This is a genomic window from Kitasatospora misakiensis (assembly GCF_042656005.1).
In the GTDB taxonomy this organism is placed as follows: Bacteria; Actinomycetota; Actinomycetes; order Streptomycetales; family Streptomycetaceae; genus Kitasatospora; species Kitasatospora misakiensis.
Genome location: NZ_JBHSOF010000025.1, coordinates 1 through 57,129, shown reverse-complemented (window position 1 = coordinate 57,129; position 57,129 = coordinate 1). Strand labels below are relative to the sequence as shown.

Below are 57,129 nucleotides of genomic sequence, written 5' to 3'. Positions count from 1 at the left end.
ACAGCTTGGCCGCTCCCCCTTCGGCGAGTTGACGCCGCGCCTCCTCCTTGATCGCCATCGCGACCTCGGCGTGTGCGCGTGCTGCGGCATTGCGAATAACACTCATGAGTAACGAGTCTGCCATCGATCCGGAGCGCCGACTCATGATCAGAGCAGTGCTCTTGCTTCCGCCGCCCTGCGACTGACACACTGCTGTCAACTCGGAGCACTGCTCTGAATCTGAGAGCACTGCTCTAGGGCGCGCCGGCGATGGAGCCTGGCGATCACACGAGCGTGCGAACCCACCGTCTCCCAGCCGTGTCCGCCTGCCGCGTCCCGCCGCGCACCCCTGTCGGAGCGTGCCACTCAGGGACGCCCACGCAGGCCTCGAACGAGCCACTCCACATCGAAGGGCACTTCCGTGGCAGCCACAACGAAGACTCCGGGGCAGGAGCGCCACAGCAGGCGCGGTCCCTGGTACACACTGCTCGCCGCACTGCTGCTGTTACTGGTCGGAGCGGCCGCGAGCGCCGGAGTGCTCGACAACCTCCGGTCCGGCGGCTTCGACGATCCCGGCTCCGACTCCGTCGCCGCCGCCAAGGGCCTGGAGCGGTCCTTCCCCAACAGTCAGCCGAACCTCGTCGTCCTGGTGCGCGCACCCGAGGGGGGTGTCGACGGCCCCGAGGCGGCGGCCACCGGCCGGACCATCGGCACGACGGTCTCCGACACCCCCGGAGCGCGGGTCGTCGCCTCGTACTTCGACAGCGCGGACGCGACGCTGCGCGCGAAGGACGCGGCGCTCGTCCTCGTCCGGATCGACGGTGACGAGAACCGGAGCATCGCCACCGCGAAGCAGCTCCAGGAGAAGCTGTCCGCCCCCGGCGGCAAGGTGTCGGTGACGTTCGGCGGCATCACCGCGATCAACAACGACATGAACAAGCAGGTCACGAAGGACATCACGGCCGCGGAGTCGATCGCCATCCCGATCACCCTGCTGCTCCTGGTCATCGTGTTCCGCGGACTCGTGGCGGCGCTGCTGCCGATGGCGCTGGCACTGCTCACCGTCATCGGGTCGCTGGGCGTGGTCAACGTCGTCGCCCAGCTGACCTCCGTCTCGCTGTTCGCGGTCAACCTGATCACGGCCCTCGGGCTCGGGCTCGCGGTGGACTACAGCCTGCTGATCGTCACCCGCTACCGGGAGGAACGCGCCGCCGGACGAAGTGACGCCGAGGCGCTGCGCGTCACGCGCGCCACCGCCGGCCGTACCGTCCTCTTCAGCGGCGGGGTCGTGGCCGCGGCCCTCGCCACCTTGTTGGTCTTCGACCAGTACTTCCTGCGCTCCTTCGCCATCGCGGGCATCGCGGTGGTCTTCTGGGCCGTCCTCGGCTCCACCGTGTTCCTGCCCGCCGCGCTCAAGCTGCTCGGCAAGAAGATCGACGCGCTCGGCCGGCGCCCGCGGGCCACCGCCGTACGCCCGCCCGCCGAGGCCTTCTGGGGCCGGCTCGCCGGTCTCGCGTTCCGCCGGCCGGTGCTGCTCGCCACGCCCGTCCTCGTCCTGCTGGTCGCCATGGCCGTGCCCTTCGCGCACAGCCAGTTCGGGGTCCCCGACGAGCGCGTCCTGCCCGAGAAGGTCGAGAGCCGGGTGGTGACCGACACCGTCCGCACCGACTTCGGCCTCACCGACGACCGGGTGCTGAACATCGTCGCCGACAACTGGCGCGGCTCCGCGGCCGACCTCGACACCTACGCGTCCGCGCTCTCCCGGACCGCCGGAGTCACCCAGGTGGTCAGCGCCGAGGGCGTCTTCCGGGCCGGCGCCAAGGTCTCGCCGCTCCCCGAGCAGGCGGCGGCGGGATTCCGCAGCGGAGACGCCACGCGTCTTGAGGTCCGCACCGACATCGTGTCCTACTCCAGCGCGGGCGCCACCCTGGCGCGGGAGGTCCGCGCGGTGCCGGTCCCCGCGGGCACCCAGGTGCTGGTCGGCGGGCAGGCGGCCCAACTGGTCGACATCACCCACTCGATCGCGAACCGGCTGCCGGTGGCCATCACGCTGATCAGCGTCCTCAGCCTGCTGTTCCTGTTCCTGCTGACCGGCAGCGTGGCCATGCCGCTCAAGGCCCTGGCGCTCAACGCCGTCAGCCTGCTCGGGATCCTCGGCGGTGCCGTCTGGGTCTTCCAGGACGGGCACCTCTCCGACCTCCTCGGGTTCACCGCCTCACCGCTGGCGGTCTCCATGCCCGTGCTGATCTTCTGTATCGCCTTCGGCCTGTCGATGGACTACGAGGTCTTCCTGGTCGCGCGGATCAAGGAGCGCTTCGACAAGACCGGTGACCTGGTGGGCTCCGTCCGGGAGGGGCTCGGCGCGAGCGGGCCGGTGATCACCGCGGCCGCCGCCATCCTCGCCGTCTCCTTCTTCGCCATGCTGAGCTCCGGGGTCTCCCTGATCAAGATGTACGGCATGGCCACCGGCCTGGCGATCATGATCGACGCCGTCCTGCTGCGCGGGGTGCTGGTGCCCGCGTTCATGAGGGCCGTCGGCCCGTACAACTGGTGGGCCCCGGCGCCGCTCAAGGCCCTGCACCGCCGCTTCGGCATCCAGGAGTCCGCGGAGGTCGACGCTCCCGCCGCCGCTCGGACGTCCACCGACCTGACGAGCGATCTCACCACCGACCTGACCCAAGACGAGCCCTACCTGACGGCGAGGCGGCCATGACCGATCTTGACCGAGCGACGACCGAGACGACCGGGGCGACCGGGGCGACCGCGGCGACCCCCCTGGCCGGGCTGAGCCGGGTCATCGGCTCCGCCGCCCGCGCGGCCAACGCCCACAACACCCAACCGTGGGAGCTGCGGCACGGGACCGACCACATCGAGGTGGGGTGGCGCGAGGAGTACGCCCTGGGCCCGAGCGACCCCACCCACCGCGATCTGCGGCTGTCCCTCGGCACCTACATCGAGACCCTGCTCATCGGCGCCGGAGCGGCCAGCGTTCCGGTGGAGTTCGTCCCCGACTACGACGCCGGGCTGCGCCGGGTGGGCCGGATCCGCCCGGCGGAACGGCCCTACGCGACCAGCCTGCTGCCCGCCGACGTCAACGGGCGCCGGGTGTGGCGAGGGGCATGGGCTCCGGACCGCGTACCGGACGAGGTGATCGCCGCCGCCGAGCAGACCGCCCGCGAGGCCGGCTTCCGAATCGCCGCGGTGCCCACCGCCGCCGTCCGCCCGCTGCTCGTCCGGGCCTACCACTGGTTCTTCAAGGACCGGGGCATCGCCGCCGAGCTGCTCGCCTGGTCCCGGCTGAGCCCCCGTCACCCGAAGTACCACAGTGACGGCCTGAACGATGTGATGCTGGTGCTGAACCGCGCGGAGAGCGCGCTGATGAACCTGCTCTTCGCGCCGGCCGTCTACCGGGCACTGCGGCCCTTCGGACTGGAGCGGCTGCTGACCGTCTTCACCTCGGGCGCGACCAAGGGCGACGGGACGGTCCTGGTCCTGCTCGGGAGGGGAAGCGACCCGAGCCGGGAGGTCGAAGCCGGCCGAGTGGTCACCCGGCTGTGGCTGGGGCTCTACCAGCAAGGGGTCTACGTCCACCCGCAGAGCCACGTCATCGACTGCCCCGACACGGTCGGGCCGCTCGGAGAGGTCTGCCAGGCCGACGGGGACGAGCGTCCGCTGGTCTTCTTCCGCGTCGGCATCCCGGCGGTGGACCCGGCGGGCCGCCCGCAGCACCCCCGTCGCGAGGAGGCGCCGGCACCCAGCCGGTGACCTGCGGCCGACCGGGCTCGCCCTTTCCGACCGTCGCCTTCGGACGCCGTCGGACGGAAAGGGCGAGCCGATTCTCGGGGCCTCTGTGAGCACCCGAACGACATTAATCCCTCACCGTGCCACGCAAATTCTTCGCATTTCGAGCGGCCTACCAAGATCTACTGGACAGTAGGTGTACGCAGGGTGAATTTGATTTGTGGAAAACCATATTCCCCTTCCCCTCGAACGGTTGAATCTGAGATGCTTTGCCCAGGGAGCATCGCCGGAAGTCGCAGGGAACTTCGATCACTCCTCCGAGTGGTGCCCTCCACGACAGACAGCACAAAATGTGAAGGGGGCCACGTCCATGGCAATCACCTCACCGGCGACCGGCGAGCGATCTGTCGCAGATCGACTTCTGGGCATTCTTGGCGCCTTCGACGCGAAGAACCGGGAATTGACGGTGAGTGAAATAAGCCGGCGATGTGGCATCCCCATCGCGACGACGCACCGCATGGTGGCGAAGCTCATCTCGTGGGGAGCGCTGGAGCGCACCATCGAGGGCCGGTGCACCATCGGCCTCTGGCTCTGGTCCCAGACCGCCCGCGCCACCAGGCACTTCGCCCTCCATGACGTCGCGATGCCCCACATGCTGCAGCTGCACGACAGGACCAGGACGATGGTCAACCTCTCCGTCATGGACGATCTCGACGGCGTCTGGCTGGAGAGCATCTGGAGCAACCAGGAATGCTACTCCGACTCCCGAGCGGTGGGGAACCGCTTCCCGCTGCACGCCACGGCCTCCGGAATGGTCCTGCTCGCGCACGCCGACCCGGCGACGCAGGAAAGATTCTTCGCCGGACACCCGAACTCCCGTGATAAATTCACGGCATCCGATGCGGCGGAACTCCGTAAGGAATTCCGCCAGGTGAAACACCAGGGATTCGCGGTGTACGAGGGCGAGCTCGACGACGGCGTCATCGCCATCGCGGCGCCCGTACGGGAGCGAAACGGCAACGTCATCGCCGCCCTCGCCGCCAATGTCTGCCCGATAAGCCAGGAGATACCCAACCGGTCCAGGCTGGTCAGGGCCGCGGCGCAACGCGTCTCCTCGGCACTGGCACTGCTTCAGGCCTAGCCGGCTTCAGACCCGGCCGACTTCAGTCCCGGCCGGCTTCGGCCCAGCCGGCCCGAGGCCGAGGCCCGAGAACATCGCACCACCGTCCACTCCCCCGCACCGCCTCAAAGGAGGCCGCATCGTGCTGATTACCGAATCCGTTCTGGCCGGCCTGGCCGAGATCGTCGATGAGATCACCGGGATCACCGCCGAGGACCTGCTGGTGGAGAAGAGCTTCACCGACGACCTGAAGATCGACTTCCTGTGCATGATCGAGATCGCGATCGCCGCCGAGGACAAGTTCGGGGTCGACATCCCCAACGAGATGATCGGGAGCCTCCGGACGGTCGGCGACGCCGTCGAGCACATCGTCAACAGCCGGAAGTGATCGAGGAGTTCGCTCGATCCGCTCGATCTGTTCAATCCGCTTGTTCCGCTCAATCAGCCTGATCCGCTTGATCCGCCGCTCGCACAGATGGAGTTGTCATCGTGGAATCGATCAAACGCGCCGTCGTGGTCACCGGCGTCGGAGCGACCACCCCGCTCGGCGGCGACAGCCGGACCACCTGGGACTCGCTGATCGCCGGGCGATCCGGTGTCCGCACGATGGAGCACGACTGGGTGGACGAGGTGGACGTGAAGATCGCGGCGGAAGCCGCGGTGGATCCCGACACCGTCCTCCCCCGGGTTCAGGCCAGGAAGCTGGACCGCTCGGCCAAGTTCGCGCTGATCGCCGCTCGGGAGGCGTGGCGCGATGCCGGATTCACCGACGCGGCGGGAGTCGATCCGTCCCTCGACCCCGACCGCGTCGGCGTGGTCATCGCCTCGGCGATCGGCGGGGTGACCTCGCTGCTCGCCCAGTACGACCTGCTCAAGGAGTACGGAGCCCGGAAGGTTTCGCCGCACACCATACCGATGATCCTGCCGAACACTCCGGGGGCCAATGTCGGCCTCGAATTCAACGCCCGGGCCGGCGTCCACTCCCCCGCGAGCGCCTGCGCCTCCGGTGCCGAGGCCATCGGCTACGGCATCGCGATGATCGAGAGCGGCCGCGCGGACGTCGTGGTGGCAGGCGGTACCGAGGCCGCCATCTGCGCGCTGAACATGGCCGCGTTCGGCAACATGAAGGCGATGTCCAAGCGGAACGACGACCCGACGGCGGCGTCACGCCCCTACGACCGCATGCGGGACGGCTTCGTCATGGGCGAGGGCGCCGGCCTCGTCGTCCTGGAGTCCGCGGAGCACGCCGCCCGACGCGGCGCCCGCGTCTACGTCGAGGCCGTCGGCCAGGGACTCTCCGCGGACAGCCACCACATCACCCAGCCGGAGCCGACGGGCCGGGGCATCTCCGCCGCGGTGACCCAGCTCCTGAACTCGACCGGCCTCAAGCCCGCCGAGATCGTGCATGTGAACGCGCACGCCACGTCGACCCCCCTCGGCGATGTCGCCGAGCTCAAGGCGCTGCGCGGCGTTCTCGGTGACGACATGGACCACATCGCCGTCTCCGCCACGAAGTCCATGACCGGCCACCTGCTCGGCGGAGCCGGCGGAGCCGAGACCGTCGCCACCGTCCTCGCCCTCTGGCACCGGCTGGCTCCGCCCACCATCAACCTCGACTCCCTCGACCCCGACGTGGAGGGCGACATCGTGCGCGGCGAGGCACGCGCCCTCCCGGACGGCACGATCGCCGCGCTCAACAACTCCTTCGGCTTCGGCGGTCACAACGTGGTGCTGGGCTTCCGCACGGTCTGACTCCGGACCACACCGAACAGGCGCCCTCCCCCCAGGCGCCGCCCGCCGCCCTGGTTCCGAGGCACCCGCCCGCCTCGGAACCAGGGCGGCGGGTCACCGGGGCAAAGACATTTCATACAGAGGGGAAACAAATCGTCAGGGATTGGTGATGGCCCGGCGCGGCAACTGTGAACTCCCGCCCTGACCTGGTACTTCACAGAATCCATCCGCCTTGTCCATGATCCGCCCCGCCGGTAGGTTGACCGCGGCTTCTGCCAGGAGCACGGCACCGCACGCCGACGCAGTACACCCCAACTCCGTCAGGGGGTCCCATTGGGCCACATCGACCATGCGGTACACGGCTGGGTGACACCGGCGATCTCCTATCTCGCCGCCTGTCTCGGCGCCGTGGTGGCGCTGCGCAGCACACGCTGGGCGCTGCTCAGCGAGGGCGCCGCCCGCCGCAACTGGCTCGGCTTCGCGGCCGTCTCGCTCGGCGGCGGGATCTGGAGCATGCACTTCATCGCCATGCTCGGCTTCGCGGTCCGCGGAGCGGAGATCCGCTACGACGTCCCGCTGACCGTCCTCAGCCTCGTCGTCGCGATCACGGTGGTGGGCATCGGCCTCTTCACCGTCGGCTACAGCACCCGACCGACCGGCGCGCTGCTGGTGGGCGGCGTGTTCACCGGGCTCGGCGTCGCCGCGATGCACTACCTGGGCATGGCCGCGATGCGGCTGCCGGGCACCATCTCGTACGACAAGGTCATCGTGGGCATCTCGATCGGCATCGCCATCTTCGCGGCGACGGCGGCGCTCTGGGCGGCCCTGAACCTCAAGGGCATCGGCGTGCTGCTGGCGGCCGCGCCGGTGATGGGAGTCGCGGTCTGCGCGATGCACTTCACCGGCATGCTGGCGGTCTCGGTCCACCTGTCCAACGACGTCGAGGCCGGTAGCGGCGTGACGGCGCTGAAGTTCATCTTCCCGATCGCGGTCGGCTTCGGCACGTACGTGTTCATCAGCTCGCTCGCGTTCGCGGTCGCCCCGAGCAAGGAAGGCGGCGCCCAGGCGGTCTTCCTGGGCTCCGGTCCGACCGCCCCGGCCGCCGGCCAGGACGCCCCGCCCGTCCAGCAGACCACCTGGTCGGTCCAGCCCGGCGCCGCCGTCGTCCCCGCCGTCGCCACCGTCTCCGGCGCCTCCGCGTTCGCCCCGCGCGCTCAGGCCGCCGGAGCCGCCGGAGCCGCGGGAGGCGCCGGTACCGCCGAGGTCCCCCTGGTGACCACCAACTTCTTCGACGCCCCCGCGCGCCGCTGACGCCCTGGCACCCGTACGGCAAGGGAGGGGCCGCTCGTCCGACTCGGACGAGCGGGCCCTCCCTTTTGCTTGTGCCCCCGGCAGTGGTGGCCGCTCAGCCCCGCAGGTGCTCAGGCGTCCCGGTCGGGCAGACCTTGTGCACGAAGTTCCGCCGCAGCCCGTGGTACGGCTCGTCGGCGGCGAAGAAGTTGCGACGCATCCGCTCCAACTCCTCAGCCCGGTACCACGCCAACGGCTTGGCCGCCTCGTCCTCCGCCCGGCGGCGCTTCTTGGCGAGCAGCCGCTCGCCGAGCTCGGGCGAGCGCGCCAGCCGGGCCGCCTCCGCCGCCGTCCAGGCACGGAACTCGGCCGCGCTGCCGGCCCTGGCCCGGTCGACCAGGCCGAGCGCCGCGGCCTCCCGCGCCCCCACCGGCAGGGCGGCCGTGGTCAGCCGCTCCGCCTGCGCGGCGCCGACCCGGCGGGGCAGGCTGTACGTCCAGTACTCGGAGCCGTAGAGGCCCATCAACCGGTAGTGCGGGTTGAGCACGGCGGAGGCGCGGCACCAGACCTCGTCGGCGGCGATCGCCAGCATCACACCGCCGGCGGCGGCGTTGCCGGCCAGCGCCGAGACGGTGACCTTGTCGGTGGTGGTGAGGATCGCCTCCACCAGGTCGTCCATGGCGTTGATGTTCCGCCAGGACTCCTCGCCCTGGTCGGCGGCGGCCTCGATGACGTTGAGGTGGATGCCGTTGGAGTAGAAGTCCCGGGCGGGGCCGAGCACCAGCACCGAGGTCGGCCGGGCGGCGGCCTCGCGGTAGGCGGCGAGCAGCCGCCGGCACTGGTCGGTGCTCATCGCGCCGCTGGGGAAGGCGAATTCGAGGAACCCGACCTCGCCGTCCTCGCGGTAGCGGATCTCCGACCAGGTGTCGCGGTGCGCCGCCTCGACCGGGGTCACCGGGATCTCGGGGACGCCGACGAGCCATTCGGCGAGCACCTGCGCGGCCGGCAGCTTGTAGGTGGCCGGACCGCCCGGCACCTTCCGCGGCCTCAGCTGGGCTATCCAGACGGCGCCGTCCACCGTGCCGAGGCAGATCGCGCCGTCCCGGGTGGCGAGCACCGCGCCGGGTCGGCCGCGCAGCTCGTCCTCGCGGTGTCCGCCGTGCAGGAAGTACTCCCGGCCGTGGATCGCGTCGAGTACGCCGGGCTGGGAGTCGGCGGAGCGCAGCTTGCGCAGGACGGTCGCGGTGTCGTCCACGGCCCAGTCGATCCGGCGGAACTCCTGTGTGTGGTACGGGCGCAGGCGCCCGTTGACGTCCCAGCGGGCGTAGTCGAGCGGCTCGGGCCGGTACCAGCCGCTCGCGAAGCGTTCGACCGCCAGCAGCACCGCCTCGACGGCGGCGTCGGCGACCTCGTTGCGGTACAGCTCGCTCTTGCCGCAGGGGTGCACGGTGAACGGGACGGAGGCCCAGATCGGTCCGGCGTCCATCTCGGCGACGGCCTGCAGCACGGTGACGCCCCACTCGGCGGCGTTCTCGTGGATGGCCCAGTCGAGCGAGGAGGGCCCGCGGTCGCCCTTGGGGCCGGGGTGGACGATCAGCACGGGGCGCGTCGACCAGACGTCCTCGGGAATCGCCCGGGTGAGCATGGGCGCGAGGATCAGGTCCGGCTCGAACCGGGCGACCGCGGCCCGGACCGGGTCGTCCCCCAGAGCCAGCTCCACTCCCACGGTGTGCCCGAGCGAACGGAGTTCGGTGTGGACGCGCTGGGTGAGGCTGTTGAACGCGCTGGCGACCAGCAGGATGCGCAAGGTGCCCTCCGACGGGTTGTCCGGCCCGTCCGGGCCGGCGGAGCACCCTATCCAATCATGATCATACCCATGCCCGACACGCCCTTGGCCTTCCCTCATCACCCTTCCACAACACCCGCCCCAAACGCCCGCGTGGCCCACGAATTCCCGTCGATCGCTCCAGGACCAGCCGTTCGCTCCCCGAAGGCGGTGCGGCGGCCCGGGGGGGTGCCCGAACGCCGGCGCGGGGGCCGCCGCGGCACACCTGAGCTGGGATGAGACGCTTTCGGTAGTGCGGCCGTCACACGGCCGAAACCGACCGGCCATAGCGTCTCGCCATGGCCGACATCTTCGACTCGTACACGACAGCGGACGCGTGGGACGAGATGTTCGAGCGTCCCGGCGTGGTGAGACCGGCCTACGAGGCCGTGTTCGCCGCCCTGAGCCCCCTGGACTCCCTCGAACTCCGGTACCGCACCGACCAGATGGCCCGGGCCTTCACGGATCGCGGCGTGACCTACTCCTACGGTGGCGAGGAACGCCCCTTCCCGCTCGACCTGGTGCCACGCCTGCTCGACGCCGTCGAGTGGGACCGGCTGTGCCGGGGCGTCAGACAACGCGTCCTCGCCCTGGAGGCCTTCCTCGCCGACGCCTACGGCAGGCAGCGGGTCTTCGCGGACGGCGTGGTGCCCTACCGGCTGCTGTACTCCTCGCCGCACTTCCACCGGGCGGCGCACGGCATAGAACCGCCGAACGGGGTCCGCATCCACGTCTCCGGGATCGACCTGGTCCGGGACGAGGAAGGGCAGTTCCGGGTACTGGAGGACAACGTGCGGGTGCCGTCCGGCGTCTCGTACGTGATCGAGAACCGCCGGGTGATGACCCGCACCTTCCCGGCCCTCTTCGCCGAACAGCCCGTACGCCCGGTGGACGAGTACCCTCAGCGCCTGCTGGCCGCCCTCAAGGCCTGCGCCCCCGAGGGCGTGACCGATCCGGTGGTGGCCGTCCTCACCCCGGGCGTGGCCAACGCGGCCTACTTCGAACACGCCCTGCTGGCCCGGCTGATGGGCGTCCAGCTGGTCGAGGGCCGCGACCTGGTCTGCTCCGGCAACCGGGTCCGGATGCGCACCACCCGGGGCGAGACCCCGGTCCACGTGATCTACCGGCGGCTCGACGACGACTTCCTCGACCCGCTGCACTTCCGCCCGGACTCGCTGATCGGCGTCCCGGGCATCATGTCCGCCGCCCACGCCGGGAACGTCACCCTCGCCAACGCCGTGGGCAACGGCATCGCCGACGACAAGCTGCTCTACACCTACGTCCCCGACCTGATCCGCTACTACCTGGCGGAGGAGCCGCTGCTGCCGAACGTGGAGACCATCCGCCCGGAGGAGCCGGGCCGGCTGGAGGAGGTCCTGGACCAGTTGGACCGGCTGGTGCTGAAGCCGGTCGACGGCGCCGGGGGCAAGGGCATCGTGATCGGCCCGCGGGCCGAACGGGACGCGCTCGACCGCCTCGCCAAGGAGGTGAAGGCGGACCCGCGCGGCTGGATCGCCCAGCGCCCGGTGGCGCTCTCCACCTCGCCGACCCTGAGCCGTCGCGGCGACGGCCAGGACGGGCTCGCCCCCCGCCACATCGACCTGCGGCCGTTCGCCGTCCACGACGGCAGCGACGTCTGGCTGGTCCCCGGCGGGCTGACCCGGGTGGCCCTCGGCGAGGGCAACCTGATCGTCAACTCCAGCCAGGGCGGCGGATCCAAGGACACCTGGGTGCTGGCGCCCGACGCGCCGCCGAGCCGGTCCGCCGGCGAACGGTCCACCCCAGTCAGTGAAGTGAGTCCGCGTCAGTTCGGCCCCGGCAGCACGAGCACGCCCGGCGGCCCGGCACAGGAGGAGGCACAGCAGCAGTGATCACCACCGACACCATGCTCTCCCGGATCGCCGAATCTCTCTTCTGGGTCGGCCGCTACGTCGAGCGCGCCGACGACACCGCCCGCATCCTGGACGCCTATCTGCACCGGCTGCTGGAAGACCCGTGGAGCGACGAGGACGCCGCCTGCCGCTCGCTGCACGCCATCCTCGGCGTGGCCGTCCCGAGCGACCAGCACTGCGACATGGACTCGGTGCTGGCCCGGCTCGCCTTCGACGCGGCCAGCCCCGGCTCCATCGAGGGCGCGCTCAGGGCGGCCCGGCAGAACGCGCTGACCGCCCGCGACGTGGTCTCCACCGAGATGTGGGAAACCCTCAACTCCACCTGGCACCAGCTCGCCGAGCACCAGCGCGCCGCACGCCGCACCGGACCGGACGCCTACCTCGGGCTGGTCCGCCGCCGCGCCGCCCTGTTCTTCGGACTCGCCGACTCCACCATGAGCCGGGACGACGGCTGGCGCTTCGTCGTCCTCGGGCGCAGCCTGGAGCGGGTCGACATGATCGCCCGGCTGCTCGCCGTCCGGGTCCTCGCGGCCGTCCACGCGCCCGACTGGCCCACCCTGCTGAGCGCGAGCGGCGCCGAGGAGGCCTTCGTCCGCGCCCGCGGGGCCGGCAGCGACCCGGGCGAGGTGGCGGCCTTCCTGCTGCTCGACCGGGGGTTCCCGCGCTCCGTCCTGCACGCGCTGAGCGCCGCCGAGGAGTGCCTCGCCGAACTCGGCGGCGGCACGCCCTCCTGGCAGCGGCCCGAACCCGCGCGGCTGGCCGTCGGCCGGATGCGCACCAGGCTGGAGTACCTGGACTCCGCCGAGCTGGAGCAACTGCCCGCGCTGCTCAGCGAACTCCAACTCGCCTGCGGCGAGGCCACCCGGGCCGTGGCCGAGCGCTACTTCCCCTACGACGGCCCGATCGAGTGGTCCCACCAGTCCGTGACGCGAGAGGGAGTGTGAACGGGATGGCCAACCGACTGCGGATACGACACGAGACCCGGGTGGGATACCCGAGCCCGGCCGGCTCCTCGTACAACGAGGTACGGATGAGCCCGCTCACCCTGCCCACCCAGACCGTCCTGGACTCCCGGGTGCACGTGACCCCGGCCGCCTCACTGTGGACCTACTGGGACTACTGGGGCACCCAGGTCACCGTCTTCGACCTCGCCGACTCGCACACCAGCCTCTCGCTGACCGCGACCAGCCTGGTCGAGACCGCCCCGCCGACCCCGCTGCCCACCCCGCTCGGCCGCGCCGAGATCGCCGCACGGGCGTCCGACTCCCGGCTGACCGAGTACCTCGCCGCGACCCCGCGCACCACGGTCAGCCCCGACCTCGCCGCCCAGGCCTGCGCGGCCGCCGACGGCCTGGACGCCCACCAGGCCGCGGCGGCGGTGACCGAGCTGGTCAGGGAGCGCGTCTCCTACACCCCGGGAACCACCGGCGTGCACAGCGGAGCCCAGGACGCCTGGGACCAACGGGCCGGCGTCTGCCAGGACTTCGCCCACCTCACCGCCGCCCTGCTCCGCGCCGCCGGCATCCCGACCCGCTACGTCTCCGGCTACCTCCACCCCTCCCCCGACGCCGAACTCGACCGCCCGGTCGCCGGCGAGAGCCACGCCTGGGTCGAGTACTGGGCCGGCGAGTGGATCGGCCAGGACCCCACCAACGGCACCCACCCCGGCGAGTCCCACGTCATCGTCGCCCGCGGCCGCGAATACGGCGACGTCCCCCCGCACAAGGGCGTCTACCGCGGCGCCCCGGGCGAACTCCCCCAGGTCCGCGTGGAATTCACCCGCCTCGCCTGACCGGGCGGGCTCACCCGTCGGACGAGGCGGGGGCGGTACAGGCCCCGGTGAGGTTTCCGTTGAGCCAGGCGGCGGCGAGCTCCCTCCGGGAGCGGGAGCCGGCGCGCCAGGTACCGGCCGGCGACGGCGCTCGGATGGACGTCGCACGGCTCCTGCCGTCGGGATCACCGGGCCGGGGAAGGGGGGGCACCGGCTCGGTGATCCGAAGGTTTCACGGCTGCCGGCATCGGGTGATGCCTTGGCCGGAGGTGGCTGGGGGTCAGGCGAGGCGGTGGGTGATGCGGCCGTTGGAGATGGTCAATGGGACTGGGGTTTCGGCGAGTTCGTCGGCGGGGGTGGTGAGGGGGTCGAGGGTGTAGGCGGTGAGGTCGGCGCGGAGGCCGGGGGTGATGCGGCCGGTGCGGGTGGACTCGCCGGCGGCGAGGGCGGCGTGGGTGGTGAGGCCTTCCAGGGCCATCAGGGCTGTGAGGGCCTGTTCGGGGGCGACGGGGGTGATGGCCGTGCGGGCGGGGCGGCGCAGTTGGGCGTGGGCGAGGACATGGCGGGCGTCGAAGTCGGCGATCGGCCAGTCGGAGCCGAGGGCGAGGATCGCGCCGGTGTCGCGCAGGGTGCGGCAGATCCAGGCGCGGTTGGCGCGCTCGGTGCCGAGGCGGAGGGACCACTCGTCGGTGTGGTCGGCCCGGGTGTAGCCGGAGTGGGTGGGCTGCATGGAGGCGATCACGCCCAACTCGGCGAAGCGGAGGGCCTGTTCGTACGAGAGGGTCTCGATGTGCTCGATCCGGTGGCCCATGCGCGCGTCCGGGCCGAGGGTGGCGAGGGTGTCGAGGACGTGGCGCACGCCCGCGTCGCCGATGGCGTGGGTGGCGGTGCGTACGCCGGCGGCGTGCAGGTGCTGGACGGCGGCGGTGTAGTCGGCCGGGTCGAGCCAGAGGGCGTCACGGTTCTGGCCGTGGCAGTCGGGGTGCTCCAGCCAGGCGGAGCCGCCCTCGACGGTGCCGTCCATGAAGAACTTCACGCCGCCGACCAGCCAGTTGCGTCCGGCGGTGCCCTGCTGGGCGGCGAGTTCGTCGAGCCCGTCCCGGTCGGTGCCGGGGTTGCACCACGGGGCGAGGCGCAGTCGCAGCGGCAGTTCGTACCGCTCCTCGACCGCGCGCAGCAGCTCGACCGAGTCGCCGCCGGCGTCCATGACGTGGGCGCCGGTCAGGCCGGTCGCGGCCATCTCGGACAGCAGGCCGTGCAGCGCGTCGCGGCGCTCGGCGAGGGGCTGGCGCGGTGTGACCGCCAGGACCAGGTCCATCGCGGCCATCTCGATGAGGTGGCCGGTCGGGGAGCCCTCGGAGTCGCAGACGACGGTCGAGCGCTCGGCGAAGGAGCGCGGCCCGGTGACGGCGGCGGCCCGCAGGGCGGCGCCGCTGACCAGCGCGGAGTGGCCGTCGTAGAGGCGGACGAAGGCGGGGGTGTCCGGGCCCAGCGCGGCTTCGAGGTGCTCGCGGTGGATGGCGCGGCCGGCGAAGACGTTGTGGTCGAGGCCCCAGCCGAGGACCCAGCCGTCGATGCGCCCGGCCGAGGCGAGGGCCGTGCGCAGCCCGTCGAGGTCGCGGACCTGGGACAGGTCGACTCCTCGGGCGAGGTCGAGGCCGAAAGCCGGGTGGCTGTGGCCGTCGACGAGGCCGGGGAGGAGGGTGGCGTCGCCGAGGTCGATCACCTCGGTGGCCGGCCCCCGCCAGTCCCGTGCGTCGGCCGCGTCGCCCACCGCGGTGATCAACCCGTCGCGGACGGCCACGGCGGTGGCGTGCGGCCGGTCGGGGTCGAGGGTGTGGACCTGGGCGGCGAGGAGGACGACGTCGGGGGCGAGGGACACGGGAGGCTCCGGGTGCGGTGCGGTGCGGTGAGGTGAGGTGCGGTGCGGGAGGGGGCTGGGCGAGCGGGCCCGGCCGACGGTGCGGCCGGGCCCGGTCGGGTCAGGAGACCGCTGCCAGCGGGGCTGTTTCGCTGGGTACGGCAGACTCGGCCGGCTCAGCGGGCTCGGCGGCGAATCCGGCGTAGACCTGCGGCCGGTTGGAGCGGACCCGAAGCGCGTAGCCGAGGCCGATCACGAACACCGCGGGGACGAGAAGGACCAGGACGAGGTTGACCGTCTCGGACGCGCCGGTGAGCAGGCCGATGTTGTCGATCACCAGCCACAGAGCGCCGCCCAGCAGCAGGGTGGCCAGGCCCGGCGCGGCGACGGTACGCAGGACGCCCTCGCTGTGGGTGCGGCGGCGGAAGTAGCGGAGCACAGCAAGCGCGGCCAGGAACTGCAGCGCCACGAGGGCCAGCACACCCGGGGTGTTCACCCAGATCAGCAACTGGGTGGAGGGGTCGGCCCCGGCGATGGCGAAGGCGGCCACCACGATGACGGCGAGCACGGTCTGCGCGGCTCCGGCGAGGTACGGCGAGCGGTGCCGGGGGTGGATCCTGCCGAGCGCCTTGGGCAGCACGCCCTCCTCGGCGAGGGCGAGGCCGTAGCGGTTGGTCGCGTTGTGGAAGGCCAGCAGCGAGGCGACGAGGCTGGTGACGATCAGGACGTGCATGAGGTCGGCGGCCCAGGGCCCGACATAGCTGCCGATCGCGGAGAAGAACAGGCCGCTCGGGTCCTTGGCGGCGGTCGCGATGACCTCCTCGTCGCCGAAGGCCTGGATGACCGTCCACACGATGAAGGCGTAGAACAGGCCCAGGAAGGCGACGGCGATGTAGGTGGCGCGCGGGATCGACCGGTCCGGTTTCTTCGCCTCGCGGCGGTAGATGACCGTGGACTCGAAGCCGGTGAAGGCGGCGAAGGCCATGGCCAGCACACCGGGCATGCCGCCGTTGGTCAGGTTGCCGGGGCTGAAGGAGTGGAACGAGAGGCCGTGCGCCCCGCCCTTGGCCAGGACGGCCACGGCGAGCAGGACCAGGATGGCGGTCTCGGCGACCAGCAGGACGCCCAGGATCTTGGCGCCGAAGTCGATGGAGCGGAAGCCGCCGTACCAGATGACCACCAGCCCGACGAGGGCGATGACCGGCCAGGGGACGTCCCAGCCGAGGAGCGACTGCAGGGTGCTGTGCGTCTGGGCGCCGAGCAGGCCGTAGACGCCGATGTTCATGGCCAGGTAGCCGAGCAGCGCCAGCAGCGCCGCGCCGAATCCGGCCGGGCGGCCGAGGCCGCGGGTGATGTACGCGTAGAAGCCGCCACCGCTGTGCACGTGCCGGCTCATCGTGGTGAAGCCGACGGCGAAGACGGCCAGGGTGATGCCCGCCGCCAGGTATGCCACGGGGGCGCCGATGCCGCCGATGAGCAGGGCCAGCGGTGCCACTCCGGCCATGACCGTGAGCGGGGCCGCGGCGGAGACGACGAAGAAGGCGATGTCGGCGGTGCCGAGCGTGCCGGGGCGGAGGGTGGGTGCGGGGGCTTGGGGTGCTGCGGGTGCGGAGGCCATGGGGGGACCCTTCTGCGGCGGCCGGAGTGGGGATCCGGCGCTCTGCCCTAAACCTAAAGGTTGATGGTTTCGGAACCCTAGCCCGGCCGTCTACCCTCTGGGAAGACCTGACCACGTGATCGTTCGGAAGGATCTGCGATGGGGCGGCCCAGCAAGGCCCTGCTCGACAGGGAACGGATCGGCGCGACGGCACTGGAGCTGGTCGATGCCCAGGGCGACTTCAGCGTGCCCAGGATCGCCCAGCAGCTCGGCGTGCAGACCGCCTCCGTCTACCACCACGTGCAGGGGCGCGCCGGGATCATCGAGCTGCTGCGGGTCCGAATATCCGAGGCCGTGGACGCCGCCACGCTCGACCTGCACCCCTGGGACCGCGCGGTGGAGGCCTTCGCCCGCTCCTACCGGGCCGCCTTCGCGGCGCACCCGCGGGCCATTCCGCTGCTGATGACCTCGCAGGTCGCGGCCCCCGAGGCGCTGGCGGTGTACGAGCGGGCCGTCGGGCTGCTCCTCGGGGCCGGAGTCCCGGAGGCGACGGTGCTGCCGGTGATCATCGCGCTGGACAACCTCGTCCTGGGCTCGGCCCTGGACCTGGCCGCCCCGGAGGCCATGTGGCAGCCCGCCCCCGACGGGTCGACCCCCCTGCTGGCACGGGCGCTCGCCGCCTCCGGTGGCGGCCGGCGCACCGAGGAGGCCTTCGAACTGTCGCTGGCCGCTCTCCTCTCCCACGTCCGCGGACTCACGGCAGCGGGCCCGTCGGGTCGGCCGGGTCCGGCGGACCTGGCTGACCCGACGGACCCGGGTGCGTACGAGCTCAGAAGGTGAGGACCGGCCTCAGAAGGTGAGGATCGGCTTGATCGCCTTGCCGGCGGCCATGTCGCGGACGGCCCGGTCGATGTCGGCGAACGGGTAGTGGCTGATCAGGCGGTCGAGGGGGAGGCGGCCGTCGCGGACCAGGCGGACCAGGGCGGGGATGAAGGTCCGGGTCTCGGTGTCGCCGAGGGTCACGCCGACCACCTTGCGGCCGGGGATCATGGCGTTGACGTCGAGCGACACCTCGGTGCCGAAGGGCGGCGCGCCGACGACCGCCAGGGTGCCCCGGGCCGCGAGGGCGTCGACACCCTGGCGGAGGACGGTGGTGTTGCCGGTGGACTCCACGATCCCGTCCGCTCCCTGACTATCGGTCAGATAGCGGCAACCAGTCGGCGCAGTAGGCGGGGTGGCCGTCGCGGCAGTTGCGGCAGCCGCCGCAGGAGGTGAACGACAGCACGACGTGGTCGCCCGGCGCGATGCCGGTGACGGCCGAGCCGACCGCCTCCACGACGCCCGCGCCCTCGTGGCCGAGGACCCCGGGCAGCGGGAAGGGCAGGGCGCCGGCGGCGACCCCGAGGTCGGTGTGGCAGAGTCCGGCGGCCCGGATCCGCACCAGGGCCTCATGGGGTCGGGGTTCGTCGAGCTGGACGTCGGCGAGGGTGAACGGTGCTCCGCCGGACTCGACGACGGCTGCGCGGGTGGTGGGCATGGGTGGGTACTCCTCGGTGCGCGAAATCAGACCCTGACGGAGCGTCGGCTCATGGAGATGACAACTGACTTGGCCTTGGTGTAGGAGGCGAGCGCCTCGGGGCCGTACTCCCGGCCGAAGCCGGAGTCCTTGACGCCGCCGAAGGGGACGGCGGGGTCGAGCATCGCCCAGTCGTTGACCCACACGATGCCCGCCTGGAGGCGGTCGGCGACGCGGTGGGCGCGGGCCAGGTCGGTGGTCTGGATCCCGGAGGCCAGGCCGTAGCGGGTGCTGTTGGCGAGTTCCACCGCCTCGTCCTCGGTGTCGAAGGGCTGGACGGTCAGGACCGGGCCGAAGATCTCCTCCTGCACCACCGGGGAGTCGTTGGACAGGTCGGCGACGACGGTGGGCGCGTAGTAGTGACCGCCGTTCAGGTCAAGGCGCTTGCCGCCGCACAGGATCCGACCGCCGTCCTGGCGGGCGAGGGCCACGAACTCCTCGACCTTCTTCAGGTGCCGGTCGCCGGCCATCGGCCCGACCACGGTGTCCGGGTCCCGGGGATCGCCGACCGGGACGCCGGGGACGGCCTCGGCGAGGATTCCCAGCACCGTCTCGTACAGCGGCCGGGCGACCAGCAGCCGGGGCCCGCCCATGCAGAACTGGCCGGTGTTGAAGACGAAGGCCTTGATGACGGCGCCGATCGCCTTCTCCAGGTCGGCGTCCTCGAAGACGAGATGGGCCGCGTTGCCGCCGAGTTCGAGGGTGACCGGCTTGAGGGCCTCGCCGACCACGCTCGCGGCGTGCCGGCCGATCGCGGTCGAGCCGGTGAACGCGACCTTGTCGATGCCGGGGTGCCTGAGCAGGGCCTCACCGGCCACCGGGCCGGCGCCGGTCACGACGTTGACGACGCCGTCGGGAAGTCCGGCCCGCTGGAAGAGACCGGCCATGAACAGCGCGCTCAGCGGCGTCTCGTCGGCCGGCTTGTGGACGACCGTGTTGCCGGCCGCGAGAGCCGGCGCGATCTTCGAACTGGACAGGATCAGCGGGAAGTTGAACGGCGTGATGGCCGCCACGACGCCGAGCGGGCCGCGCCGGGTGTAGGCGAAGGCGTTGAGCGGGGTGTCGCGGACGGCTCCGTCCAGGGTCTGGGCGAGGGCGGCGTAGTACTCGTACTGGTCGGCGGCGGTCTCGACGTCCACGGGCCGGCAGAGCGAGACGGGCTTGCCGACGTCCAGGCTCTCCAGGGCCGTGAGCTCCTCGGCGTTCTCCCGGATCAGCTGGGCGATCCGGTGCAGTACCCGGCCGCGCTCGCGCCCGCTCATCGCGACCCACGGGCCCTGCTCGAAGGCCTCCCTGGCGGCACGCACCGCCGCGTCGACGTCGGTCGCGCCGGCCTCGGCGACGGTGGTGGCCACCCGGCCGGTGGACGGGTCGATCACCTCGGTCCGCGAGCCGCTGGACGACTCGCGCCACCGCCCGCCGATGAACAGACGGCCGGGCTCGATCTCGGGGGTGCTCATGGCGACCTGGATCCTCTCGGTGTTCGGCGAATCAGCGGTCGGCGGCCTCGTGACCGGCAGGAGCCGCCGCCGCGCGGGGTGGGTGCCGGGCGAGGCGGTGCGGGCGGTCGCGGGTACGACCGCTCCTTCCCGGGGGTGGGGTTCGGAAGGAGCTGGGAACGTTCCTCGGCGGGAGCGGCTGCGCGGGCCGAGAACGCGTCGAATGTAGGGCGATTTTTTGGCGACGGTCAAGAGATTGCCCAGGATCCGCCCATGGTCCTGCCTGGGACCGACACCACAGGAGAGCCGTCAGCGCGCCGGGATCGCGTCCAGGACCCGCTGGGCCTCCGCCCGCGCCGCGGCGGCGCAGCGCTGGGCCAGGGCGTGGAACCGCTCCTCGGCGCGGATCGCCGGCCAGTCGGCGGGCAGGTGTTCCGCAGGCAGGTGCGGGTCGCGGCGGACCAGTTCGAGCCAGTCGGTGTGCAGCAGCAGCTGCCCGCCCAGTGGGTCCGGACCTCCGGCGTCGGGCTCGCTCCAGCGGTCCAGGAAGGCGTGGTAGTCGGCGGCGATCGCCTTGGTGTCGAAGGCCGACTCCACCACCTGCGCCACCTCCGTCGGTTCGAGGACCGTGCCGCGGAAGACCCGGAGGTGGGCGGCGAGCGAGAGGTCCTCCAGCAGCGCGGTGACGTCCACGACGCCCGGCGCGATCCACAGCCCGCTCTGCAGCGGACCGAATCCGCCCCAGGTCAGCCGGGAGCGCAGATCGTGCCGCTCGCGCCGCCAGGCCTCGGGCAGGGAGAAGCCGACCAGCGTCCACTGGCCGTCCCAGTCGCGGTTGACCGCGCCGGTGCTCCAGATCCGGTCGCGCCCGTCCTGCAGCACGGCGGCGGCGCGCTTGGTCAGCGCGAAGTACATCTTCCGGCCCTGGCGGTGCCGCTCCAGCAGTCCGCGGTTGACCATGCGGGTGAGGGTCGAGCGCACGGCCTCCTCGGTGACGCCGATCCGCCCGAACACGTCGATCACGCAGCCGGAGGACAGGGCGATCTCCTGGCCGAGCACATGGATGCCGAAGAAGCTGAGCATCAGCGACTGGGGACGCGGGGTGGGATCGGGACTGGTCACGGGGCACAGCGTAGGACGCCCGGCGGCCGGCGTGCGGATGCGGCCGAATATTAGGCACTTCCATTGACGGCCGACAAAAAACTGCCTACGTTGAGCCCACCGACAACCCCAGCCAAGGAGCAGTCCCATGGATCTGAGCGGCAAGGTCGCCGTCGTCACCGGCAGTGGTCGCGGCCTCGGACTCGCCTACGCCAAGGCGCTCGCCGCCGCGGGCGCGGCCGTCGTGGTCAACGACGTCGACGCGGACGCGGCGGCCGGCGCGGTCAAGGAGATCGAGACGGCCGGCGGCCGGGCCGTCGCCGAGGTCGCCGCCGTCGGCGCCGCCGAGGCCGCCGAGGCCCTGGTCGCCCGCGCCGTCGAGGCCTTCGGGCGGCTGGACGTCATGGTCACCAACGCGGGCGTGCTGCGCGACCGGGTGCTGTGGAAGATGAGCGACGAGGACTTCGACACCGTCGTCCAGGTCCACCTGCGCGGCACCTTCACCTGCGTCCGGGCGGCCGTGGAGCGGATGCGCGAGCAGGGCGAGGGCGGGCGGATCATCGTCGCCGGCTCCCCCGCCGGCCAGCGCGGCAACTTCGGCCAGACCAACTACGCCGCCGCCAAGGCCGGCATCGCCGCGATGGTCCGCACCTGGGCGATGGAGCTGGCCAAGGCCGGCATCACCGCCAACGCCGTGATCCCCGTCGCGGCCACCGCGATGACCAGGACCATCCCGGTCTTCGCCCCGCACGTCGACGCCCTGGAGCAGGACGGCACCCCGCTGCCGGACAGCCTGCGCAAGGGCGAGGGCTTCGGCACCGCCGAGGACGTCGCCCCACTGATCACCTTCCTCGCCTCCGACGCCTCCGCCGAGGTCACCGGGCAGGCCATCGGCATCGGCGGTGACAAGCTGGCCCTGTGGTCGCACCCGCAGGAGGTCTCCGTCGCCTACGCCGACGGCGGCTGGAGCGCGGACGCCATCGCCGCCGCCTGGCCGGTCTCGGTCGGGCGCGTGCCGGAGACCTACGGCATCCCGGCGCCCCGGATCTGAAGGGAGTCCGCCCGATGAACGATGAACCGGGGATCCGCCCGATGAACGTCGACGAACTCGTCGCCATCGACATGCACACCCACGCCGAGGTGTCCTCGCGCGGCCACGCCTCGCTCTCCGAGGAGTTGGACAGCGCCGCCGGGGAGTACTTCAAGGCGGAGCACCGCCGCCCGACCCTCCCGGAGATCGCCGCGTACTACCGCGAGCGGCGGATGGCCTGCGTGGTCTTCACCGTGGACGCCGAGGCGGCCACCGGCACCCCGGCCGTCCCCAACGAGGAGGTCGCGGAGGCGGCGCGGGAGAACCCCGATGTGATCATCCCCTTCGCGAGCCTCGACCCGCACAAGGGGAAGACGGCCGTACGGCAGATTCACCGGCTGGTCCAGGAGTTCGGGGTCAGGGGCTTCAAGTTCCACCCCAACGTCCAGGCCTTCCACCCCAACGACCGGATGGCCTACCCGCTGTACGAGGCCATCGAGGAGGCCGGCGCGATCGCCGTCTTCCACACCGGCCAGACCGGGATCGGCGCGGGGGCGCCGGGCGGGGGCGGCATCCGGCTGAAGTACTCCAACCCGATGCTGGTCGACGACGTCGCCGCCGACTTCCCCGGGATGCCGATCATCCTGGCCCACCCCTCGTTCCCCTGGCAGGACGAGGCGCTGGCGGTGGCCACCCACAAGCCGCAGGTGTACATCGACCTGTCGGGCTGGTCGCCGAAGTACTTCCCGCCGCAGCTGGTCCAGTACGCCAACAGCCTGCTCAAGGACAAGGTGCTGTTCGGCTCCGACTACCCACTGATCAGCCCGGACCGCTGGCTCGCCGACTTCGCCAAGCTCCCCGTCAAGGACGAGGTCCGTCCGAAGATCCTCAAGGAGAACGCCGCCAGGCTGCTCGGCCTCGACAAGCAGCAGTGACGCCAGACAAGGGAGTCCCGCGTTGCAGAACCAAGGCATCGGGTCCTGGCCCGCCCGCCGGGCCCGCAAGACCCCGCACCGCACCGCCCTGCTCCACGAGGAGCACGCCACCGGCTACGCCGAGCTGTACGACCGGACCACCCGCCTCGCCCACCTGCTGCGTGCCCGCGGCGTGCGGCCCGGCGACCGGGTGGCCTTCCTCGGGCCGAACCACCCCGCGTTCCTGGAGACCCTGTTCGCCGCCGGCCAGCTCGGCGCGGTCTTCGTCCCGCTCAACACCCGCCTCGCCGTGCCCGAGCTGCGCTACCAGCTGCAGGACTCCGGCAGCACCCTGCTGCTGACGGTACGCCGGCCTGACGCCGCCGAACTCGCCGGGGACGTCGAGCTGTTGGAGGCCGAGGGCGCGTCCTACGAGGCGCTGCTGGCCGAGGCCTCGGCCGAGCCGCTCGACGTGCCGGTCGGTCCGGACGACGTCTGCATGATCATGTACACCTCGGGGACCACCGGCCGCCCCAAGGGTGTCGTGCTCACCCACGGCAACATCCTCTGGAACAGCCTCAATGTCCTGGTCGACGTGGACCTCTCGACCGACGAGGTCACCCTGGTCAGCGCGCCGCTGTTCCACACCGCCGCCCTCAACATGACCTGCCTGCCCACCCTGCTCAAGGGCGGCACGGCCGTGCTGGAGTCCGCCTTCGACCCCGTCCGCACCCTGGAGCTGGTCGAACGCCACCGGATCACCTGCCTGTTCGGCGTCCCCGCGATGTACGACGCGGTGGCCGCCGAGCCCGGCTGGGCCGAAGCGGACCTCAGCAGCCTGCGCAACCTGCTCTGCGGCGGCGCGCCCGTCCCGGCCCGGACCATCCGCCGCTACCTCGACCGGGGCCTCGCCTTCGTCCAGGGCTACGGCATGACCGAGGCCTCCCCCGGCGTCCTGCTGCTGGACCGGCACGACGCACTGACCCACGCCGGAACGGCGGGCGTGCCGCACTTCTTCACGGACGTACGGCTGTTGAACCCGGCCGGCGATCCGGTCGGGGTGGACGAGCCGGGAGAGGTGCTGGTCGCCGGGCCCAATGTCACGCCCGGCTACTGGGGCCACCCCGAGGAGAGCGCCGACGCCTTCCGGGACGGCCACTGGTTCCGCTCCGGCGACATCGCCGCGGTGGACGCCGAGGGCTACATCCGGCTGGTGGACCGGCTGAAGGACATGTTCATCTCCGGCGGCGAGAACGTCTACCCGGCCGAGGTCGAGAACGCCCTGCTGGAGCACCCGGCCGTCGCCGAGTGCGCCGTCTTCGGCGTCCCCGACGAGAAGTGGGGCGAGGTCGGCCGCGCCGTCGTCGTCCTGCGGCCCGGCGCCGAGGTGGTCGTGGAGGAACTCACCGCCCACCTGGACGGGCGGCTCGCCCGCTACAAGATCCCCAGGTCGGTGCTCCTCGCCGACGCCCTCCCGCGCAGCGGCGCGGGCAAGCTGCTCAAGGGGCCGCTCCGGGCCACCTACGGGCAGCGCTGACCCCTCAACCACTCAGGACCGTTCAGGACCGTTCAGAGAGGCTTCCCCATGTCCCGTACCGTCAACGGCATCGCCGAACTGCTCGAACTCGGCGGCACCGACCTCGGCCACAGCGCGTGGCTGGAGATCGGCCAGGAGCGGGTGAACACCTTCGCCGACGCCACCGACGACCACCAGTGGATCCATGTCGACGTCGAGCGGGCGAAGGCCGGACCCTTCGGCGGCACCATCGCCCACGGCTACCTGAGCCTCTCGCTGCTCATCCCGCTCTGGAGCGAGCTGCTGGAGGTCCAGGGCATCGGCATGGCCGTCAACTACGGCCTCAACAAGGTCCGTTTCCCCTCCCCCGTCCGGGTCGGCGCCAAGGTCCGCGCCCACGGCGTGATCGCCTCGGTCACCGAGGTCAAGGGCGGCGCGGAGGTCACCGTCGACCTGACCGTCGAGATCGACGGCCAGCCCAAGCCCGCCGTCGTCGCCCAGGCCGTCTACCGCTTCTACGCATGACCGAACCGGCCCCCCTTCGGCCGCCGACCGGCTGCTCGCCGCGCTGGCGGCCTTCGGGCGCGCCGGCCCCGCGCTGTCGCTGACGGAGATCAGTCGGCGCGCCGGGCTCACCCTGCCGACCACGCACCGCCTGGTCGGGCTGCTGACGGCCTGGGGCGCGCTCGAACGCGACCGGGAGGGCGTCTACCACATCGGCCTGCGGCTGTGGGAGCTCGGCTCCCTCGCCCCTCGCGGCCTCGCCCTGCGCGAGGCCGCGATGCCGTTTCTGGAGGACCTGTACGAGGCCACCCACGAGAACGTGCAACTCGCGGTGCGGGACGGCCTGGAGGGGCGGATCGCCGTGCTGCGCGAGCCCGAGGGGCGTGGCGGATCGGCCTTCGTGCACGAGCGGCTGCGGGTCGGCGAGACCGTGCGGGTGCGGGGACCGCGCAACCACTTCCCGCTCCGGCCCGCCGGCCGGTACCTCTTCGTCGCCGGAGGCATCGGCATCACCCCCGTCCTGCCGATGCTGCGGGCGGTGGACGCGGCCGGCGCCGACTGGTCCCTGCTCCACGGCGGGCGCACGCGCGGCTCCATGGCCTTCGTCGACGAGCTGACCGGCCGGTACGGCGAGCGGGTGGCCGTCCGACCGCAGGACGAGACCGGGCTGCTGGACCTGGCCTCCTACCTGGGCGCACCGGCCCGGGACACCGCCGTCTACTGCTGCGGTCCGGGCCCGCTCCTCGACGCCGTCGAGCGGTACTGCGCGGCGAACGGTTGGCCGGAGCCCCGGACGGAACGCTTCCAGCCCAAGGCCCGGGCGAGCTCTCCGGAGGCCCCGTTCGAGCTGGTGCTGGCCCGCTCCGGCCTGACCCTGTCCGTTCCGGAGCAGGCCTCCGTCCTGGAGACCGTCCGAGCCGCGGGTGTCGAGGTCCTCTTCTCCTGCGCCGAGGGCACCTGCGGGACGTGCGAGACGGACGTCCTGGAGGGCGTCCCCGACCACCGCGACTCGCTGCTCACGGCGGAGGAGCGGGCGGCCGGGGCCAGCATGCTGATCTGCGTCTCCCGCTGCCGGGGGGAGCGGCTGGTCCTGGACCTCTGAGTCGGAGAGCCCCGATCGGCGCCGCGTCAGGCAGCGTCCTGGCTGATCGGGGCGCCGACGTAGTTGTGGGCGAGTTCCGTGGCCGCGTGCGGGGAGGCGGCGATGCGCGCCAGTTGGGAGAGCTGCAGGCGGGTGTCGAAGGCGGACTGCTCCGGGTCGGCGTGCAGGGTGGTGGTCATGAAGTACGAGAAGTGCTCGGCCCGCCAGACGCGTTCGAGGCAGGTCTCGGAGTAGGCGTCGAGCAGTGCGGTGGACCCGTTCTTGTACAGCTCCGTGAACGCCTCGGCGAGCACGATGACGTCGGTGGCGGCGAGGTTGAGGCCCTTGGCGCCGGTCGGGGGGACGATGTGGGCCGCGTCGCCGGCCAGGAACACCCGCTTGTGGCGCATCGGTTCGGTGACGTGGCTGCGCATCGGCAGCACCGACTTGGCGGTGATCGGACCGCGCGCCAGCTTCCAGCCCGGCTCCTGGCGGGTGGCGAGACGGGCGTCGAGCTCGTCCCAGATCCGCTCGTCGGACCAGTCGGCGACATCGGTGCCGTTGGGCACCTGGAGGTAGAGCCGGCTGACGGAGGGCGACCGCATGGAGGCGAGGGCGAAGCCGCGCTCGGAGTGGGCGTAGATCAGCTCGTCGTAGACCGGCGGCGCCTCGGCGAGGATGCCCAGCCAGGAGTACGGATAGGTGCGCTCGTAGGTCCGCCGGGCAGCCGCCGGGATCGCGCTCCCGGTCACGCCGTGGAAGCCGTCGCAGCCGACGACGTAGTCGCAGGTGAGGGTCTGCTCGCGGCCCTCGTGGGTGTAGCGGACGGTCGGGCGGTCGCCGTTCGCCTGCTCGACGGAGTGGACCTGTGCCTCGAAGAACAGCGGGCCGCCTTCCGCGAGTTGGAGGGCGATCAGGTCCTTGACCACCTCGGTCTGGGCGTACACCATGACGCTCCGCCCGCCGGTCAGCTCGGGGAAGTCGATGCGGTGGGCGCGGCCGTCGAAGCGGAGTTCGATGCCGTCGTGGATGAGGCCTTCGCGATCCATCCGCTCCCCCGCGCCGACCGCCCGCAGGGTGTCCACGGTGGTCTGCTCCAGGATTCCGGCGCGCTGGCGCTGTTCGACGTAGGAGCGGTCCTTGGCCTCCAGGACGACGCTGTCGATGCCGGCCCGATGGAGCAGCCGGGCGAGCAGCAGGCCGGAGGGCCCGGCGCCGATGATGCCGACGGTCGTGTGCATCAGTGATCCTCTTTCTCGTTCAGAACGCGGTTCGCCACGGCGAAGGCCGCGTTGGCGGCGGGGACGCCGCAGTAGACGGCGGACTGCAGCAGCACCTCGCCGATCTCCTCGGGGGTGAGGCCGTTGCGCACCGCGGCCCTGACGTGCATGGCGAGTTCCTCGTGGTGGCCGCCCGCGACCAGGGCGGTGAGGGTGATGCAGCTCCGGGTGCGGCGGTCCAGGCCGGGGCGGGTCCAAATCTCGCCCCAGGCGTAGCGGGTGATGAAGTCCTGGAAGGGGGCGGTGAATTCGCTGGTGCCGGCGACGGCCCGGTCGACGTGGGCGTCGCCGAGCACGGCCCGGCGGACGGTCATGCCTGCGGCGCGCCGGCCGTCGTCGTCGGACCGGTTGTCCGCGTCGGACCCGGGGGTGAAGTGGCTCCGCAGGGCGTCGAGTACGGCCCGCGGCCGTTCGACCGGCGCGAGGTGGGCGGCCCCGGGGATCTCGACCAGCCCGGATCCGGCGATGCCGTCCGCGAGTTGGCGGGAGTGCGCGGGCGGGGTGGCGAGGTCGTCACGGCCGGCGAGGACGAGGGTCGGCGCCGTGACGCGGTGCAGCTCGGCGCGCAGGTCGTAGGCGGCCAGTGCGTCGCAGCAGGCCGCGTAACCGGCCGGGTCGGCGGCGCGCTGGTCGGCGACCAGGGCGCCGACCGCGGGGGTCCGGGCGAAGGCGGGGGTGAACCAGCGTGCGGCCGCGGTCTCGGCCAGCGGTGCCGTGCCCGCTCCCCGGACGAGTTCGGCGCGCTGGCGCCAGGCTTCGGGTTCACCGAAGCGGGCCGAGGAGCAGACCAGGGCGAGCGAGGAGATCCGCTCGGGGTGGTGGACGGCGAGGTGGGCGCCGACGGCCCCGCCGAGGGAGATGCCCGCATAGGCGAAGCGCGGCAGATCGAGCCGGTCGGCGACGGCCAGTACGAGGTCGGCGAGGTCGGCGACGGTGGCGCCCGCGGAGACCAGCCCGGCCGGGGAGCCACCGTGGCCGGGCAGGTCCCAGCGGACCACCCGGTGGTGCCGGGCGAGGGCACCCGCCGGCTCGTCCCAGACGGCGAGTGAGGTGCCGAGCGAGGGACCGAGGATCAACGCCGGGGCGTCCGACGGTCCTTCGACGGTGAAGTGGAGCGTCACGGGAGGTTCCTCAGCGGTGGGGACGGTGGCGGGGACGATGGTGGGGACGGCGGCGGGGTGCGCCGCAGCGCACGGTCGACCAGCGCGGCGGCCGATCCCAAGTACTCGGCCGGGTCGGTGAGTTCGCGCAGCCGCCGGGTGTCGATCCGGTCCTTCAGGTCGGGCTCGTCCGCCAGGACGTCCTCCAGCACGTCCCGCAGGTCGCGACCTGAGGCGACGGCCCGGCGGGTGGCCTCAGTGAGCAACTCCCTGGCCGCTCGGCGGCCGAGCAGTTCGCCGAGCTCGGCGGCGAGGCGCTCGCTGACCACCAGGCCCCGGGTGAGACCCAGGTTGTCGCGCATCCGGTCCGCGAACACCCGCAGGCCCTCGGCGAGTTCGGCCGCGGCGCGGGCGGCTCCGCCGGTGAGGCGGAGCAGTTCGCGCAGGGTCTGCCATTCGGCGTGCCAGGCGCCGGCGGCGCGTTCGTCCTCGGCGGCGAGCGAGCCGAGCAGGACGGCGGCGAGGGCGGGTGCCTGGCGGGCGGCGGCGGCGATCAGGGTGGCCCGGACCGGGTTCGCCTTGTGGGGCATGGCCGAGGAGCCTCCGCCGCTGCCCTCCGCGACCTCGCCGATCTCGGTACGGGAGAGCACGAGGACGTCGGCCGCCGCCTTGCCGAGGGCCGCGGTGGTGAAGGCGAGCGCGGCGGCCAGGTCGGCGATCGGGGTGCGCAGGGTGTGCCAGGGCAGGACGGGTGCGTCCAGGCCGAGCTCCCCGGCGTAGGCCTCGACCAGTTCGGGGCCGCTGGCCGGTGCCTGCGCCAGGGTTTCGAAGGCGGCCAGAGTCCCTGCCGCGCCGCCGAGTTGGGCGGGCAGGCGGACGGCGGAGAGCCGGTCGGCGGCGTCCAGGGCGAGGCCGCGCCAGCCGGCCGCCTTGAGGCCGAAGGTGGTCGGGACGGCGTGCTGGGTCAGAGTGCGGCCCGGCATCGGGGTGTCGCGGTACTCGGCCGCCAGGCGCGCGCAGGCCTCGGCGGTGCGGTGCAGGTCGTCGAGGATCGGCGACCTGCTGCGGGCGGCGACCAGCATGGCGGCGGTGTCCAGGATGTCCTGGCTGGTCGCGCCCCGGTGCACGAACGGCGCGGCCTCGCCGGGCACGGCGGCGGTCAGGTCGGCGACCAGCGGGATGACCGGGTTGCCGCCGGCGCGGGCGCGCAGCGCGAGGTCGCGCACGTCGAACCGCTCGGCGCGGGCCGCCGCGTCGACGGCGGTGGCCGCCGAGGCCGGGGCGTGCCCGAGGCAGGCCTGGGCCCGGGTGAGGGCGGCCTCGGCGTCGAGCATCGCCTGGAGGAAGGCGACATCGCCGGTGGCCGCCTCGACGGCCGATCCCGCCCGGACCGGGGAGAGCAGTCCGACATCGGCGGCCCGCGTCTGATCAGCGGAAGTCGCCGGAGTGCGATCAGTGGAAGTCAAGGAAGACCGTCTCCTCGGGCCCCTGCAGCCGCAGGTCGAACCGGTAGGTGCCCGGGGTCTCCTCGACCGCGAGCAGGGTGGCCCGGCGGCCCGGCTCCAGCGAGCCGAGCAGCGGGTCGGCCGCGAGGTCCGCGCCGGGCAGGTAGATCCGGGTGAAGAGGTGGTGGAGCAGGCCTCGGGCGAAGAGGCAGACCGACAGGTACGGCACCCCGCCCGGGGGCAGGGTGCGCAGGCCGTACCGGCCGTCGGCGTCGGTGGCGACGCGGCCGAAGCCGGTGAAGGTGACGCCGTCGCGGCCCGCGTACCCGCCGGTGACCTGGTCCCGGCGCAGCGAGCCGGGCGCGCCGGTGCGCGAGCCGTCCGGGCCGGGCTGCCAGATCTCCAGCAGCGCGTCGGGGACCGGTTCGCCGCCCCCGTCCAGGACGCGGCCGTGGACGGCGATGGTGTCGCGGTGGCCGGCGGGCGCGATCTCGCCTCCGCCGGGGAAGGGCAGGGCGTAGCCGTAGAAAGGTCCGACGGTCTGCGAGGGAGTGGGGAGCATCAGCGGCCTTCCTCGATCCAGGTGGCGGCCGGGCCGTCGAGGACGATGTCCCAGTGGTAGCCGAGGGACCGTTCGGGGACGGAGAGGTCGTGGTCGTAGTCGGCGACCAGGCGGGCCCGGGCGGCGTCGTCGGTGACGGACTGCAGGATCGGGTCGTAGGCGAGGAGCGGGTCGCCGGGGAAGTACATCTGGGTGACCAGGCGCTGCGTGAAGGCCGTGCCGAACAGCGAGAAGTGGATGTGGGCGGGCCGCCAGGCGTTGGTGTGGTTGCGCCAGGGGTAGGCGCCGGGCTTGACGGTGGTGAAGCGGTAGCCGCCCCGGTCGTCCGTCAGGCAGCGGCCGGCCCCGGTGAAGTTGGGGTCCAGCGGCGCCGGGTGCTGGTCGCGCTGGTGGGCGTACCGGCCGGAGGCGTTGGCCTGCCAGATCTCCACCAGCTGCCCGCGGACCGGGCGGCCGGCCCGGTCGAGCACGCGGCCGGTGACGACGATCCGCTCGCCGAGCGGCTCCCCGGCGTGCCGGCGGGTCAGGTCGCTGTCGAGCTCGGTGACGTCGGTGACGCCGAAGGCGGGGCCGGAGAGTTCGACGGCCTCCGGGTCCTGGACGGCGACCAGCGGCTGCTTCGGGTGGCGGAGCAGACTGCTGCGGTAGGGGGCGTAGCCCCGGTCGGGGTGGTGCTGGACGGAGCCGGCGTGGGCGTACGCCTCGTGCTCCCGGGCGATCTCCTCGGAGATGTCCCGCTGGGTCGGCGACATGGCGGTTGGCTACCTTTCCAGGACGAGGGCGAGGCCCTGGGCGGCGAGCGGGACGGTCCACTGCGGCTCCATTCTCGGGTTGACCATGCGCCAGCCGAGGGTGGTGGAGTACAGCTCGGCATGGCCGGCCGGGTAGGGGCGGTCGCTCTTCGGGAGTACGTAGGGTGCGCGGGTCATCGACTCGACACCGCCGGCCAGGGCGATGGAGGCGTCGCCGAGCGCGATGGCCCGCGCGGCCTGGATGACGGCCTCAAGGCCGGAGGCGCACAGCCGGTTGACGGTGACGCCGGGGACGGTGACCGGAAGTCCCGCCAGCAGCAGGGCCATCCGCGCGACGTTGCGGTTCTCCTCGCCGGCGCCGTTGGCGTTGCCGAGGTAGACGTCGTCGATCCGTGACGGGTCCAACTCCGGGGTTCGGGTGACGAGTTCGCGGATGACGTGGGCGGCGAGGTCGTCCGGCCGCACCGGGGCGAGGGCGCCGCCGTACTTGCCGACGGGGGTGCGGACGGCGTCGACGATGTAGACGTCCCTGGTCATGGGGGGCTCCTGGGCTCTTGTGCTCCTGTGCTCTTGGGCTGGTCAGCCGACGGGGATGGCGATCCGCACGGGCGCCGCCGTGCGCCGGACGATCTCCTCGGGCGTCACGCCGGGGGCGGTCTCGACCAGCACCAGCCCGTCCTCGGTGACGTCGAGGACCCCGAGATCGCTGATGACCCGGTGGACGCAGCGCTGGCCGGTCAGCGGGAGCGAGCACTCGGCGACGATCTTCGGAGTGCCGTCCTTGGCGGTGTGCTCCATCACCACGATGACCTTGCGGGCGCCGTGGACGAGGTCCATCGCGCCGCCCATGCCCTTGACCATCTTCCCGGGGATCATCCAGTTGGCCAGGTCACCGCGGGCGGAGACCTGCATGGCGCCGAGGATCGCGGCGTCGATGTGGCCGCCGCGGATCATCCCGAAGGAGAGCACGGAGTCGAAGAACGACGCGCCCGGGAGTACGGTCACGGTCTCCTTCCCGGCGTTGATCAGATCGGGGTCGACCTCGGCTTCGGTCGGGTACGGGCCGACGCCGAGCAGGCCGTTCTCCGACTGGAGGACGACGTCGACGCCCTCGGGGAGGTGGTTGGGCACCAGCGTGGGCAGCCCGATGCCGAGGTTGACGTAGCTGCCGTCGGTCAGCTCCCGGGCGGCCCGGGCCGCCATCTCCTGCCTGGTCCAGCTCATCGCGTCGTCCCTCGTGCCGTAGGCGCGGAAATTGTTCGCCGTTCGATGCCCTTGTCGGCGGCCTGCTCCGGGGTCAGCGCGACCACGCGCTGCACGAACACCCCGGGCAGATGCACCGCGTCCGGGTCCAACTCGCCCGGCTCGACGAGTTCCTCGACCTCGGCGACGGTGATCCGCCCCGCCATCGCCGCCAGCGGGTTGAAGTTGCGCGCGGCCTTGTTGAAGACCAGGTTCCCGTGGCGGTCGCCCCTGGCCGCTCGGACCAGGGCGAAGTCGGTGGTGATGCCGCGCTCCAGGACGTACGCGCGCCCGTCGTACTCGCGGACCTCCTTGGGCGGCGAGGCGACCGCCACGCTGCCGTCCGGGGCGTAGCGCCAGGGCAACCCGCCGTCGGCGACCTGGGTGCCGACGCCGGCCGGGGTGAAGAACGCCGGGATGCCGCAGCCGCCGGCCCGCAGCCGCTCGGCCAGCGTCCCCTGCGGGACCAGCTCCAGCTCCAGTTCGCCGCCGAGGTACTGGCGGGCGAACTCCTTGTTCTCGCCGACGTAGCTGCCGATGACCCGGCTGATCCGGCCGGCCGCCAGCAGCGGACCGAGGCCGCCGCCGTCCACGCCGCAGTTGTTGGAGACCACGCCGAGGCGGGTGGACCCGTGCCCGAACAGCGCCTGGATCAGGACGTTCGGCACGCCGCTGAGGCCGAACCCTCCGACGGCCAGCGAGGAGCCGTCCCCGATGTCCGCGACCGCCTCCTCGGCGGTCGCAACCACTTTGTCCATGTGTTGACCCATTCCGTCGAGCCATGCCATCGAGTCACTGCGTTCGCCTGGTGAACGATGGTGCATAATTGCAGGGCCAGAGTGTGCGCCGCCGTACCGGCCGTGTCAATGCCCCGCCGTCGCTCCCGTGCCACCGACCAGGAGGGTCCGAGATGACCGCCCCTTCCCCTTCTCCGGACGAAGCCGCCGCTTCTCCTTCCCCGGACGAAGCCACCTCGCCTCCTGACGAATCGGTCCGTCCGCTGGAGCGCGGCCTGGCGGTGCTGCGCGCCATGGCGGCCGACCCGAGTCCGCGGCAGCGCGCCGGCGACCTCGCCCGGGAGACCGGCCTGGCCCGCTCGACCGTCGACCGGGTGGCGACCACCCTGACCCGCCTCGGCCACCTGCGCTCCGACGGGCGCGACCTGATGCTCACCCCCCGGCTGATGGAGTTCGGCAACGCCTACCTGGCCTCCTGCGGACTCCCGGAGGCACTCGCGCCGCACGCGTCCGCCCTCGCCGACCGGCTGGACGAGTCCGTGTCGATCGCCGTACCCGACGAGGACGGCGTGCGGTTCATCACCCAGGCCCCGCGTCGGCGCACGATGGCCGTCTCGTTCCGGATCGGCGACCTGCTGCCGGCCGAGCGCTGCGCGCCCGGAGCCCTGTTCGCCACCGGGTGGACCGAGGCCGAGCGCGAGCGCCGGCTGACCCGGCGCCGGACGGATCCGCTCGACAGCCGCTTCCCCGCCGCCCCGAAGCGGACCGGAGCCGAGGACGACCGGGAGGTCGAGGCGGACTTCGAGGACCGGGTGCGGGCGGCCCGCGAGGCGGGCCTGTCGGTGGACGACCAGCTGATCGAACCGGGGCTGGTCGCCGTGGCCCTGCCCGTCCGCGGCCCCTCGGGCGCCACGGTCTGCGCCGTCAGCGTCGTCAGCCACACGAGCCGCCACACCGCCCCGTCGCTGGTCGAGCACGCCCTCCCCCACCTGCGCGCCACCGTCGACGCCATGGAACAGACGCTGCGCTCCCAGGCCTCGACCCCGCCGCCGCCCACGGACGCCGTCGCGACCTTCGACAGCTCGCTGAAGGAGGAGTTGGGCTCCGGATTCCTGCAGTCACTGGCACGCGGACTCGACGTCCTGCGCGCCCTCGGCTCGCGGCGCGGAACCATGAGCCTGGCCGACACCGCGCGCGCCACCGGCCTCCCCCGCGCCACGGCCCGCCGAGCGCTGATCACCCTGCAGCACCTCGGCTACGCCGCCGCCGAACCGGACGGCTACCGGCTGCTCCCCCGCGTCATGGACCTCGGCTTCCCGCGCCTGTCCCAGCTGACGTTCGCCCAGATCGCCAGGCCCCACCTGGCCGCCCTCGTGGAGCAGGTGCACGAATCGGCGTCCGTCGCCGTCCTCGACGGCGACGACGTCCGCTACGTCGCCCGCGTCACCGCCTCCCGGATCATGCGGGTCGACATCACCGTGGGCACGCGGTTCCCCGCGTACGCCACCTCGATGGGCCGGGTGCTCCTGGCGGCACTGCCCGAGCAGGAACGCCTGGACCACCTGAGCCGGGTGACGCCCCGCCGGTTCACACCGCACAGCAGGACGACCGTCCCCGCTCTCTCGCACGCCCTGGCCACGGCGGCGAGGGACGGCTGGGCCCTGGTCGACCAGGAGTTGGAGGAGGGGCTGTGCTCCCTCGCCGCCCCCGTCACCGACAACCTCGGCCGCGTGATCGCCGCCGCCAACGTCGCCCTCCACACCAGCCGCGGCACCCCCGCCCGGATCCGCGACACCGTCCTCCCCCCGCTGCAGGAGGCCGCGCGCCGGATCGGCGACGACCTGGCCGTGGTCTCCCGCTTCACCGGATCCCGCCTCCGATGAACCGACCCTTCGGGACCGCCCACGCAGAGGCCCGGCGCGGACGCGTCACCGTCCACCGGGTGCGGGCCGGCGTCGGCTTCCCCGCCGACGCCGGCGGTCGACGGACGCGCGCCTGCGCCTGAGGGCGAGGAGGACGAGACCGGCCGCGGCCGCCAGGGCGGCGACGGCGACTGCGGCGGGCGTCCCCCAGGCCGTCCCGCCGGTCGGGGCGGCGGCCGTGCTGCCGGTGGGCTCCGCCGGGGCCGAGGGGGCGGCCTGGTCCGGTGCCGGGGCCGCGGGGTCGGCCTGGCCGGGGGTCGCGTTCGTGGGGCTTGCCGACGGGGCGGCGGACTCGGTCGCCGCCGTCGTGGCCGTCAGCTCGATGCGACCGGCCGTGCGGGCGACCGAGAAGGCCGCTCCTCCCACGCTGAGGGTGTCGCCGGAGAGCGCGGCGTCCTGCGAGCCCACGGTGAAGCTCTGGGCCCCGCCGGGCAGAATGATCTTCGCGCCCGTGACGGCTGCCAGCTTGCGCAGCGTCGTCGATGTCGCCGCGCCGAGGTCGAGGACCGCGGACGCACCGGTGAGGGCGACCCCGCTGGACGAGGCGAGCGAGGCACCGGCCACCACGAGCGTCCCCTTGGCCACGGTGGTGGCGCCGAGGTAGGAGGCGGCGGTCAGCGTCGTCGTCGCGGTGCCGTCCTGCGTGACCGATCCGGCGCCGGACACCGCCGGGAGGGTGACGGGCGTCCGGACGTTCTGAACGATCAGCGAGCCCTCGTCGCTGATCGCGTCGAGAGCGCCCTTCGTGTAGAGGCTCCCGTCCGCTCCCGCCGTCCCGGCTCCGAGGCGCAGCGTGGCACCCCGCTGGATGGTGGTGGAGCCGTCGTAGAACTGCGCGGCGGCGAAGGTCACGTCGTTCCCGGACGTGCCGGCGATGACGATGTCGCCCGCCCCGGGAGCGGCGAGGGTGTCGTGGTACTTCCCCCCGCCGATGGGCAGGCCGAGGGTGACCGGGCCGTTGTAGTCGAAGGTCAGCCGCGAGCGCTGCGAGTTGGCGTGCAGGTTGATGTAGGCCGTCTCGGCCGTGCCCGGCATGAAGATCTGGTGGGTGGTGCCGTCCCCCCACTGGACGTCGGCGCCCTCGATGTTGGTGCCGCGCTTGTTCAACTGGTGGGCGACCGGAACCAGGTTGAGGTTGGCGTTGCTCAGCGCCGGCGAGGCCGTGCCGGTGTTGTCGCTGTAGCTGTAGGTGCCCGTCAGGACCACCTTGCTGCCGGGCCGGGAGTGGACGTTGACGTCGTTGCCGTACTCGCGGCTGTAGAAGTTCTGGCGCTGGACGACCGTCTGGTTCAGCGGGGTGTCGATGATCCACGAGCCGCGGTTGAGGACGGCCTTGGCGTTCGGCAGGTCGGCCGCGCAGGTGGTGGCGGCGTAGTTGGCGCCGGTGCCGATGTCGAACACCCCGGAGAAGGGGCTGCTTCCGCACAGCTGGAGGGTGCCCCACAGGTTGCGGGGCTGGAGGATCGTCCCGGAGCCGCTGATGGTGCCCAGGTTGAACAGCCGCGTGAGCGACAGGTTGAGCGTGCCGTCGACCCGGATGTTGTCCTGGTTCTGTTGGTAGCCGGGCGAGTTGTAGGGGAAGGCGCCGATCAGGCCGGTGGTTCCGCCGTTGCCGTACTGCAGGGTGGCGCCGGCGTCGACGGTGATCGCCGGCCGGTCGGGGTTGTTGACGACCACATAGGGGTGGTTCCCGCCGGGGATGCTGACGGACTGGCCCTGCTGGGAGCCGGGCAGGGTGAAGGTGCTGTCCTTGGTGAGGATCAAGGTGCCCGTGCCGGAGACCCGCAGGGACCCCTGCCCGCTGATCACCCCCGAGTAGGTGTGCGACCCGGGCGGCACGTTCACAACGGCGTTTCCGCCGAGGACCACGTCGCTGTTGGCGAGGATCGACGCGGTGATGTCACCGTCGGCCGCGAGGGCGCCGGTCGGCACCAGGGCCACGGGCACGGTCGTCGCCGCCACGATCGCGGGCGCCAGCAGTGCGTGCCATGAACGTTTCATCGGGGTGCTTCCTGGTGCGGGCAGCGGTGTGGGCTGAACCGGAGGTGGCGTCGCCGTGTCACTCGCAGGAGAGAGTTAACGCTAACAATTCGGCGGGCAAGAACTCGGGGCGGCCGTTACCCACGCTTGACCCGGCAGCCCCGAGCGGCCCGTGCGGCCCGGGCCGCGCCGCTGCCGCGGTGGCCGGGGAAAATCGCTTTCCCGTGGCCTGAGCAGGGTGATAGACACCCGGGGTGCACAACACTCTTGAGTTCTCCGACCTCCTGCGGCTGATTGACGAACGGTCGACCGCGTTCCGTGCCACGGTCGCCTCCGCGCCCAGCCTCGACGCCAAGGTGCCGACCTGCCCCGAGTGGACGCTGTTCGACCTGGCGCAGCACCTGGGCGGGGGCGACCGCTTCTGGGCCGCCATCGTCGGCGCGGGCCCCGCCGACGGCCCGCCGGCCGAGGCCGCCGCCGAGCGGGCCGCCCTGACCCCGCCGCGGGAGCGCGAGGCCCTGGTGGCCTGGCTGGACGAGTCGACACAGCTGCTGCTCGACGTGCTGCGGGAGGTGGGCCCGGACGCCGGCTGCTGGGCGTGGTGGAGTGGCGTGCAGACGCCGCGGACCGCCGGCGGGGTCGCCCGGCACCGGGTCCAGGAGAGCGCGGTGCACACCTACGACGCCCAGCTCGCCGCGGGCGCCCCGCAGCCGATGCCGACCGAGGTGACCCTCGACGGTCTCGAGGAGTTCCTGTTCACCTGCGTCGCGACGCTCAGCGCCTGGCCGCACAAGCCCACCGCCTTCGACTTCCACGCCACCGAGGGACGCTCCTGGCGCCTCACGCTCGACGGCGACGGCGCCCGGACCACCCGTCTGCCCGCCGCCCCCGACGGCCAGGGCCCGGACGCACCCGGCGTCTCCGCCCATGCCACGGCCGGTGAACTGATCCTCTTCCTCTACGACCGCATCCAGGCGGACTCCGTGCGGCTCGACGGCGACGCCGGGCTGTTCGACCGGCTCCGCGACTGGGAGCCGGAGGACTAGGACGTCCCGGGGCGCCGGCCACGGCGCCCCGGCCGGGGCGCCCGCGCGACCTGGCCGGCCCCGTCCGCGCAACGCCGACCCGTCGGCACGGCCGGCCCCAGCGCGCACGTCTACCTCACACCCTGCGACGTCGCCCCCACCACTGGCGCCCCCTGACGTCTTCATCGATGCCGCTCGGACACGGTCGACCGTCGCCAGGTGGCCGTGAATCGTCACCGTTCGTCAGACCTGCGTCCGCGGCGGTCCGAGGTCGTCCTGCGGGTCGGGCGTGCGGTCGGGCGTTTCCTGGAGGGCTGCGAGGAGGCGTTCCATGACCAGCAGGCGCGTCCTGGACCTGATGGCCGAACAACTCCGCGGCCTTCACCGGCAAGGCGTAGGGCGCCTGATCACTCAGGAGAGACCAGGCGCACTTCGCGCAGCCGGACGGTGGTCGTGGGGCCGACGGCTTCGAACCGGACCTCGACGGGGCCGGCGGGGCGGTCCGTGTGGAGCGGGAACGTGTGGGTGATTTCCTCGCCCTCGGGGTCGGGGGTGGGGGTGAGCGTGCCCAGCGGGTGGCCGTCGGCCAGGACGCGGGTGGGTCCGGCGCTTGTGTCCGAGAGGTGGGTCAGCTGCAGGGCGGTGGCGGTGCCGTCCCGGTCCGTCAGGTGGTAGGACCGCCATCCGGTGGCGGCCCGCCACCTCTGCCCGTCGGTGAGGCCGGACCAGGTGTCGTGGCCCGCGAACCGGTGGTCGCTCTCGGGTTGTTGCTCGCCGGCGGCGACGGCGTCGACGGTGCGGTCGTGCAGCGTGAGTTCCGCCGCGTCGGCCGCGCGCAGCTGCTCCCGCCGTTCCTGGAGCCGTTCCGGTTCCGCCAGGGGGAAGTAGAGGTGGTAGCGGGAGTCGTGGATGCCGGCGAACGGGACGAGGGTGACGGGCTCACCTGACGGTGCGTCAGTGTGGTCCAGGGCGAACGCCAGCCGGTCCGGGGCGAGTCGGCGCACGCCGGCCGCCGCGTCGGAGGCGCTCGGGGCGAGGATGTGGTTGACAGTGGCGCGCTCGTAGTGGTCGAGGACCTCGGCGTCCGGCTGTTCGAGGAACAGGGCGCGGCCCAGCTTGAGCATGTTGTAGGTGTTGCAGGTCTCGGGGCCTTCCGGGGACTGCAGCGCGGAGCTGAAGTCGTCGCGGGGGTGGAGGTGTTCGCGCACGGAGTTGCCGCCGAAGGAGAACGTCCGGTGCCGGGTCACGGTCTGCCAGAAGAACCGGGCGGCGTCCCGCAGGCCGGGGTCGTCGGCGATCTCGCCGAGCCGCTGGTAGCCGATGGCCTTGGCGATCTGGGTGTTGGCGTGCATCCCGTCGAGGACGTCGCGGTGCTCGCGCAGCGGGCTGAGGAGGGACTCGTCGAGGAAGCGTCTGGCCAGGGCGGCGTACCGGTGGTCGCCGGTGAGGTCGGCGAGGTCCGCCAGGGCCTCGCACATCCCGCCGAACTCGGTGCGGAGCATGGCTCAGCGCAGCACGGATGCGACCCCGGCTCCCTCGCGCACGAAGACGGGGATGCGCTCCAGTGGGGCGTCGGCGTCGAGCGTCGTGCCGCCGTCCAGCACCTTGCCGGTGGCCGGGTCGAGCCAGCGGGTGCCGGAGGGCAGGTACACCTGGCGGGTGCGCGTGCCGGCCTGGTACACGGGTGCCACCAGCAGGTCGGGGCCGAACATGAACTGGTCGTCGATGTCCCAGGCGTGCTGGTCGTCGGGGAAGTCGAAGAACAGCGGGCGCATCGGCGGTGCGCCGGTGTGGTGGGCGTCCTCGGACAGTGCGTGCAGGTAGGGGCGCAGGCGCTCGCGCAGCGACAGGTGGTTCCGGAGGATGCCGTAGGCCTCTTCGCCGTAGGACCAGACCTCGTTCGGGCCGCCGGTCGCCTCGGTGCAGAAGTCGGGGTCGTGCGGTTGGCGGTTCCCGTGCAGGCGCAGGACGGGGGTGAAGGTGCCGTACTGGAACCAGCGGATCAGCAGTTCGCGGTAGGCGGGGTCGTCCGGGTGACCGCCGGAGAAACCGCCGATGTCGGTGTTCCACCAGGGGATGCCGCTCATCGCGACGTTCAGTCCGGCCCTGATCTGCTCCATGAGGGAGTCGAAGGTGGGGCGGATGTCGCCGGACCACAGCAGGGCGCCGTACTTCTGGCTGCCCGCCCAGGCGGAGCGGACCAGGGACAGCGGCCGGTCGTCGCCCGCCGCGCGCAGTCCGTCGGCCACCGCGCGGGTGTGCAGGACGGGGTAGAGGTTCGCGACCTCGGCGGCCGGGCCGGCGGCGTAGACGGCGCGCTCGGCGACGTCCGGGGTCAGGTCGGGTTCGCAGGCGTCCAGCCAGAAGGAAGTCACGCCCAGCGAACGGTAGTTGTCGTTCAGCCGTTGCCACAGTGCGGCGCGGGCGTCGGGGTGGGTGGCGTCGTAGTACGCCATCGGGCGCATCGGCTCCTCGGCGCTGCGCGAGGGCCAGGGGAAGGTGAGGAGGCCGCCGGCCGCGTCCTGGACGAGGTGTCCGGAGGCGCGCAGTTCGTCGAAGGTGTCACTGCCGGGCTCGACGGTCGGCCACACCGAGACCGCGAGCTTCACCCCGAGTCCGGTCAGCTCCTCGACCATGGCGGCGGGGTCGGGCCACTCGTTCTCCTCGAAGCGCCAGTCGCCCATGTTCGGCCAGTGGAAGTAGTCGCAGACGATGACCGACAGCGGCAGTCCGCGCTCCTTGTACTCCCGCGCCACCGCGAGGAGTTCGTCCTGGGTGCGGTAGCGCAGCTTGGACTGCCAGAAACCGGACGCCCACTCGGGGAGGAGGGGCGGGCGGCCGGTGGCCAGGGTGTAGGCGTCGATGATCTGGGCCGGGGTGTCGCCGGCGGTGATCCAGTAGTCGACGCGTCCGCCGCCGTCGGCGGTCCAGCGGGTGGTGTCGGCGCCCAGTTCGACGCGGCCGGTGGCGGGGTTGTTCCACAGCAGTCCGTAGCCGCGTGAGGAGTGCAGGAAGGGGATGGCGGCCGTGGTGTTGAGCTGGACGAGGTCGATCACGCAGCCCTTCTGGTCCAGCCGCCCGTGCAGGTGCTGTCCGAGGCCGTGCAGCCGCTCGCCGTCGTACGCCTCGAAGTGCTGCTCGGTGCGGCCGCCGGCCGCGTGCACGCGCGGGCCGACGTGGTGGGGGTAGGGGCTCTTGTCGGCGAGCAGTTCACGGCCGGAGTCGGCGTGCAGGAACCTCAGCCGGCCGTTCGCCGAGGCCTCGACGGCGAGGCGGCCGTTGACCAGGCGGGCGGAGCCGTCGTCCGCGACGGACAGCTCGGCCTGCGAGGAGGGCGGGAGGCTGTCCAGCGCGCCGGGGGCGGCGGGATCGACCGTCCCGGACGCGGCGCGCACCCGCACCGCGTGCGGCCCCCAGGGCTCGATGCGGAGGACCTCGTCGGCGGTGTGGCGCTCCAGGCCGCCCGCGCGGATGCTGTAGGACAAGGCGGTTCCTCTGTTCTTCTTCAAGGCCCGTGCGGGTCCGTGGCCAGGGACGGCCGGTGCCGTCCGCGGTGCTCGACGGCACCGGCCGTCCCTGGCCGGGGGCGGTGTGTCAGGACAGCTTGATGAGGGTGTAGTCGTCGCAGTATCCGGCGGACGAGCCGGAGTTCTTGTAGCAGTAGGCGGTGGCGGAGGTGTTGGCACTCCCGGTGGTGAAGAAGACCGGCTGCTGGGAGTAGGCGGTGCCCGAGGCGCGCGAGGAGGTCTCGGTGCCACCGAAGTTCTTCACGCCGACGGCGACCTGCTCGCTGCCGTTGGCCGTCTTGGCCCAGCCGGTCAGCAGGTAGGTGCCGCTGGAGGCCAGGCCGTTCGAGACCTGCTCGACGCCGCTGTTGGCGGCTCCGGTCTGCAGGGCGAAGGTGCCGGTGCGGGCGTTGGAGTTCACCACGGCGGAGCCGCCGCCGCTGAGGGTCCACGGGCTGAGCGAGCCCGTCTCGAAACCGGCGTTGGTCAGGAGGTTGGCCGGTGTGGACACGCGCTCGACGGCGATGTCGTCGCAGCTCCCGGACGCCGTGCCGCCCGCGTTCTTCCAGCAGTAGATCGTGGCCTGGGTGTTGGTGCTGCCGGTGGTGAAGAGCACCGCGGCTTCGCCGTACGAGGTGGCCGAGAGGTTGGTGGACGTCTCGGTGCCGCCGTAGTTCTTCACGCCGATGGCGAGGGTCTCGCCGGCGTTCGCCACCTTGGCCCAGCCGGTCAGCAGGTAGGTGGTGTTCGGGCTCAGCCCGGTCAGGGCCTGCTCGACGCCGCTGCCGGATGCTCCGGTCTGCAGCGAGGAGGTGCCGGTGCGGGCGTTGGAGGCGACCACGGCGGAGCCGCCGCCGCTGAGCGTCCACGGGCTGAGCGAGCCCGTCTCGAATCCTCCGTTGGCGACGAGGTTGCCGCCGGTGCCGTTGTAGGCGCCGATGTTGGGCGCGGCCGTGGCGGAGACGGTGTTGCCGAAGGCGTCCTGGCCGCCGTTGTTGCCGATCACCGCACCGGCCCGGATCGCGGGCGAGGACGGGTGGACCTGGTAGGCGCTGATCCCGGTGGACGAGGAGGTGGTGTCGGCGTTGCCCGGGTTGCGGAACTCGGGGTCGGCCACGACCTTGGCCGGGTCGGCGGGCTCGGAGGCCGGGTGGTTGCCGTAGAAGAGGTTGTTGGAGTAGACGGACCCGGCGCCGGTGGCGAGGTAGCCGCCCGAGCCGTAGTTGAAGACCGCGTTGTTCTGGAAGGACCAGATCCCGGAGACGCTGGTCCTGCCGCGGCCGCCCAGGATCGACGTGCTCAGGCCGTTCCCGACGTAGAACGTGTTGTTGTAGATGAGCGGGGCCTTGCCGCTGCTGCCGCTCTTGTTCGGGATGTTGCCGGGCATGTCGATGACGGAGTCGGCGTGGTTGGAGGTGCCGGACTCCGGGCAGCCGGCGTTGGTGCCGTCGTTCTCGCTGATGTTGTAGCGGATCACGGTGCCGTCGCTGGGCACGGTCGAGGTGGGCTCGTTGGCGATGGAGAACGGGGGCATCATCAACATGAAGCCGCCGAGGTTCTGGTGGCTGTAGTTGTACTGGAACGTGGTGTTGTGGTTGCCCCAGTCGACGTCGAAGCCGGTGCCGTCCTGGAAGTTGGCGTGGCAGCTGACCTCGTTGTGCTGAACCGTGGTGTTGTTGCTGCTGGACATCCAGATGCCCGCGGACGCGCGGTTGCAAGCCTGCCCGGAGGGCGGGCAGGTGCTCTTCAGCCCTCCGTGCGAGGCCTTGTTGCCGTCGATGAGGGCCCCGTCGTTCTTGACCACGAGGATGTCGTCGCCGCCGTCGTAGGTCATCGTGTTGCCGCGGATGACCGTGCCGGTGGTTTGTCCGGTGCCCTGGCCGATGTGGTCCGGGGTGACGGCGACGGCGAGGCGGTCGACGTGGTCGAAGGTGTTGTTCTCGACGACTATGTCGTCCCAGGTGGAGACGGGGGTGGTGTGGTCGGTCTGGATGCCGACGCCGGCGTTGACGACGTACTCGCCGGCGGACCAGCCGCTGATGTTGTGGATGAACATGTCGTGCACCCGGATGTGGTGCAGGACCCCGCCGGAGCTGTTCTCGGCGAAGACACCCTGGCGGTAGTCGGGGGACGCGGCGGAGTTGATGAGCTCCAGGCCGCCGATCTCCCAGTACTGCTGGTTGAGCAGGCGGATCACGGCGCCGGTGGCGCCGCCGGCGTTGATGACGGGCTTGGCGCCGGTGCCGAAGGATCCGATGGTGACGGGGCTGCCGGAGACGCCCGAGCCCTGGGGGGTGAGCTGGCCGTTGCAGGTGGTGCCGGCGGCGAACAGGATGCTGTCGCCCGCGCCGAAGACGGTGTTGTTGACGCTGGTGACGGAGTTCCAGGGGCTGGCCTGGGTGCCGTTGCCGTTGGAGGCGGCCGAGCAGTCCACGAAGTGGGCGGAGCCGGCTGCCACGGCGGCATGGGCCGGCAGCAGCGCGCCCGCCACCGTGGCGAGGAGAGCCAGGAACCGAGAGGCCCGGCGGACCGGGTGGGCCGATCTACGACGCTTCATTGCGACGCTCCTTGCGGGTGAACGTTTCCTCCGCGCCGCGGGTTCGCGACGCGGATTTCAAGCACCGGGCGGGCGGGCCGGTCGGAGCCCGCACACCCGAGAACGGTGGCGACCCTCAGGGCGCCGGGAACGACGCCGGGAGGGGCGTTTCGAGGACGGAGGCGTGCCGCATGCCCGGCGGAAGGGCGAGGGAGACGGCCTCCCACTCCACCCCGTCCTTGCTGCGGGCCGCTCCGTACCTCCCCTCGATGAAGTGGTCGAAGATCACGACCCAGTCGTCCCCGCGGCGGAAGAGGGCCGGTCCCTCCACGAGGGAGGAGGTGACCGGTCCGGTGGGGGAGGTGTACGGACCACCGGGAGAGTCGAACGTGGTCAGGTGGATGTCCTTGTGGGCGGTGGCGGGGTCGTTGGTGCCGCGCTCGTCCTTGAAGGCCATGAGGAATCCGCCGTCGTCCAGCGCGTGCACGGTGGCGTCGATGACCGAGTGGCCCGGGTCGAAGAAGACCGCCGGGTCCGAGAAGGTCCTGAAGTCCTCGGTGGTGCAGTGCCAGATGCGGTGGTCCTGGCTGACGTACTCGAAGTTCCGGCCCTCGGCCGTGCTCCCGGACTCGACGACCGACGACCAGATCAGGTGGTACAGCCCGGTCGCGCGGTCCAGGAAGAACTCCGGAGCCCAGGCGTTGTGGGCCCCCTCCACGCCTGCCATGACCGGGATGAGCCGCTGGTCCGACCAGGTGAGGAGGTCCGCGGAGGTGGCGTGGACGATGCAGGGGCTCGTCCAGCCGTCGGTGGCCAGCAGGTGGAACAGGCCGTCGGGGCCGATGCCGATGAACGGGTCCCGGAGCCGGCCGGTGCCGACCGTGCCCCGCAGAACGGGCCGGCCGTCGTTCACCGTTCTGAACTCCTCGCCGTCGTGGCTGTAGGCCAGGTGCAGGGCCTCGTCGGCACTGGTGAAGTAGGAGACCACGTACATCGGCGGGAGGGGTCCTTTCGGAACGGTCGAACGGATGGCCGGGCGGGGTTCAGGACTTGACGGCACCGGCGGCGATGCCGGCGACCACCTGGCGCTGCAGGAAGATGAAGATCACCAGCAGCGGGAGCACGCCGAGCAGGGCGGCCGGGAACAGGGTGGTCGGCTGGACCGTGTGCGGGTCGATGAAGGAGTAGGCGTTGACCATCACGGTGCGCTTGGCGGGATCCTGCAGGAAGACCAGCGGGACCAGCAGGTCGTTCCAGATCTGCAGGGCGATGAAGGTCAGCAGGGTGCTGGTGACCGGGCGCAGCAGCGGCAGGATGATCGTGAAGAAGGTGCGCAGGGCCCCGCAGCCGTCCAGCGCGGCCGCCTCCTCCAGGTCGACCGGGATCGAGCGGATGAAGCTGGTGTAGAAGAAGACGGCGAGCGGGAGGTTCAGCGCCGTGTAGATGAGGACCATTCCGGTGTAGGTGTCCAGCAGGTTCAGGTCGCGCATCAGCAGGTACAGCGGTGCCACGACGACGAAGATCGGGACCGAGGTGCCGAGGATGAACAGCCGGTACACCCAGGTGGACCAGTTCTGCGTGAGGCGGGCCAGCGGGTAGCTGGCGAGCGCGCCGATCACGGTGATGCACACGCACGACAGGCTGGTGATCAGCAGGGTGTTGAGCGCGCTGGGCCCGTAGTGCATCTGGCTGAAGACGTCGGTGAAGTTCTTCAGGGTCAGCGAGTGCGGGAAGCCCAGCGGGGACCGGGCGACGTCCGCCGCGGTGCGCAGCGAGGTGGTGACCGTGAACAGGAACGGCAGCACGAACAGCAGGGTGCCCAGGCACAGCAGTCCGGTGCCGAGCGGGCGGGTGGCGCGGCGCAGGCGCGTCCGCCAGGTCCCGGGCTTGTCGCCGGGGCGTCGGTGGGCGGCCGCGGGCCGCCGCCCGCTACGCGGCGTGAGGGTCTCGGAGGTCATGGTGTCGGCCTGTCAGATTCGTCGCTCGCGCAGGCGGAGCAGGGAGGAGGTGGCGCTGGAGAGGACGACCACGGTCACGAGCAGCAGGACGGAGACGGCGACGCCGAAGGCGAACTTCCCACCGCCGAAGACGTTGCGGTACACCAGCAGGGTCAGGGTGTCCGTGGAGCCGGCCGGTCCGCCGTTGGTCAGGACGAGCGGGAACTCGAAGACCTTCAGCGAGCCGATGAGGCTGAGCGTCACGTTCACGGTCAGCGCGGGGGCGAGCAGTGGCCACTCCACGCTGCGGAAGCGCCGCCATCCGGTGGCGCCGTCGACGGCGGCGGCGTCGAGCAGTTCGGTGGGCATGTTCAGGTAGCTGGCGAGGAAGATGGCGCACGAGTATCCGGCGAACATCCAGATGTTGACGGCGGCCACCGCGTAGAGCGCGGTGGACGGGTCGCCGAGCCAGACGTGTTGCAGCCCGTCGAGGCCGAGGACGCCGAGCAGTGCGTTGATCCCGCCGCTCGGGGCGAACAGGTACGACCAGATGAAGGCGGCCATCATCGGCGAGATCAGGGTCGGGGTCAGCAGGACCACGCTGAGCGCCCTGCGGACCCGGGGGCGACGGAAGAGCATGCTCGCGAAGAGCAGTCCGAGCGCGTTCTGCATGATGACGACCACGGCCGCGTAGAGCACCGTGTGCCACAGGGCCGCGGTGACCGCCGGCTTGTCCAGCATCGCGCTGTACTGGTCCAGGCCGACGAAGTCGGCCCGCGGACCGCCGAGGCTGTCGGTGAAGCTCAGGTAGACGCCTCGCGCCAGCGGATAGATCATGAACACGCCGTAGACGGCGATCGCGGGGAGGAGGAAGGCGGCCATGGCGGTCCGCCTGCGGTGGATCACGGGGAGTCCTTCCGTCGGCTGGCGGCCGCGGCGGGGAAGGCGTGGGGAGGTTCCCCGCCGCGGCTGTTCGGGAGGCCGGTTACTTGGCGGTCGCCGCGGTCTGGATGTCCTTCAGCGTCTGGTCGGCGGACTTCTGGCCCAGCAGGAACGCCTGGACCGCGGTACCGGCGGCGGTCTCGGTCGGCCCGCTCAGCCAGGTGTTGGCGGGCATCAGCCGGTAGCGGCCGTTGCTGAAGGCGTCGGTGAAGGCGGTCGTCTCCGGGGCCGTGGGCGTGGTGCCGTCGGCGAAGGGGGACGCTCCGTGCTCGGCGTCGAGGAACTTGGACAGGTTCTGCGCCTGCGACCAGAACTCGACGTACTTGCGCGCGGCGTCGGTGTTCTTGGACTGGGAGTTGACGCCCCACATGGTGCCCGGGAAGAACATCGCGTTGGGCTGGGTGCCGGCCGCACCGGCGGGCCAGGGGGCGAAGGAGACCGGGAACCCGGCCTTCTTGACGTTCGAGATCTGCCAGGCGCCCTGGTACCAGAAGGCGCTCTTGCCGGCCATGAAGTCCTGCGAGCCCTGGGCCCACTCGTCGACGCCGAGTTCGTTCTTCCAGTTCACGTAGCCCTGGTCGCCCAGCGCCTTGAGCTGGTTGAGCGGCTCCTGCCAGTCGGAGGGGATCGAGGCCTTGCCGGCCAGGAAGTCGGAGTCCCACCGCTTGTTCTTCTGGTAGACCAGCGTCGATCCGCTCGCCTGGAAGGCGGACTGGGCCGTCCACCCGGCCTTGTCGGGCAGCGCGATCGGGTTGACCCCGGCCGCCTTCAGCTTGCCCAGGTCGTCGAGGAAGGTCGGCCAGTCGGCCGGCACCTCGGTGATGCCCGCCTTCTTGAGCAGGTCCGTGTTGGCGTAGAGCCCGATGCCGACGAGTTCCATCGGCATGGCCAGCGTCTTGCCGCCGTTCTGGACGAACGGCTTGGCGCCGTCGGAGATCTTGTCGGCCCAGGACTCCTTGGACAGGTCGGCCAGGTAGCCGGAGTCGCCCCACTTCTGCACCTTGGAGGAGTCCACCATGATCACGTCTCCGGCCTTGCCGCCGAGCAGCTCGGGCTGGAGCTTCTGCGTGTAGGTGTCGTTCGCGGTGACGTACTGGAAGTCGACCTTGATCTTGGGGTTGGCTTCCTCGAACGCCTTGTTGACCTCCGCGACGTTCGCCGGCTCCGCGCCACCGCCCTTCCACGCCTCCACGTGGATGGTCACCGTGCCGTCCGCGGCCGTGCTGTCGGACGACCCTCCGCCGCACGCGGCGAGCGACATCGTCATCGCGACGACCGTGGTGGCGATCGCGAGACCTCTGCGAGAACGCTTCATTGCATACCTCACCCAATGCCGGCACAGCCGGACTCGTCGTGTCTGAAGGGGTTGCAACCGGTAGGCCGCTTCTGTGCGGGTCGATGCAGCCCGCGAGGAGGTCGTGTGGACCCAGGTGGCGACGGAGTTACGCGCCGATGTCGGGGAACTGTAACGAAAAACTTAAGCGACATCTATACGTAACTTTGTGCAGCGCGTTTAGCGCGGAGCGTCGCCATGCGGGCGGACCTGGCTCGGAAGAAGCCTCCGCGAGGTGGGATCTCTTTGACTCCACGCGAGGCTTAACGTTACAGTCGGCGCACATTAGGGGCGGGGCCCCGGCATCTCCGCACGGCAACGCACCGAGAGTCCCACACAGCCTTCGACGAGGTTGCTCCGACCGGGTCCGATGGGACGCGGCGGGTCCGGTGCGACCGGGGCGTGCAGGCGGAAGGAGTTGGGGTGGCAGAGCGGGTGACCATCGCGCAGGTGGCCGAGGAAGCCGGCGTCTCGGCGATGACGGTGTCCAACGTGATGAACGGCAAGCCGGGGGCGTCCGAGGAGACCCGGCGCCGCGTCACGGAGGTGGCGGCGCGACTCGGGTACCGCCCGAACGTCTCGGCCCGCAATCTCAAGGCCGGCCGCACCGGCCTCATCGGCCTCGTCGCCCTGGACCTGACCAGCCAGTACGGCCTGGAGATCCTGCGCGGCGTCGCCGACGAACTCGCCGGCGCCGAGCGGGAGTTGCTCGTCAACGCCACCTACCAGGACGCGGTGCGGGAAACCGAGCGGATCGAGTTCCTGGGGCGGGGCCTCGTCGACGGCGTGCTCATGATCGCGCCGGTCCTGGAGGACAAGACGGTCGAACTGCTGCGCCGGCGCAACCTGCCCTGCGTGATCATCGACCCCCGGCGGCTGGACGTGGCGCTGCCCCGGCTGAGCGTCGACAACTACCACGGGATGCGCCTCGGCACGCAGCACCTGATCGATCTCGGCCACACCCGGATCGCCTACATCCGCGGCGAAGAGGACCTCGAAAGCACCGCCCTCCGCTACCAGGGCTTCCAGGACGCGATGCGGCTGGCCGGGCTCGAAGTCGACGAACGGCTCGTCGCCGAGTGCGACTTCTCCTACACCTGCGGCTTCCGTACCGCCTCCCGCCTGATAACCGAGCACCGTCCCACGGCCATCGTCGCCGGCGCCGACCTGATGGCGCTCGGCGCCGTCGACGCGGCACGGGCCAACGGCCTCGACGTCCCCACCGACTTCTCCGTCGTCGGCTTCGACGACCTGCCGCAGGCCGCCCAGACCTTCCCCGGTCTGACCACCGTGCGCCAGCCGCTCCACGACATGGGCCAGAAGGCGGCCCGCGCGCTGCTGTCCCTCATCGACGGGCAGCAGTTGCTCATGGACCACATGCAGGTGGGCACCGAGCTCGTCGTCCGCAACTCGACCGCCCCGCCGCCCGGCGACGCACGGACCGGCCGATAGATCATCCATCCGGGTTCCACGCCACCGTGAACGCGTGGCAGACCCCCGACATGCGGCCCCCAACAGCCGGCCGAGGAGCAAGAATGGCACTGATGAAGACCTCCCGCCCGCCGATGGGCTGGAACAGCTGGGACTGCTTCGGCACCACGGTCACCGAATCCGAAGTACTGGCCAACGCCCGGTTCATGAAGGATTTCCTCCTGCCCCACGGCTGGGACACGATCGTCGTCGACATCGACTGGGCCGATCCCACCGCCCGCGCACACGGCTACAACTCGGGTGCACCGCTGGTGATGGACCCGGCCGGCCGCCTCCTGCCGGATCCCGGCCGGTTCCCCAGCTCGGCCGGCGGGCTCGGGTTCCGGCCGCTGGCCGACCGGATCCACGCGCTCGGACTGCGCTTCGGCCTCCACATCATGCGCGGGATTCCCCGCGCGGCGGTGGAACAGGACACGCCGGTCCTCGGGACGTCATCGCGCGCCGGCGACGTCGCGGACCTCACGAACGCCTGTGAGTGGAACCCCCACATGGCCGGCCTCGACCACACCCTGCCCGCCGCGCAGGGCTACTACGACTCTCTGCTCGCGCTCTACGCGGAGTGGGGCGTCGACTTCATCAAGGCCGACGACATGCTCTGGCCCTACCAGGCCGCCGACATCGAAGCGTTCGCGTCCGCGATCGAGCGGTGCGGACGCCCGATCACGCTGAGCCTGTCACCCGGCCGGGACCTCTCCCTGACCCGGCTGGACCACCTGCGCGCACACGCCACCATGTGGCGCATCTGCGACGACCTGTGGGACCGCTGGGAAGACGTCCGGGACAACTTCGCGAGGTTCGCGCGCTGGGCACCGTACGCCGGTCAGCAGGGCTGGCCCGACGGGGACATGCTCCCGCTCGGCCGGATCGGGATCCGGGCCGAGCGCGGCGAACCGCGCGACGACCGGTTGACACCGGACGAGCGGGTCACCCTGATGACGCTGTGGGTCATCGCGCGCTCCCCGCTGATGATCGGCGGCGACCTCCCGTCCTCGGACCCCGCGACCATCGCCCTCTTCACCAACGCCGACGTCCTGGAGGTCCACCGCTCCGCCACCGGCAGCCACGAGGTGTTCCGCGAGGGGCCGCTCGTCCTGTGGGCCGCCCGAGGACCGGGCGGGACACGCTACGCCGCCGCGTTCAACCTCGGCGAGACGCCGCTCGCCGTCGCGCTCGACGCCGCGAACGTCGGCCTGCCGCCCGTTCTCGACGGCGAAGTCCGTGAGTTGTGGACCTCCACGGTGCTCCACCCCCGGACCGTCACCGCCCAGTCCGACGCGGCACGCGGTGTCGCCCCAGGCAGTTCCGCACTCGATGTCAACCTCCCGCCCCACGGAGCGGCCCTGCTCCGCTTCGTCCCGCACGACTGACCACGGACGCACCGGAGTCCGCCCACAGGGCGGTGGCAGCGCCGGCTGTGCCGCGACGGACCCGCAGGTCGGACTCCGCCTGGACCGCGGACCCTCGACATCAAGCACCGTCTCGACCCACGCCGGCATCTGGTGAACCCGCGACCGCTCGCCCCCGGCGGTCCAGGACGTCCCAGGGACGGGAAGGCCCTGGTGGGACGGGTGGCGCGGCGCCGAGCATGGGCGGTGTCCGAGTCACGGACCGCAGACCCGGGGGGAGTGCCCCGCCGGGGCGGTCCGTGACCGCTTCCGAGATGGGGGAACCTTCCATGATCAAGCACGTGTTCCGACGCGGAGCCGTCACCCTCGGCGCCGCGGCCGTCGCCGTCACCACGCTCGCCGGCGTCGCCCACGCCGACCGGGGCGTCCCGTACGTCAAGCCCGGCCAGCGCGGCGACGGGGTCGCCTGCGTGCAGCAGGGGCTGCGCAACGCGGGGTACTCCATCGCGGTCGACGGCCAGTACGGCAACGCGACCTACGCGGCACTGACCGACTTCCAGCACCAGCACGGCCTCTCGCCGGACGGCATCGTCGGTCCGAAGACCGGCGACGTCCTCTACTACGACTTCCTCAAGCCCTCGGGCAACCTGGTCCAGATCGAGTTCTGCCCCACGGTCATCCCCACCAGCTGACCCGCCGCCCGGACGACCCGCCCGGACGACCCGCCCGCCGGGTCCGGGCGGCCCGCCGCTGCCCTCGTGCCGTCAGCCGGCGCGGGGGCAGCGGTGCTCCGCCGCGGCCCGGACCTCCCCGCTCCTCCTCCGAAGGACCAGGTAGCCCTCGACATGACCATCGACCCCACCCTCTCCCACCCCGGGCGCCGCTCGGTGCTCGCCGGCGCCTTCGCGCTCGGCACCGGCGCACTGCTCTCCGCCGCGCTCCCCTCCGGGACGGCCCGCGCCGCCACCGGCCCGGCGATCGCCTCCACGGCCGCCTGGGGCGCCCGGCCCGCGTCCGGCCCGCTCAACATCCTGCCCGGCGCGCCGGACAAGGTGATCGTGCACCACACCGCGACCGACAACGTCACCAACTACTCGCAGGCCGCCGCGTTCTCGCTGGCCAGGTCGATGCAGACCTACCAGATGGACAGCGAGGGCTGGATCGACACCGGCCAGCACTTCACCGTCAGCCGCGGCGCGTACATCACGGAAGGCCGGCACAACAGCCTGTCCACGCTGGCCGGCGGCACCCAGCACGTGGAGTCCGCCCACTGCACGGGGCAGAACACGGTGGCGATCGGCATCGAGAACGAGGGCACCTACAGCACCGTCGACCCGCGCAGCGAGCAGTACGCGGCGCTGGTCGCCCTCATCGCCCACATCTGCCGCCAGTACGGGCTGCGGGCCTACCAGATCTACGGGCACCGCGACTTCAACAGCACCGAGTGCCCCGGCGACCGCCTCTACGCGCTGATACCGAAGCTGCGCCGCGACGTGGCCGCCCAGATCGGCGGGGACCCGACCGGCCCGGTGTGGCCGGTGCTGAGCAGCGGCGCCTCGGGCGAGCGGGTGAAGACCCTGCAGTACCTGCTGGTGCAGCGGGGCGCCTCGCTGACCGTGGACGGCTCGTTCGGTCCCGCCACCCGCAGCGCCGTCACGGCCTTCCAGAACACGGTGCACGCCTCGGCGGACGGCGTCGCGGGCAACCAGACGTGGAGCCAGGCGGTCGCGCCGCTCGCGCGCGGGGCCTCGGGCAGCGCGGTGACCGCCGTGCAGAGCCAGCTGGTCGCGCACGGCGTCTCGGTGGCGGTCGACGGCGCCTTCGGCCCCGGGACGCAGTCCGGGGTGGCGTCCTTCCAGAGCGCGGCGTCACTGCCCGCCGACGGCGTGGTCGACGCCCGGACCTGGAGTCGGCTGCTCGCCTGACGCTCGATGCCGTACGGCTCCGGCGCCGCCCGCGGTCCAGGTCACCGCGGGCGGCGCCGCGTCCGTCGCACGGCGGGCGGTCCCGGCCGTCGCACGTTTGGCCGGTCCCGGCCGTCCCGGGACGTCCCCGAAACGCCGCTGGCCGTGGTGGGACGCCGGTACCCGGGTCGAGAGTGGGCGGCGGCGCCTGATCGTCCGACAGGCGCACCGGAAGGGATGCCCGTGAAACACATCGCAGCTCTGCGCGGCCTCGCCGTGGCCGTGCTCGCACTCGTCGCCTTCGCCCTGCTGCCCGCACAGGCGCAGGCCGTCGACTCGACCACCTGGGTCCAGCGCAACCTGGTCGGGATCGGCTACCTGGCGAGCGGCGGCGTCGACGGCGCCTACGGCCCGGCCACCACCGCCGCCGTCCGCGGCTTCCAGCGCGACAACGGGCTCGACGAGGACGGCGCGTACGGCCCGAGGACCGAACTCGCCCTCCACAACAAGGTCGCCGAGGTCCAGCGCGCGGCCGGTTCCGGCGCCGACGGGGCCTACGGCGCGGGGACGACCTCCTCCGTCGCCGCCTGGCAGCGGGCGCACGGGCTCGACCCCGACGGCATCGCCGGGCCCGCGACGATGAACGCGCTGGGGATCGCCCGGACGGTGCGGATCACCGCGCAGTGGAAGTTCCCCGCCCTCGGCTGGAGCGTGAGCGGGCAGTTCGGCTGCCTGGAGCAGATCTACACCCACGAGAGCGGCTGGAAGGTCTACGCGACCAACCCCTCGTCCGGCGCGTACGGGATACCGCAGGCGCTGCCCGCCACCAAGATGGCGACCGCCGGATCCGACTGGCAGACCAACCCGGCCACCCAGCTCACCTGGGGCCTGAACTACATCAAGTCGCGCTACGGCGACCCGTGCTCGGCCTGGAGCTTCTGGCAGTCCCACAACTGGTACTGAGCGGCACGAGGTACTGGGCGGCACGCGGGCAGGGCCCACCCCGGACGGGATGGGCCCTGCCCGCGTCGTGCCGTACCTACCCGCCGCCGCCGGGACGGGTGCCGCGCCGCAGCTCCCGTCCCTGGCGGACGGACCGCGCCAGACCCGCCGTCAGGGCCAGTGCCAGCACGGTCAGCGACCACACGGCCTTCTGCCGGCGGTCCTGCAGGGCGGCGTCCCCCTCGCCGGGCGCACCGGAGCGCCCGGCGGCGCCCGGCACGGCGCCCGGTGCGGCGGCGGGTGCGGCGGCGAGTGTGCCGGCGAGTGTGCGGCAGGCCTCCGCCTGGGTCCACAGCTCCAGCAGGCGCCGTTCGTCGGCCTGACAGACGGCGGCGATCCGCTCGACGGCGTCACGCGGCGGGAACTGCTTGCCGTTCACCCACCGCTCCCACGAGGACTTCGCGTAGTGGGTGCGCTCACTGATCCGGGCGTAGGTCAGGCCGGACGAGGACTTCAGTAACCGAAGCTCCTCGGAGAGCCGGTCGGCCGGGCCCTTCGGCGCGCCGCCGGACAGCAGAACGTGGTCCATCGTTTGTACCCCCAGGTCGTTCCGGTGCGATCGAGGACGCGCGACGGAGCCGGGTGCCGTGCCGCACTCCCGGCGGCCGAGCCCCACGGGCCGGACCGGTCTCCCGGCGGCCGAGCCCCCCGCCCCCGCGGTGCGCCCTCCCGTAGCACGGCCCACCCCGGGTCACGTGCTACGGCTTGATCCACTGTGTGCCATCCCGCGGACGAAGATCCACGATCTTCCGGATTCTGGGACGCGTACGACGTATGCCACCGCCCTGACCTGCGGTTTGAGACACCGGGACCGCTCAGGTTGAGACAGCGCGGGCCTCGGACGGGCGCCGTGGGACGCCGCCGCCGCCCACCGTACGGAGCCGGCGCGCAGCGCACCTGACCAGGCGCGACGACTCCGCCTCCGTCCCCGGCCGGCGCGCCCGTGAGGGAGGGCGTCCCAGGGACGCGAAACCTTCGCGGGACGTCTTCGGGGCTTCCTAGTGTCGGCTGCCGACGGTCGTTGCGGCCGCCCTCACCCACGTCTCCCAGGAGTCCGCCATGCCCATGTTCCCGGTCATCAAGCGCGCCGCCGTCGTGACGGCCACCGCCGCCCTCGCGGTCACCGCCCTGGCGGGCACCGCCAGCGCGCGGCCCGGGGCCGGCGAGATCGCCTACGGCGACCGGGGGACCGGCGTCAAGTGCGTGCAGCTCGCGCTGAACGCCTCCCTGCACTCCGGCCTCCAGACCGACGGCATCTGGGGCGCCCGTACCGAGACCGCCCTGCGCGCGTTCCAGAAGGCCAACGGCCTCGACCAGGACGGGATCGTCGGCGTCCAGACCGGCTCCCAGCTGCTGGAGGTGATCGTCCACCACGAGCACGCCTGGGGCGTCACCTGCTGGGAGAACATGCCGACCTGGTAGCCCGGCGCCCCCCGTCATCCCCTCATCCCCTCATCCCCCTCAGTAGAAGTGAGGAACTTCCGTGAAGCGCTTCCCGGCCGTAGTGGCCGCGGTCTTCGCCGCCCTCCTGGCGGCGGTGCTGTCCGCCACCGCCGCCCACGCCGCGAGCTGGCCCGTCGTCCGCAACGGCGACCAGGGCGCCAAGGTGTCCACCGTCCAGTACCTGCTGAACGCCCGCGGCTACGCGACCGGCGCCGACGGCGCGTTCGGCCCCGCGACCGAGGCCAAGGTCAAGAGCTTCCAGAGCGCCAACGGCCTGACCCCGGTGGACGGCATCGTCGGCGGCGCCACCTGGCCCAAGCTGATCGTCACCGTCCGCCAGGGCGACAACGGCGACGCCGTCAAGGCGCTCCAGGTCCAGCTGAACGCCCGCGGCGCCAACCTCACCGTGGACGGCGCCTTCGGAGCCGGCACCGACTCCTCGGTGCGCGGCTTCCAGCAGTCCGCCGGCCTGAGCCCGGTGGACGGCATCGTCGGCCCCGCCACCTGGTCCGCCCTGCTCTCCGGCGGCGGCAGCAGCACCGGCGGCGGCAACGGCGGCGACCTGCTCAGCCAGTCCCAGGCCGCCTCGCTGCTCTCCTCCGCGGGCATCACCTGGTCCTCCTCCGGCAACTGCTCCAACCGCAACAGCAGCAGCTGCACCTCCTTCGACGGCCTGCGCCGCGCCTCGGCGGACGGCGCCGTCGCACTCAAGCACGCCGTGGGCGGCTGCGGCCTGAACATCACCGGAGGCACCGAGACCGGCCACGCCGCCGGCACCTACAGCCACGCCAACGGCTACAAGCTGGACTTCGCGATGGTGAGCTGCCTCACCAACCACATCACCGGCAACTTCACCTACACCGGCGTCCGCGGCGACGGCGCCACCCTCTACACCTCCCCCTCGGGCAACATCTACGCCAACGAGGGCAACCACTGGGACGTCACCTTCACCGGCTGACCCCCACCCGACACACCCCCGCCCCGAGGGCCACCGGACACCCATCCGGCGCCCCTCGGGGCTTCACGCAGCCCCCGACCCGCCCCCTGCCCGCCCACCGAAAGCCCCGAACCGGTCGCCCACGCCTCGCCCCAGCGATCAGTAAGGAGGTATCGCACTGCACCTCAAGATCAAAGGCCACCCCACGCGACAGCCACCGAAGCAACGAACAGCCCCGGACCCATGCCACTCCCCGGGGACCGCCCGGGGACCAGAAAACCCGCCCACAAACAGCAAGAGCGGATACCTGGTTTCCCAAGTACCCGCTCTCACAACCGACTTCACAGTCGGGACGACAGGATTTGAACCTGCGACCCCTTGACCCCCAGTCGCCCGGCCATAGCCATCGCTGCACGTCAGACGGCAGACAACCCGTGCTGTTCGTTCACCGAAAGACGTCTCAGAGGCAATGGTGATCGACGCGCGGTCCCCGGTTCTCCCCGCTCCAGACCCTCCCCGACTCCGTCGCAGTTGTCGTGGCCCAAGCCGTTGGAGTAGCCCGGTCCAGACGGGGCCGCTCCGGGGCTCCGTCGGCCACGCAAGCCGCCCCCGTCACCCATTCCCCAGTCCGCCATGCGTTGGTGGAGGCTCAGGTGTTCGGGCACGAGCTCAGACTCTCCGTTGTAGGTTTGGCCCTGTCATCAGCGCGGCCCGCCGGGCTTCCCACCAGGGACATGCC

Annotated in this window: 46 protein-coding genes and 4 pseudogenes (1 of these 50 only partly in view); 26 read left to right on the top strand and 24 right to left on the bottom strand. The window is 72.1% G+C overall.

Annotated elements, in window-relative coordinates:
• Positions 1–106, bottom strand: partial view of a TetR/AcrR family transcriptional regulator gene (locus tag ACFP3U_RS19990; protein ID WP_380226941.1) — the 5' portion only. It extends 662 nt beyond the left edge of the window; 106 of the gene's 768 nt are visible here — the first part of the coding sequence; the start codon lies at positions 104–106; the stop codon falls past the left edge of the window.
• 294 nt (positions 107–400) lie between these two features.
• Here ACFP3U_RS19990 and ACFP3U_RS19985 point away from each other — a divergent pair, with 294 nt between their 5' ends.
• The 6 genes from ACFP3U_RS19985 (at position 401) to ACFP3U_RS19960 (ending at position 7,882) form a co-directional block, all read left to right on the top strand.
• On the top strand, positions 401–2,692 hold the full coding sequence (locus ACFP3U_RS19985) for an MMPL family transporter (RefSeq protein WP_380226940.1): 2,292 nt from the start codon (positions 401–403) through the stop codon (positions 2,690–2,692).
• Positions 2,689–3,744, top strand: coding sequence for a nitroreductase family protein (locus tag ACFP3U_RS19980; protein WP_380226939.1), 1,056 nt, complete (start codon positions 2,689–2,691; stop codon positions 3,742–3,744). Before ACFP3U_RS19985 ends, ACFP3U_RS19980 begins: the two co-directional genes overlap by 4 nt.
• 346 nt (positions 3,745–4,090) lie before the next feature.
• Complete coding sequence (locus ACFP3U_RS19975) at positions 4,091–4,861, top strand: IclR family transcriptional regulator (protein ID WP_380226938.1); 771 nt, start codon at positions 4,091–4,093, stop codon at positions 4,859–4,861.
• 121 nt (positions 4,862–4,982) lie between these two features.
• Positions 4,983–5,228 carry an acyl carrier protein gene (locus ACFP3U_RS19970; protein WP_380226937.1) on the top strand — a complete coding sequence of 82 codons (246 nt, stop codon included), beginning with the start codon at positions 4,983–4,985 and terminating at the stop codon, positions 5,226–5,228.
• Between the two features lie 101 nt (positions 5,229–5,329).
• Positions 5,330–6,592: a beta-ketoacyl-[acyl-carrier-protein] synthase family protein gene (locus ACFP3U_RS19965; protein WP_380226936.1), complete on the top strand. Its 1,263-nt coding sequence runs from the start codon at positions 5,330–5,332 to the stop codon at positions 6,590–6,592.
• 345 nt (positions 6,593–6,937) lie between these two features.
• The gene (locus ACFP3U_RS19960; RefSeq protein WP_380226935.1) at positions 6,938–7,882 is read left to right on the top strand and encodes an MHYT domain-containing protein; all 945 of its coding nucleotides are present in this window, start codon (positions 6,938–6,940) and stop codon (positions 7,880–7,882) included.
• Between the two features lie 94 nt (positions 7,883–7,976).
• On the opposite strand, the gene ACFP3U_RS19955 is transcribed toward ACFP3U_RS19960, so the two are convergent.
• Positions 7,977–9,668 (bottom strand): hydrogenase maturation protein, encoded by a 1,692-nt coding sequence (locus ACFP3U_RS19955; RefSeq protein WP_380226934.1) that lies wholly within the window; start codon positions 9,666–9,668, stop codon positions 7,977–7,979.
• A gap of 317 nt (positions 9,669–9,985) precedes the next feature.
• Here ACFP3U_RS19955 and ACFP3U_RS19950 point away from each other — a divergent pair, with 317 nt between their 5' ends.
• Genes ACFP3U_RS19950 through ACFP3U_RS19940 form a run of 3 tightly spaced genes read left to right on the top strand, consistent with a single transcriptional unit; the run spans position 9,986 to position 13,370 of the window.
• Positions 9,986–11,557 (top strand): circularly permuted type 2 ATP-grasp protein, encoded by a 1,572-nt coding sequence (locus ACFP3U_RS19950; protein WP_380226933.1) that lies wholly within the window; start codon positions 9,986–9,988, stop codon positions 11,555–11,557.
• The gene (locus ACFP3U_RS19945) at positions 11,554–12,522 is read left to right on the top strand and encodes an alpha-E domain-containing protein (RefSeq protein ID WP_380226932.1); all 969 of its coding nucleotides are present in this window, start codon (positions 11,554–11,556) and stop codon (positions 12,520–12,522) included. Before ACFP3U_RS19950 ends, ACFP3U_RS19945 begins: the two co-directional genes overlap by 4 nt.
• Positions 12,523–12,527: 5 nt before the next feature.
• Positions 12,528–13,370: a transglutaminase family protein gene (locus tag ACFP3U_RS19940; protein WP_380226931.1), complete on the top strand. Its 843-nt coding sequence runs from the start codon at positions 12,528–12,530 to the stop codon at positions 13,368–13,370.
• A gap of 259 nt (positions 13,371–13,629) precedes the next feature.
• Here the strand turns inward: ACFP3U_RS19940 and ACFP3U_RS19935 are convergent, their stop codons facing one another.
• Positions 13,630–15,231 (bottom strand): amidohydrolase, encoded by a 1,602-nt coding sequence (locus ACFP3U_RS19935; RefSeq protein ID WP_380226930.1) that lies wholly within the window; start codon positions 15,229–15,231, stop codon positions 13,630–13,632.
• A 100-nt stretch (positions 15,232–15,331) separates the two neighbouring features.
• Entirely contained in the window at positions 15,332–16,828 is a 1,497-nt protein-coding gene (locus ACFP3U_RS19930; RefSeq protein ID WP_380226929.1) for an APC family permease, read from the bottom strand.
• Between the two features lie 138 nt (positions 16,829–16,966).
• On the opposite strand from ACFP3U_RS19930, the gene ACFP3U_RS19925 reads away from it, so the two are divergent.
• Positions 16,967–17,647, top strand: coding sequence for a TetR/AcrR family transcriptional regulator C-terminal domain-containing protein (locus tag ACFP3U_RS19925; protein WP_380226928.1), 681 nt, complete (start codon positions 16,967–16,969; stop codon positions 17,645–17,647).
• A 9-nt stretch (positions 17,648–17,656) separates the two neighbouring features.
• Here the strand turns inward: ACFP3U_RS19925 and ACFP3U_RS19920 are convergent.
• From ACFP3U_RS19920 to ACFP3U_RS19910, 3 genes and pseudogenes are all read right to left on the bottom strand, one after another.
• A pseudogene (locus ACFP3U_RS19920) lies at positions 17,657–18,344 on the bottom strand (alcohol dehydrogenase catalytic domain-containing protein).
• Positions 18,345–18,370: 26 nt separating this feature from the next.
• Positions 18,371–19,843: an aldehyde dehydrogenase family protein gene (locus ACFP3U_RS19915; RefSeq protein WP_380226927.1), complete on the bottom strand. Its 1,473-nt coding sequence runs from the start codon at positions 19,841–19,843 to the stop codon at positions 18,371–18,373.
• Positions 19,844–20,131: 288 nt separating this feature from the next.
• Complete coding sequence (locus tag ACFP3U_RS19910; RefSeq protein ID WP_380226926.1) at positions 20,132–20,944, bottom strand: PaaX family transcriptional regulator; 813 nt, start codon at positions 20,942–20,944, stop codon at positions 20,132–20,134.
• 127 nt (positions 20,945–21,071) lie between these two features.
• Between ACFP3U_RS19910 and ACFP3U_RS19905 the strand changes: the two genes are divergently transcribed.
• The 6 genes and pseudogenes from ACFP3U_RS19905 (at position 21,072) to ACFP3U_RS19880 (ending at position 25,989) form a co-directional block, all read left to right on the top strand.
• On the top strand, positions 21,072–21,974 hold the full coding sequence (locus tag ACFP3U_RS19905) for an SDR family NAD(P)-dependent oxidoreductase (RefSeq protein ID WP_380226925.1): 903 nt from the start codon (positions 21,072–21,074) through the stop codon (positions 21,972–21,974).
• Positions 21,975–22,015: 41 nt separating this feature from the next.
• Positions 22,016–22,888, top strand: a complete 873-nt coding sequence (locus tag ACFP3U_RS19900) for an amidohydrolase family protein (protein ID WP_380226971.1) — start codon at positions 22,016–22,018, stop codon at positions 22,886–22,888.
• Positions 22,889–22,910: 22 nt separating this feature from the next.
• The gene (locus ACFP3U_RS19895; protein ID WP_380226924.1) at positions 22,911–24,404 is read left to right on the top strand and encodes an acyl-CoA synthetase; all 1,494 of its coding nucleotides are present in this window, start codon (positions 22,911–22,913) and stop codon (positions 24,402–24,404) included.
• A 48-nt stretch (positions 24,405–24,452) separates the two neighbouring features.
• Positions 24,453–24,908, top strand: a complete 456-nt coding sequence (locus ACFP3U_RS19890) for a MaoC family dehydratase (protein WP_380226923.1) — start codon at positions 24,453–24,455, stop codon at positions 24,906–24,908.
• Positions 24,909–24,939: 31 nt separating this feature from the next.
• Positions 24,940–25,068: pseudogene (locus tag ACFP3U_RS19885) on the top strand (helix-turn-helix domain-containing protein); the annotation flags it as partial.
• A gap of 96 nt (positions 25,069–25,164) precedes the next feature.
• Positions 25,165–25,989 (top strand): PDR/VanB family oxidoreductase, encoded by an 825-nt coding sequence (locus ACFP3U_RS19880; protein ID WP_380226922.1) that lies wholly within the window; start codon positions 25,165–25,167, stop codon positions 25,987–25,989.
• Between the two features lie 26 nt (positions 25,990–26,015).
• On the opposite strand, the gene ACFP3U_RS19875 is transcribed toward ACFP3U_RS19880, so the two are convergent.
• The 8 genes and pseudogenes from ACFP3U_RS19875 to ACFP3U_RS19840 form a co-directional block, all read right to left on the bottom strand.
• A complete protein-coding gene (locus ACFP3U_RS19875) occupies positions 26,016–27,209 on the bottom strand; it encodes a 4-hydroxybenzoate 3-monooxygenase (RefSeq protein WP_380226921.1) in 1,194 nt (397 codons plus the stop codon).
• Positions 27,209–28,369 carry a bifunctional 3-oxoadipate enol-lactonase/4-carboxymuconolactone decarboxylase PcaDC gene (gene pcaDC, locus ACFP3U_RS19870; protein WP_380226920.1) on the bottom strand — a complete coding sequence of 387 codons (1,161 nt, stop codon included), beginning with the start codon at positions 28,367–28,369 and terminating at the stop codon, positions 27,209–27,211. The genes ACFP3U_RS19875 and pcaDC overlap by 1 nt, the downstream gene beginning before the upstream one ends.
• The gene (gene pcaB, locus ACFP3U_RS19865; protein ID WP_380226919.1) at positions 28,366–29,814 is read right to left on the bottom strand and encodes a 3-carboxy-cis,cis-muconate cycloisomerase; all 1,449 of its coding nucleotides are present in this window, start codon (positions 29,812–29,814) and stop codon (positions 28,366–28,368) included. Before pcaB ends, pcaDC begins: the two co-directional genes overlap by 4 nt.
• Positions 29,801–30,355 (bottom strand): protocatechuate 3,4-dioxygenase subunit alpha, encoded by a 555-nt coding sequence (gene pcaG / locus ACFP3U_RS19860; RefSeq protein ID WP_380226918.1) that lies wholly within the window; start codon positions 30,353–30,355, stop codon positions 29,801–29,803. The genes pcaB and pcaG overlap by 14 nt, the downstream gene beginning before the upstream one ends.
• Positions 30,355–31,107: a protocatechuate 3,4-dioxygenase subunit beta gene (gene pcaH, locus ACFP3U_RS19855; RefSeq protein WP_380226917.1), complete on the bottom strand. Its 753-nt coding sequence runs from the start codon at positions 31,105–31,107 to the stop codon at positions 30,355–30,357. Before pcaH ends, pcaG begins: the two co-directional genes overlap by 1 nt.
• A gap of 45 nt (positions 31,108–31,152) precedes the next feature.
• Positions 31,153–31,644 (bottom strand): annotated as a pseudogene (locus ACFP3U_RS19850) (thiolase family protein); the annotation flags it as partial.
• 42 nt (positions 31,645–31,686) lie between these two features.
• On the bottom strand, positions 31,687–32,331 hold the full coding sequence (locus tag ACFP3U_RS19845; protein WP_380226916.1) for a CoA transferase subunit B: 645 nt from the start codon (positions 32,329–32,331) through the stop codon (positions 31,687–31,689).
• Positions 32,328–33,107, bottom strand: coding sequence for a CoA transferase subunit A (locus ACFP3U_RS19840; protein WP_380226915.1), 780 nt, complete (start codon positions 33,105–33,107; stop codon positions 32,328–32,330). Before ACFP3U_RS19840 ends, ACFP3U_RS19845 begins: the two co-directional genes overlap by 4 nt.
• 152 nt (positions 33,108–33,259) lie before the next feature.
• Here ACFP3U_RS19840 and ACFP3U_RS19835 point away from each other — a divergent pair, with 152 nt between their 5' ends.
• Positions 33,260–34,969, top strand: coding sequence for an IclR family transcriptional regulator domain-containing protein (locus ACFP3U_RS19835; RefSeq protein ID WP_380226914.1), 1,710 nt, complete (start codon positions 33,260–33,262; stop codon positions 34,967–34,969).
• A 45-nt stretch (positions 34,970–35,014) separates the two neighbouring features.
• Here the strand turns inward: ACFP3U_RS19835 and ACFP3U_RS19830 are convergent, their stop codons facing one another.
• A complete protein-coding gene (locus ACFP3U_RS19830) occupies positions 35,015–37,009 on the bottom strand; it encodes an autotransporter (RefSeq protein ID WP_380226913.1) in 1,995 nt (664 codons plus the stop codon).
• 233 nt (positions 37,010–37,242) lie between these two features.
• On the opposite strand from ACFP3U_RS19830, the gene ACFP3U_RS19825 reads away from it, so the two are divergent.
• The gene (locus tag ACFP3U_RS19825; RefSeq protein WP_380226912.1) at positions 37,243–38,034 is read left to right on the top strand and encodes a maleylpyruvate isomerase family mycothiol-dependent enzyme; all 792 of its coding nucleotides are present in this window, start codon (positions 37,243–37,245) and stop codon (positions 38,032–38,034) included.
• 386 nt (positions 38,035–38,420) lie between these two features.
• On the opposite strand, the gene ACFP3U_RS19820 is transcribed toward ACFP3U_RS19825, so the two are convergent.
• The 7 genes from ACFP3U_RS19820 to ACFP3U_RS19790 all read right to left on the bottom strand — a co-directional run bounded on the left by ACFP3U_RS19820 (position 38,421) and on the right by ACFP3U_RS19790 (position 48,249).
• Complete coding sequence (locus tag ACFP3U_RS19820) at positions 38,421–39,515, bottom strand: beta-L-arabinofuranosidase domain-containing protein (protein WP_380226911.1); 1,095 nt, start codon at positions 39,513–39,515, stop codon at positions 38,421–38,423.
• Positions 39,516–39,518: 3 nt separating this feature from the next.
• Positions 39,519–41,498, bottom strand: coding sequence for a glycoside hydrolase family 31 protein (locus ACFP3U_RS19815; RefSeq protein ID WP_380226910.1), 1,980 nt, complete (start codon positions 41,496–41,498; stop codon positions 39,519–39,521).
• A gap of 109 nt (positions 41,499–41,607) precedes the next feature.
• The gene (locus ACFP3U_RS19810) at positions 41,608–44,076 is read right to left on the bottom strand and encodes a carbohydrate binding domain-containing protein (RefSeq protein WP_380226909.1); all 2,469 of its coding nucleotides are present in this window, start codon (positions 44,074–44,076) and stop codon (positions 41,608–41,610) included.
• A 115-nt stretch (positions 44,077–44,191) separates the two neighbouring features.
• Complete coding sequence (locus tag ACFP3U_RS19805) at positions 44,192–45,049, bottom strand: glycoside hydrolase family 43 protein (protein ID WP_380226908.1); 858 nt, start codon at positions 45,047–45,049, stop codon at positions 44,192–44,194.
• Between the two features lie 49 nt (positions 45,050–45,098).
• Positions 45,099–46,013, bottom strand: coding sequence for a carbohydrate ABC transporter permease (locus tag ACFP3U_RS19800; RefSeq protein WP_380226907.1), 915 nt, complete (start codon positions 46,011–46,013; stop codon positions 45,099–45,101).
• A gap of 12 nt (positions 46,014–46,025) precedes the next feature.
• Positions 46,026–46,898, bottom strand: coding sequence for a carbohydrate ABC transporter permease (locus tag ACFP3U_RS19795; RefSeq protein ID WP_380226906.1), 873 nt, complete (start codon positions 46,896–46,898; stop codon positions 46,026–46,028).
• 79 nt (positions 46,899–46,977) lie between these two features.
• Complete coding sequence (locus ACFP3U_RS19790; protein ID WP_380226905.1) at positions 46,978–48,249, bottom strand: ABC transporter substrate-binding protein; 1,272 nt, start codon at positions 48,247–48,249, stop codon at positions 46,978–46,980.
• Positions 48,250–48,690: 441 nt separating this feature from the next.
• On the opposite strand from ACFP3U_RS19790, the gene ACFP3U_RS19785 reads away from it, so the two are divergent.
• The 5 genes from ACFP3U_RS19785 to ACFP3U_RS19765 all read left to right on the top strand — a co-directional run bounded on the left by ACFP3U_RS19785 (position 48,691) and on the right by ACFP3U_RS19765 (position 53,971).
• Positions 48,691–49,719, top strand: coding sequence for a LacI family DNA-binding transcriptional regulator (locus ACFP3U_RS19785; RefSeq protein ID WP_380226904.1), 1,029 nt, complete (start codon positions 48,691–48,693; stop codon positions 49,717–49,719).
• 83 nt (positions 49,720–49,802) lie between these two features.
• Positions 49,803–51,125 (top strand): glycoside hydrolase family 27 protein, encoded by a 1,323-nt coding sequence (locus ACFP3U_RS19780; protein ID WP_380226903.1) that lies wholly within the window; start codon positions 49,803–49,805, stop codon positions 51,123–51,125.
• A gap of 308 nt (positions 51,126–51,433) precedes the next feature.
• Positions 51,434–51,796: a peptidoglycan-binding domain-containing protein gene (locus ACFP3U_RS19775; protein WP_380226902.1), complete on the top strand. Its 363-nt coding sequence runs from the start codon at positions 51,434–51,436 to the stop codon at positions 51,794–51,796.
• Between the two features lie 153 nt (positions 51,797–51,949).
• Positions 51,950–53,029 (top strand): peptidoglycan recognition protein family protein, encoded by a 1,080-nt coding sequence (locus ACFP3U_RS19770; protein ID WP_380226901.1) that lies wholly within the window; start codon positions 51,950–51,952, stop codon positions 53,027–53,029.
• 222 nt (positions 53,030–53,251) lie between these two features.
• Positions 53,252–53,971, top strand: coding sequence for an aggregation-promoting factor C-terminal-like domain-containing protein (locus ACFP3U_RS19765; RefSeq protein ID WP_380226900.1), 720 nt, complete (start codon positions 53,252–53,254; stop codon positions 53,969–53,971).
• A 76-nt stretch (positions 53,972–54,047) separates the two neighbouring features.
• On the opposite strand, the gene ACFP3U_RS19760 is transcribed toward ACFP3U_RS19765, so the two are convergent.
• On the bottom strand, positions 54,048–54,539 hold the full coding sequence (locus tag ACFP3U_RS19760; RefSeq protein WP_380226899.1) for a helix-turn-helix domain-containing protein: 492 nt from the start codon (positions 54,537–54,539) through the stop codon (positions 54,048–54,050).
• 530 nt (positions 54,540–55,069) lie between these two features.
• Between ACFP3U_RS19760 and ACFP3U_RS19755 the strand changes: the two genes are divergently transcribed.
• The 3 genes and pseudogenes from ACFP3U_RS19755 to ACFP3U_RS19745 all read left to right on the top strand — a co-directional run bounded on the left by ACFP3U_RS19755 (position 55,070) and on the right by ACFP3U_RS19745 (position 56,411).
• A complete protein-coding gene (locus ACFP3U_RS19755; protein WP_380226898.1) occupies positions 55,070–55,432 on the top strand; it encodes a peptidoglycan-binding domain-containing protein in 363 nt (120 codons plus the stop codon).
• Between the two features lie 61 nt (positions 55,433–55,493).
• A pseudogene (locus ACFP3U_RS19750) lies at positions 55,494–55,958 on the top strand (peptidoglycan-binding domain-containing protein); the annotation flags it as partial.
• A gap of 9 nt (positions 55,959–55,967) precedes the next feature.
• Entirely contained in the window at positions 55,968–56,411 is a 444-nt protein-coding gene (locus tag ACFP3U_RS19745) for a hypothetical protein (RefSeq protein WP_380226970.1), read from the top strand.
• Positions 56,412–57,129 lie beyond the last annotated feature (718 nt).

What these genes read in the sequence shown, in the direction of transcription:
- ACFP3U_RS19760 (WP_380226899.1), bottom strand. Translation starts at nt 54,539, where the DNA reads ATGGACCACGTTCTGCTGTCCGGCGGCGCGCCGAAGGGCCCGGCCGAC.
- ACFP3U_RS19835 (WP_380226914.1), top strand. Translation starts at nt 33,260, where the DNA reads ATGACCGCCCCTTCCCCTTCTCCGGACGAAGCCGCCGCTTCTCCTTCC.
- ACFP3U_RS19915 (WP_380226927.1), bottom strand. Translation starts at nt 19,843, where the DNA reads ATGAGCACCCCCGAGATCGAGCCCGGCCGTCTGTTCATCGGCGGGCGG.
- ACFP3U_RS19840 (WP_380226915.1), bottom strand. Translation starts at nt 33,107, where the DNA reads ATGGACAAAGTGGTTGCGACCGCCGAGGAGGCGGTCGCGGACATCGGG.
- ACFP3U_RS19780 (WP_380226903.1), top strand. Translation starts at nt 49,803, where the DNA reads ATGGCACTGATGAAGACCTCCCGCCCGCCGATGGGCTGGAACAGCTGG.
- ACFP3U_RS19950 (WP_380226933.1), top strand. Translation starts at nt 9,986, where the DNA reads ATGGCCGACATCTTCGACTCGTACACGACAGCGGACGCGTGGGACGAG.
- ACFP3U_RS19755 (WP_380226898.1), top strand. Translation starts at nt 55,070, where the DNA reads ATGCCCATGTTCCCGGTCATCAAGCGCGCCGCCGTCGTGACGGCCACC.
- ACFP3U_RS19905 (WP_380226925.1), top strand. Translation starts at nt 21,072, where the DNA reads ATGGATCTGAGCGGCAAGGTCGCCGTCGTCACCGGCAGTGGTCGCGGC.
- ACFP3U_RS19930 (WP_380226929.1), bottom strand. Translation starts at nt 16,828, where the DNA reads ATGGCCTCCGCACCCGCAGCACCCCAAGCCCCCGCACCCACCCTCCGC.
- ACFP3U_RS19845 (WP_380226916.1), bottom strand. Translation starts at nt 32,331, where the DNA reads ATGAGCTGGACCAGGCAGGAGATGGCGGCCCGGGCCGCCCGGGAGCTG.
- ACFP3U_RS19890 (WP_380226923.1), top strand. Translation starts at nt 24,453, where the DNA reads ATGTCCCGTACCGTCAACGGCATCGCCGAACTGCTCGAACTCGGCGGC.
- ACFP3U_RS19805 (WP_380226908.1), bottom strand. Translation starts at nt 45,049, where the DNA reads ATGTACGTGGTCTCCTACTTCACCAGTGCCGACGAGGCCCTGCACCTG.
- ACFP3U_RS19875 (WP_380226921.1), bottom strand. Translation starts at nt 27,209, where the DNA reads ATGCACACGACCGTCGGCATCATCGGCGCCGGGCCCTCCGGCCTGCTG.
- ACFP3U_RS19975 (WP_380226938.1), top strand. Translation starts at nt 4,091, where the DNA reads ATGGCAATCACCTCACCGGCGACCGGCGAGCGATCTGTCGCAGATCGA.
- ACFP3U_RS19820 (WP_380226911.1), bottom strand. Translation starts at nt 39,515, where the DNA reads ATGCTCCGCACCGAGTTCGGCGGGATGTGCGAGGCCCTGGCGGACCTC.
- ACFP3U_RS19770 (WP_380226901.1), top strand. Translation starts at nt 51,950, where the DNA reads ATGACCATCGACCCCACCCTCTCCCACCCCGGGCGCCGCTCGGTGCTC.
- ACFP3U_RS19810 (WP_380226909.1), bottom strand. Translation starts at nt 44,076, where the DNA reads ATGAAGCGTCGTAGATCGGCCCACCCGGTCCGCCGGGCCTCTCGGTTC.
- ACFP3U_RS19940 (WP_380226931.1), top strand. Translation starts at nt 12,528, where the DNA reads ATGGCCAACCGACTGCGGATACGACACGAGACCCGGGTGGGATACCCG.
- ACFP3U_RS19900 (WP_380226971.1), top strand. Translation starts at nt 22,016, where the DNA reads ATGAACGTCGACGAACTCGTCGCCATCGACATGCACACCCACGCCGAG.
- pcaG (WP_380226918.1), bottom strand. Translation starts at nt 30,355, where the DNA reads ATGCTCCCCACTCCCTCGCAGACCGTCGGACCTTTCTACGGCTACGCC.
- ACFP3U_RS19880 (WP_380226922.1), top strand. Translation starts at nt 25,165, where the DNA reads ATGCCGTTTCTGGAGGACCTGTACGAGGCCACCCACGAGAACGTGCAA.
- ACFP3U_RS19800 (WP_380226907.1), bottom strand. Translation starts at nt 46,013, where the DNA reads ATGACCTCCGAGACCCTCACGCCGCGTAGCGGGCGGCGGCCCGCGGCC.
- ACFP3U_RS19925 (WP_380226928.1), top strand. Translation starts at nt 16,967, where the DNA reads ATGGGGCGGCCCAGCAAGGCCCTGCTCGACAGGGAACGGATCGGCGCG.
- pcaH (WP_380226917.1), bottom strand. Translation starts at nt 31,107, where the DNA reads ATGTCGCCGACCCAGCGGGACATCTCCGAGGAGATCGCCCGGGAGCAC.
- ACFP3U_RS19775 (WP_380226902.1), top strand. Translation starts at nt 51,434, where the DNA reads ATGATCAAGCACGTGTTCCGACGCGGAGCCGTCACCCTCGGCGCCGCG.
- ACFP3U_RS19790 (WP_380226905.1), bottom strand. Translation starts at nt 48,249, where the DNA reads ATGAAGCGTTCTCGCAGAGGTCTCGCGATCGCCACCACGGTCGTCGCG.
- ACFP3U_RS19980 (WP_380226939.1), top strand. Translation starts at nt 2,689, where the DNA reads ATGACCGATCTTGACCGAGCGACGACCGAGACGACCGGGGCGACCGGG.
- ACFP3U_RS19830 (WP_380226913.1), bottom strand. Translation starts at nt 37,009, where the DNA reads ATGAAACGTTCATGGCACGCACTGCTGGCGCCCGCGATCGTGGCGGCG.